Origin of the sequence: Neptuniibacter caesariensis, assembly GCF_000153345.1 — a bacterium.
In the GTDB taxonomy this organism is placed as follows: Bacteria; Pseudomonadota; Gammaproteobacteria; order Pseudomonadales; family Balneatricaceae; genus Neptuniibacter; species Neptuniibacter caesariensis.
Genome location: NZ_CH724127.1, coordinates 304,065 through 361,735, shown reverse-complemented (window position 1 = coordinate 361,735; position 57,671 = coordinate 304,065). Strand labels below are relative to the sequence as shown.

Here is a 57,671-nt window from a genome sequence, read left to right as displayed (position 1 = left end):
AAAGCAAGATATTCTGACTGGGTACTTTAATCCGGGTGAAAAGCTGAAGATGACCCGCCTGAAAGAACGCTATCAGGTAGGGGTCAGCCCTTTGCGGGAAGCGCTGTCGCAACTTCTGGTCGAACAGCTCGTAGTTGTTGAGAACCAGCGTGGCTTCAAAGTACATCCAATCTCGGCTGAAGAGATGGAAGATATTTATCATACCCGTGCAGAGATAGAGGCCCTGTGTGTGAGTCAGGCCATTGACCGCGGTGATGATGCCTGGGAGGCCGGTATTCTGGCCGCTGCCCATCAGCTTAAAAAATCAGCAGAACTGCTTGAAGAAGAGAACCCGGAAAAGATCCAGCGCTGGGAGGCCCTTCATCAGGCCTTTCACAGAGCGATTGCCGAGGGCTGTGGCTCCCCTAGCCTGCTCCATGTCCGCCTGTCCCTTTATGAGAAAGCTTCGCGCTACCGCAACCACTGGCTTAAAGAGAATATGCTGGACCGCTCTATCTTTGATGCCAACCAGAAAGAGCATGAAGCATTAACCGAAGCACTGCTCAACAGGGATAAAGAAAAGGCGGTAGAGATTATCCGCCAGCATATTCTCAGCCCTTACCGACTGCTGAAAGATTCGATTAGCTTCGATTGAGTTATTTACCGATCTAATAAGCGCGCGTACACGCTATGAATCTGTGAGCATCGCTTTCAGGCATTGAGCCAGTTCGACTACCTTTGTATTGCCGCGTTTATGGATAGGGACGGAGTAATAGTAGCCATAACCACTCATAAACTTAATCTGCATCAGGTTTACCAACTCTCCTTTATCAATGAGATCTGCAGCGAGAAAAGAGGGTAATAAGCCAATGCCCTGCCCTCGCTTCACCGCCTCCATCGACATAAAGAAATGCTCATAACCATCGCTAAACTGAGGACTAGCATACTCTTCGGCTATATAGTGATTCAGAAAGCTGGTCCACAACTGCGGGCGCGTGGTGTGGAGGATCAGCGGATGATTCAAAATATCTGCAGCAGTGTTTACAGGGGATGACTTAAACCTTTCCTGGCTGATCACTGCGACGAGTTCCTCTTCAACCAGTAACGAATCAGGATCCTGGCTTGAAGAGATCGGCAGGCAGCGAATGATCAGATCACTTTCGGTACTGAGAATATTGTCAGAGTGTGTAGAGGTGACCTGAAAGGTCAAATCGGGAAATTGTTCTTTAATTTTTTCAAGTTTTGGAATCAGCCAAAGTGTGCTGAAGGATGGTGTCGTGTTGATTAATAGAGCATTCGAATCTGCAACACTTTGTTTTATCAATGCCGTCGCGCTTTGAATACTCTCCATGGCTTCAGAAATGGTCGGCAAATACAGCTTTCCTGCGTCGGTTAGATGCAGCCCTCCTTTTTCCCGATGGAACAGAGGTTGTTCCAGATACTGTTCAAGTGTCTGAATCTGTTTACTAACGGCCCCTTGAGTAACAAACAGCTCTTCGGCGGCTTTAGAAAAGCTCAAATGCCTCGCAGCAACTTCAAATACTTTTAACGCATTCAGTGGTGGAAAGTTATGACGCATAAAGCCCAAAAGCCTCCAGTCAAAGATAGACAATAGGTATCGCTTAAACCTCAATGGTATGAGTTTTTCTCATACCCTCTGAAGATATATCGATTGTCCCTAATTGCAAAGCCGCCTTTAATGTCTAGAAATTAAGCAGTTTTAATTGCGGAGAACGCCGTGGACAGCAACGTCTTTCATCGCCATTGCCATAGCCAACTACCCACGGCTGTTGCAGGGGATGGAGTATATTTAATTGATCAGTCGGGCAAGCGTTACATGGATGCTTGCGGTGGTGCGGCAGTATCCTGCCTTGGTCATAATCATCCGGATATCAAAGCGGCATTAAAAAGCCAGGTAGACCAACTGAGTTATGCACACAGCGCTTTTTTTACCTCACAAGCAGCCGAGCAATTAGCTGAAAAATTAACAAGACTCGCGCCAGGTAATCTCAATCATGCCTATTTTGTGTCAGGCGGTTCGGAAGCTGTAGAGTCAGCCCTGAAACTTGCCAGGCAGTACTTTGTAGAAAAAGGCGAACTATCTCGTAAACGTTTTGTCGCACGCCGACAGAGCTATCATGGCAATACACTGGGTGCACTCGCCGTAGGTGGTAATGAATGGCGTAAAGAACCCTTCACGCCTTTGTTGATGGAACACCTCTACATTTCACCCTGCTACCCTTACCGCGATCAGCGTGATGGCGAAACACTTTATGAATATGGCCAACGGGTAGCAAATGAGCTGGAAGAAATTATCTTGCAAGAAGGCGCTGACTCCATCATCGGCTTTATAGCCGAACCGGTTGTCGGGGCAACATCAGGGGTCCTTACCCCCGTTGATGGATACTTCAAACGCATCCGCGAGATCTGCGACCAGTATGGAATCTTACTCATACTTGATGAAGTTATGTGCGGTATGGGCCGAACAGGTACGCTGTTCGCCCACGAGCAGGAAGGGATCACAGCAGATATTGTGACAGTGGCGAAAGGCCTTGGGGCTGGATATCAGCCGATTGGTGCAATGCTCGCCTCTGATGAGATCTACAATACTGTCTCTGAAGGCAGTGGATTTTTCCAGCATGGACATACTTATATGGCTCACTCTGCGGCGACAGCCACAGCGTTAGAGGTACTGAATGTCTTTGAACGAGAGCGTTTAATTCCAAAAGCCTGGGCTACTGGGAATGACCTGGGCCGAAAGCTGAAAGAGGCATTCAGTGACTCACCTTTTATTGGTGACATTCGCGGCCGCGGACTTTTTTGGGGACTTGAGATCGTTCAGGACCGAACCACAAAAGCCCCATTCCCGGTGACCTCAGCTATTCATAAGAAGATAAAGCAGGCCGCCATGGGCCACGGCCTGATGTGCTACCCAATGGGCGGGACCATAGACGGTAAAAACGGGCACCATATACTGCTGGCTCCTCCCTATATTATCAGTGCAGAACAGGTCGACGAATTAGTGCTGAAGCTAAAAAAAGCCGTCAACTCAGTGCTACCTTCTGAATACACAGCGATCATGCCTCAGGCTGGGAGCAATTAATGCAGGATGCACTCATCATCGTCGCGCCCAATGGGGCAAGAAAACAAAAATCGGATCATGCTAATTTGCCGATTACGCCTGAAGAGATCGCCGCGGAAGTAGAAGCCTGCGTGGAAGCCGGTGCTGGAATGGTCCATCTTCATGCACGTAAACCTGATGGTCAGCATTCACTGGAAATTGAAGATAATCTGGCCGTTTTAAAAGCAGTACGTGAACGTGTAGGTGATAATGTCATCGTGCAGATAACCACCGAGGCGATCGGCATCTACCATCCCGAGCAGCAGATGGCATTGATAACGGCAATCGAACCTGAAGCCGCATCATTTGCGATAAGAGAACTCATCCCCGATAAGGCATCAGAACAGAAAGCCTATGAGTTTTTCTCCTGGGTAGCTCAAAAGAAGATCATTGCTCAATACATCGTCTATTCAGTCGAGGAACTAAGAAAATACTTTGATCTCACTGAGCGGAATATTATTAAGCCGGATAGCCCACACCACGTACTTATCGTATTGGGCCGCTATACTGATAAACAACAATCAGATCCCGCAGATCTGGCCCCGTTCCTGCCATTATTGAGTCAGTTAAATGAGCATAATATTCGCTGGGCAGTCTGTGCTTTCGGGCACAAAGAGCAAGCATGCTTACTTTATGCTGCGCAGTTAGGAGGCGATGTCCGCATTGGCTTTGAAAATAACTGCTACACTCCTAGAGGGGATTTGGCAGATTCAAATGCTACGCAAGTCCGTGAATTAGTTGAACTAATCCAGTCTGAAGGACGCGACGTATTAAGTGCTGATATGTTTCGGAAGCTAAACTGATAATCAGGCCCTGAACAGCCTGACCGGTGAAAAATCTTAGAAATGTATTGGCTTTACAAGTACTTATATCCTAAAACTGAAAGACAGATAGCGAAAAAATAAAAATACACGATCCAAGGAGAGTAAAGTGATGAAGCTAAAAACAGCAATGATGAGTGCCGGTTTAACTGCACTTTTTGCAATGGCACCCAGTGTCCAGGCTCAAGAGTTTATTACAATCGGCACCGGTGGTGTGACAGGCGTTTATTATCCAACGGGCGGTGCAATCTGCCGTTTGGTGAATAAAGGCCGTAAAGATCACGGCATTCGTTGCTCTGTAGAAAGTACCGGTGGCTCTGTGTACAACATCAATACCATCAGAGCCGGTGAACTGGATATGGGTGTTGCTCAGTCAGATTGGCAGTTCCATGCGTATAACGGTACCAGTAAGTTTAAAGATGCCGGAGCCTTTAAAGATCTGAGAGCGGTGTTCTCTGTTCACCCTGAGCCATTCACTGTAGTGGCACGTGCTGATGCTGGCATCAAGAACTTCATGGATCTGAAAGGTAAGCGCGTAAACATTGGTAACCCTGGCTCTGGTCAACGCGGAACGATGGAAGTTCTGATGAAAGAGCTGGACTGGACAAACGATACGTTCAAATTAGCGTCAGAACTTAAAGCTGCTGAGCAGTCAAAAGCGCTGTGCGATAACAAAATCGACGCAATGGTCTACACCGTAGGTCACCCAAGTGGTTCCATTAAAGAAGCAACTACCTCATGTGACAGTGTTCTGGTTGAAGTATCCGGTAAAGCTGTAGATAAGCTGGTTGGCGATAACGACTTCTATCGTACTGCGACAATTCCAGGTGGAATGTACAACGGTACGGCTGCGGATACCAAAACATTTGGTGTAGGTGCTACCTTCGTAACATCAGCTAAAGTTGATGAAAAACTGGTTTACAACGTTGTGAAAGCCGTTTTTGAAAACTTTGATACATTCAAGAAACTACATCCAGCCTTTGCGAACCTGAAAAAAGAAGAGATGATCAAAGATGGTCTGTCAGCTCCTCTTCACCCAGGTGCTGCTAAGTACTACAAAGAAGCAGGCCTGATGTAAGACCTTTTTCACAATCCAAATTAGGTTGTTGAATATAATAAGGCCTGTTTCGACAGGCCTTATTTGCATGAGTATTTGCGATCCGGAGTCGTTCTATGAATACGGAAGCTCAGTCAGGCGCAGGGTCTGATGATAAGAATAAAGAGATAGAAGACCTTCTCAACTCTGAAACAGGCAGCAGAACACTAGATGGCCCCATAGGCAAGCTGGTCATCGGGCTATTAATTGCATGGTCTGCTTTTCAGCTTTGGTATGCATCACCTGTTCCGTTCATGGTGAATTTTGGTACATTCAACGAAGATCAGGCCAAATTTATCCACCTTTCCTTCGCTACCTTTTTAGCGTTTTGCCTTTTCCCCGCAACTAAAAATTCAAATCGATTCGGGCTGAGCCCCTTCGATATCCTGTTTGCGCTGGGCGCGGCGATGTCATGTCTCTACCTACTTATTTTTAGGGATCAACTCGCAGACCGTATCGGAGCCCCAACCACAACCGATGTAGTTATCGCCGTAGTCGGTATGATTACGCTCCTTGAAGCAACCCGAAGAGCGCTTGGCCCCCCTCTGGTTGTCGTCGCCGTTGTGTTTTTGACCTTCACCTTTGCTGGCCAATACATGCCTGATGTTATTGCACATAAAGGCGCCAGCTTAAACAAAGTATCTTCTCACCAATGGCTGACCACTGAAGGTGTTTTTGGGGTTGCATTAGGTGTTTCCACTGCTTTTGTATTCCTGTTTGTATTACTCGGCTCATTGCTTGATAAAGCCGGTGCCGGTAACTATCTGATTAAAGTTTCTTTTTCGCTGTTAGGCCATATGCGGGGAGGACCGGCAAAAGCAGCGGTTGTTGCCTCAGGACTGAGCGGTATTATTTCCGGTTCCTCAATTGCCAATGTGGTAACCACAGGAACCTTTACGATTCCATTGATGAAGCGTGTTGGCTTCCCGGCAACAAAAGCAGGCGCCGTTGAAGTTGCAGCATCAACCAATGGTCAGCTAACGCCACCGATTATGGGTGCCGCTGCATTCCTGATGGTGGAATATGTGGGTATTCCTTATATCGAAGTGATTAAGCATGCCATTTTGCCATCGCTAATCTCCTATATCGCTTTGATTTATATCGTCCACTTAGAAGCGTTAAAACTGAATATGCAGGGCATTCAGCGTCTGGTGGTCCCCACTATGGCGCAGCGGATGCTGTCTTGGGTAACAACCACCCTGATTATGCTGGTGTTATCTGCGGTTGTTTACTACGGCTCGACGTTCCTTGAATCAACATTGGGAACAATGGGGTATGTCGTCATGTTAGTGGCGATCATAGCCGGTTACTTTGCGTTAGTGCGTCTTTCTGCTCAGTACCCTGATCTGGCCGATGATGATAGTAGTATCGAGCTTGATCACCTGCCCGAGTCTAAACCGACGATTAACTCTGGCTTATATTTCGGTCTGCCGATCGTAGTGCTTCTCTGGGCGTTAGCGGTTAAGCAGTATTCCCCGCAGCAATCAGCCTTTTACTCGGTAGTATTCCTCATCGCTGTGGTACTTACTCACAAACCAATTAAAGCCTGGTTCCGTGGTGAATCCGACTGGGCATCCAAGTTTAAAGATTGTTGGGATGACTTTGTCGAAGGCTTGATTACCGGTGCGCGCAACATGGTGGGCATTGGTATAGCGACTGCAGCAGCCGGCATCATTGTAGGTACCGTCACTCTTACAGGCCTTGGCCAGATGATGACTGAGTTTGTTGAGTTTATCTCTGGCGGAAACTTGATCCTTATTCTGATATTTACCGCGTTGATTTGTATCATTCTGGGGATGGGCCTGCCTACGACCGCCAACTACATCGTAGTTTCCACCCTAATGGCGCCAGTTATTGTCTCCCTCGGTGCCGAAAACGGACTGATTGTTCCCTTAATTGCGGTTCATCTGTTCGTCTTCTATTTCGGCATATTAGCGGATGATACGCCCCCGGTTGGACTAGCGGCCTTTGCCGCCGCAGCGATTGGCAGGGCTGATCCGATCAAAACCGGTATTCAGGGGTTCACCTACGATATACGTACCGCCATCCTGCCGTTTATGTTCATTTTCAATACCCAGCTACTGCTGATCGGAATCGATTCTGTCTGGGATCTTCTTCTCACCGTTATCAGTGCCATCGTCGCTATTCTGGTCTTCTCTGCGGCAACTCAGGGGTACTGGCTTGTGAAAAGCCGGCTGTGGGAATCTCTAGTGCTGGTACTCATTGCCTTTAGCCTGTTCAGGCCAGGTTTCTGGTGGGATATGGTCTACCCACCTTCGGCTTCTCTGCCAACCTCACAGCTAGTCACTGAAGTTGAACAGCTTAATCAAGGTGAGTTCATCCAGTTGAAGTTTGAAGGTGAAACCATTGAGGGTGATGAAGTTAAGAAAACGGTTTCTTTACAGCTAGAGAGTGACTCCGGTGATGCTAAGCAACGTCTTGAATCGATGGGCTTAATGCTGACTCAGGAGAACGATAACTGGATTGTTGAGCTGGTCGTATTTGGTAGTGCCGCTGAGAAATCAGGTGTCGATTTTGGCTGGAAAATTACTGGCATTGAGAAAGCGGTGGATAGACCGCCTAAAGAGCTTGTCTTCATTCCGGCATTATTAATACTAGCCTTCATCGCCTGGTTACAACGCAGAAGAAGAGAACCCCTTGGGAGTAACAGCTATGTATGATTCAATTTTAGTGCCCATCGACATGGGGGAAAAAGGCTTTGCAGACAAAGTGGTTGAGAACGCGTTAGGTATTCTGAAACCCCACGGCAAGCTGATTCTTCTCTCTGCAGTCCCGGGCTATCAGATGCCTATTGTCGGCTCTTACTTCCCACAAGGGACCTTTGATCATTTAGTGAAGGATATCAAAAACCAATTGAAAGAATTCACAGAAAATTCCCTGCCGATCGACCCTTCCGAATGTTCAATGGTCGTTCAGGAAGGCAAACCTGCCGATGTGATACTTTCTGTTGCCAGCAAGGAAAAGGTCGACATCATTGTTATGGCGAGCCATAAGCAAAGCCGTATGGAAAGAACCGTGATCGGCTCAATTGCTAATAAAGTCGTTGGCCGAGCTGATATACCGGTACTGGTTGTGAAAGGTTAGTACTTTAAGCCTTCAAAAAAGCAAAAAGCCGATTTCACTGAATCGGCTTTTTTATATCTCAAATCAGCTTTACTGCAATCAATATCGAATTAAAAGAACGAAAAAAAGCAGAAGCTCGATCTTAGATAAGAGAAAAGAAGTTTAAATGGTCGGGATGAGAGGATTTGAACCTCCGACCCCTTGCACCCCATGCAAGTGCGCTACCAAGCTGCGCTACATCCCGACATTAGAACGGTAACGAACGTTACCAGGCTGGCTATATTAACTTAACCATTTGAAACAGTGAAGGTTTTTATACCACTAAAGACTATCTCTTTATCGACTCTAGCAGTTCTTCAAGCTCAGTAATCGTCTGGCGCAATAACTGTTTATACTGGCTCTGATCATCTTCATTATGGTCGCCGGCAAGATACTGCTTTGCACCACTCAGGGTATAGCCCTGATCATGTAAAAGACTTTTGATTTGACGGATTAACAGAACATCCTGTCGCTGATAGTAACGACGGTTGTTTCGTTTGACAGGGGATATCTGGCTAAACTCTTTTTCCCAATAACGCAGTACATGCGCTTTGACATCACAGAGCTTAGCCACTTCACCAATTGTAAAATAACGCTTACCCGGAATTGGGTTGGGGTCGTTACTCTGGGCTGTCTCCAGCATAGGCTTCGACGCGATCCTTCAGTTTTTGCCCCGGTCGGAATGTCACTACTCTGCGTGCAGAGATAGGCACTTCTTCCCCGGTTTTAGGATTCCGGCCTGGTCTTTGCCGCTTATCACGCAGATCAAAGTTTCCAAAGCCGGACAACTTTACCTGCTCGTTAGCAGCCAGACATGCCCGGATTTCATCAAAGAACGATTCCACCATTTCTTTGGCTTCACGTTTGTTTAAACCCAGCTCTTCATTTAGGCGTTCAGCCATATCCGCTTTTGTTAACGAGCTCATGTAAATCACCTTTCGCTGCTTACTCTCGCAATGAGGCACCAAACTCACTGGTCAGTGCAGAAACAACCGCATCAATTGCGCTGTTTATTTCTTCATCATTAAGAGTGCGCGAAGGATGCTGCCACGTCAAGCCCAGAGCAAGACTTTTTCTTCCCTTTTCAATACCTTGCCCCTGATAAACGTCAAATAGGGTGATATTTTTCAGGAATTCGCCTGCCTGTTTTTCGGCAGCCTGACGTACTGAATCGAAGGCAATTCCCTCTTCAACGATGACCGCAAGATCACGACGAGACTCAGGGAATTTAGAGATTTCAGTGTAACGAGGCAGTTTACCCTGGAGTAAAGCAGCCTGATTAATCTCAAACAGGTAAACCGGACCATTCAGTCCCAATTCCTTGACGAGGTTCGGATGCAATGCACCAATGAAACCAACAGGCTGACCATTACGCTCGATGCGCGCAGTCTGTCCTGGGTGAAGCGCTACATGACGATCGGCTACAAAGCTAAATTCATCTTCCGCTCCGCCCAGTGCAAGTAGGCTTTCCAGGTCACCTTTGATATCAAAGAAATCAACCTGATCTTTGCCTGCATTCCAGCCTTCAGGATCGCGGGAACCTGCAAGAATACCTGCAACTACGTTCTCCTGAATGATCTCATCACCAGAAGTAGGCAGGAAGCGTTGACCGCTTTCGAACATACGAACACGGCTTTGCTGACGATTCTGGTTGTGCTGCAACGCCTTAGCCAAACCCGGCCAGATTGTCGTACGCATAACCGCCATTTCAGCAGAGATAGGGTTAGCCAAAGCAATCGCTTCATACTTGTCATCAAACTGCTTAGCCAGTCCAGCTTCGATAAAGCTGTAAGTGATCGCTTCCTGGTAACCCAGGGCAATCAATGCACGACGAACCTGCTGAATCGCAACTTTGGTTTCATCACGCTCTTTAATCGGCATAGAGGCTGTCGGTGTGCGTACGGGTAGATTGTTGTAACCGTATACACGTGCCAGCTCTTCGATCAGATCAACTTCGATAGCGATATCAAAACGATAAGACGGTACAGATACATGCCACTCGCCTTCTGTTGATGTTTTCTCAACACCCAGACCTAAACGTGTCAGGATCTCTTCGATCTCTTCTGCTGGCATGTCGAACGCCAGCATTGCGTTCACTTTCGCGTGACGCAGGAACACCTGGCGGTCTGAAGGTAGTTCATCCTGGTTCGCTGTTTCAGTTACAGGACCTGCTTCGCCACCTACGATATCCAGCAACAGTTCAGTCGCACGGTTGATCGCACGAGTCTGTAGCTGCCAATCCACACCACGCTCAAAGCGGTGTGAGGAGTCTGTGTGCAAGCCATAAGAACGCGCACGGCCAGCAATAGAGATCGGGTTAAAGAAAGCGCTTTCCAGGAAGATATTCTTCGTTTCAGCAGTAACACTGGTAGGTTCACCACCCATAATGCCGGCCATAGCAACAGGGCCATTCGCATCAGTAATTGCCAGCGTGTCAGCATTCAACTCAACTTCCTGGCCATCAAGAAGTGTCAGCTTCTCACCCTGCTCTGCGCGACGAACGACAATACCGCCCGCCAATTTATCCAGATCAAAAGCGTGCATTGGCTGACCCAGTTCAAGCAGAACGTAGTTAGTCACATCAACTACCGGATCAATACTACGAACACCAGAACGCTCAAGCTTCTGTTTCATCCACAATGGCGTTTCCGCAGCCGGATCGATACCACGAATCACTCGGCCTACATAACGTGGGCAGTCTGCCGCATCTTTCAACTCAACCGCAAAGGTATCGTCGATCACAGCCGCCGTTTCTTTGTCTTCAACAAAAGTAACCGGCGCTTTGTTCAGTACACCTACTTCACGAGCAAGACCCGCAATACTCAGGCAGTCACCACGGTTAGGTGTCAGATCAACATCAATGATCTTGTCGTCAAGATTCAGGTATTCACGGATCGATGTGCCTACTGGGGCATTTGCCGGCAACTCCATGATGCCGTCATGATCATCTGAAATACCCAACTCATCTTCAGCACATAGCATGCCGAAAGATTCAACCTGACGCAGCTTTGCTTTCTTGATTTTGAAATCTTTTCCATCAGGCCCTGGCAGAACAGCACCTATCGTTGCAAATGCTGTCTTCAAACCTGCACGTGCGTTGGGTGCACCACAAACGACCTGAAACTCTTCATTACCATCGGTAACTTTACATACCTGCAGCTTGTCTGCATTTGGATGCTGCTCAGCTGCCAGGATTTCACCTACCACTACACCTGTGAAATCTTTTGCTGCTGCTTCTACTTCGTCTACTTCCAGACCTGCCATTGTGATCTGATCAACGATTCCCTGAGTATCGATTGCAGGGTTAACCAGTTCACGTAACCACTTTTCACTGAATTTCATTTTGCTTTCCCGAAAATCCTGTTAATAACCGCTAAAACGTTTGTCTTGATCAGTTGAACTGATTCAGGAAACGCAGGTCGTTTTCAAAGAACAGACGCAGGTCATTCACGCCGTAACGCAACATAGCCAGACGCTCTACACCCATACCGAATGCAAAACCGGTGTACTCTTCTGGATCGATACCAGAGTATTCAAATACTTTTGGATGCACCATGCCGCAACCGAGTACTTCCAGCCATTTGCCATCGCCACGATCGATATCGACTTCGATAGATGGTTCAGTAAATGGGAAGTAAGAAGGACGGAAACGTACACGTACATCTTCTTCAAAGAATGCGCGCAGGAACTGCTCCAGTGTGCCTTTCAGATCAGCAAAACTGATATTTTTATCCACAATCAAGCCTTCCACCTGGTGGAACATGGGTGAATGCGTCTGATCGTAATCGCAACGGTATACACGGCCTGGGCAAATAATACGCAGTGGAGGTTCCTGAGACTCCATCGTTCTGACCTGTACGCCAGACGTGTGAGTACGCAGTAGCGTATTAGCATTGAAGTAGAACGTGTCATGCATCGCACGTGCCGGGTGGTGCGAAGGAATATTCAATGCTTCAAAGTTGTGGTAGTCGTCCTCAATTTCAGGACCTTCTTCAACGGTGTAGCCGATAGACGCGAAAAACTCTTCAATACGCTCCATCGTTTTAGTCACCGGGTGAAGGCCACCCAGCTCCTGACCACGACCAGGCAAAGTAACATCAATGGTTTCAGCCGCCAGTTTTGCTTCAAGTGCAGCGGATTCCAGCTCAGTTTTGCGTGCATTGATCTTTTCCTGCAGCGCTTGCTTCGCTTCATTGATTTTCGCACCCGCCTGCGGACGCTCTTCTGGTGTCAGCTTACCTAACCCTTTAAGTAGGGCAGTCAGTTCACCTTTTTTACCCAGGTACTGAACACGCACTTCATCCAGTTCTTGAGTGGAGGTTGCTTTAGCAACCGCTTCGGCACCTGCTGACAACAGGCTTTGAATGTTTTCCATTATCCGGCTCCAACTATACGGAGATAATCTGTAATTCAGTCGTTTGGCTTAGCGTTCAAACACTAAAAACTAAGCAAAAAAACCGAAAAAATAGGGGAAGAGCTCGCACCCTTCCCCTATTTCAATAAAGTCGTTTACACGACACTGGGTGCTTGCTTACGCCAGAGAAGCTTTAGCTTTCTCAACGATTGCAGCAAATGCGCCAGCTTCGTGAACAGCCAGATCAGCCAGAACCTTACGGTCGATTTCGATGTTAGCCTTTTTCAGACCAGCAATGAAACGGCTGTAAGACAGACCGTTCAGACGTGCACCAGCGTTGATACGAGCAATCCACAGAGCGCGGAATTGACGCTTACGCTGACGACGGTCACGGTATGCATACTGACCAGCTTTGATAACTGCCTGTTTAGCAACGCGGAATACACGGCTACGAGCACCGTAATAACCTTTTGCTTTTTTCAGGACCTTCTTGTGACGACGACGAGCAATAACACCACGTTTTACGCGAGCCATGTCTTTCTTCCTCTAAATTCTGTTAACTAAAAAATCGATTAAATGTAAGGCAGCATGCGACGAACCAACGCCTTGTCTGCAGCGTGTACCTGCAGCATAGGGCGAAGCTGACGCTTACGCTTTGTAGATTTCTTAGTCAGAATGTGACTAGTGAAAGACTGTTTGTGTTTAAAGCCGTTAGCGGTTTTCTTAAAACGCTTAGCCGCACCACTATTGGATTTCATTTTAGGCATTACTAAAATCTCCACGCATTCGTTAATTTTTTTTTCACACGAAACAAACGACAAAACCCGTAGCTGTCTTTTTCAAGGCAGTCACGGGTTAAGGAAAGTAACGAGTTACTTTTTCTTCTTCGGAGCGATGACCATGACCAGTTGACGGCCTTCCATCTTAGGACGCTGTTCAACGGTAATCATCTCTTCCAACTCTTTTTCAATTCGTTGGAGGAGCTGCATACCCAGTTCCTGATGAGCCATCTCACGGCCGCGATAACGTAGTGTTATCTTGGCTTTATCTCCTGCTTCAAGGAAACGTATCAGGTTGCGTAGTTTTACCTGATAATCCCCTTCTTCCGTATTAGGACGGAATTTCACTTCCTTGATCTGGACCTGATGCTGCTTCTTCTTGGCTTCATTTTTCTGCTTCTTCAATTCATAAAGATGCTTGCCATAATCCATCACTTTACAAACGATGGGATCAGCTTCAGAGATTTTAACCAGATCAAGTCCCGCTTCTTGAGCTGCCTCAAGAGCGTCGTTTACCGGTACGATGCCAATCTGTGTTCCGTCTGGACCAATAAGTCTGCACTGTTTAGCTACTTTCAGTAGATTCTCATTGATCATGGGCTCTTCTCTACGAGCGCCCCTTCTATTATCACGCCTGATAGTCGTATCTCCTGACTTTATTTAGACTTATGAGTCCTGACGACCTTTCTTAGCGACATCACTGCCAAGAAGGTTTACAAATTCATCTAGAGGCATAGATCCCAGGTCTTCACCTGTGCGAGTACGGACTGCAACCGCTCCTGCCTCTACTTCTTTATCGCCAATTACAAGAAGATATGGAACCTTCTGTAAAGTGCGCTCGCGAATTTTAAAGCCGATCTTCTCATTTCTCAAGTCCGACTCGGCCCTGAATCCTTTATTTTCAAGATTTTGGACAACTTTTTCGCAATAATCGGCCTGTTTATCCGTAATATTCATTACAACAGCCTGTACAGGTGCCAACCAAGTTGGTAATGCACCTGCATAGTTTTCGATCAAAATACCGATAAAGCGCTCGAATGAACCCAGAATTGCACGGTGAATCATTACTGGCGTTTCACGCTCACCCTGCTCGTTTACAAACTGTGCACCCAGGCGGCCAGGCATCGAGAAATCGACCTGAACGGTGCCACACTGCCATACTCGACCCAGGCAATCCTTCAGTGAGAATTCGATCTTAGGACCATAGAACGCGCCTTCACCTGGCAACAGATCCCATTTAAGGCCTGCGTTATCCAGTGCATCAGCAAGGGCTTTCTCAGACTTATCCCAAACTTCATCGCTACCCACACGTTTCTCAGGACGTGTAGACAGCTTGTACTGAATCTCCTGGAAGCCAAAATCTGCATACACTTCATGCAGGAAGTCGATGAACTCGGATACTTCACTCTGGATGCTATCTTCAGCACAGAAAATGTGACCATCGTCCTGAACGAAACCGCGAACACGCATAATACCGTGCAGCGCGCCGGATGGTTCGTTACGATGACAAGAACCAAACTCAGCCATACGCAATGGCAGATCACGATAGGAGCGGATACCCTGGTTGTATACCTGAACGTGACATGGGCAGTTCATTGGTTTCACAGCAAAATCACGGTTCTCAGAGTGGGTAGTAAACATCTCTTCAGAGAATTTTTCCCAGTGACCTGATTTTTCCCATAGAGTACGTTCAACAACCTGAGGGGTCTTAACTTCAACATACTTGCGCGGACGAAGCTTTTGGCGCATGTATTGTTCGATACCTTGGTAAAGCGCCCAACCTTTAGGGTGCCAGAACACCATACCTGGTGCTTCTTCCTGCAGATGGAACAGATCTAACTGCTTACCCAGCTTACGGTGGTCACGTTTTTCTGCTTCTTCCAGACGGTGTAGGTAGGCTTTAAGTGCTTTCTTATCGCCCCATGCTGTACCGTAGATACGCTGCAGCATCTCGTTGTTGGAATCACCACGCCAGTATGCTCCAGCAACCTTCATCAGTTTGAAAGCTTTGATATGGCCAGTTGATGGTACGTGTGGACCACGGCATAGATCGATAAAGTCGCCCTGAGAATAGAAAGACAGATCTTCCGAGTCTGGGACTGCTTGTAGCAGTTCAACCTTATACTTCTCACCCATCTCATCAAACATCTTAGTCGCTTCATCACGACTCATCAGAGAGCGGGTAACGGGTAGATTCTGCTTCGCCAGTTCAGCCATCTTCTTCTCGATCTTTTCCAGATCTTCAGGCGTGAATGGACGTTCATATGCAAAATCGTAGTAGAAACCATCTTCAATAACAGGCCCGATTGTTACCTGAGCACCTGGGAACAGCTCCTGAACAGCCATCGCCATCAAATGCGCTGTGGAGTGACGAATCACTTCCAGGCCTGCTTCATCACGCGCAGTGATGATTGCCAGGTCAGCATCATTTTCAATGGTGTAGGAGGTATCAACTTCTTGACCGTCGACTTTGCCCGCCAGTGCAGCTTTCGCCAGACCAGCACCAATATCAGCGGCAACTTCAAATACAGTAACAGGGTTAGCAAACTCGCGCTTGCTACCATCAGGCAGGGTAATTACAGGCATGTTATTTCCTTGGTATCAGTGGTGACCCATACGTAAGGCCACTTATTGAATTCTATACAGCCCCGATGTCGTACAAACCAAGTACGGTGCGGGGAGCGGCATTATAGTTGAAAAAAAACCAGGCGGCTAGGCCACCTAGTTTCTTTTCAAATGCACATCCAGCTGCGGGAATGCGATCTCAATGCCGGCCTGTTTGAACTTATCTGCTACCCGTGTATTAACCCTGTGATTCATCTCTAATCGATCGACCATCGCGCTAACATAAAAACGCAACTCCAGATTGAGAGAGCTATCGGCAAACTGGGTAAAGAATGCCTCAGGTTTTGGATCTCTCAGCACTCGCTCCTCTTCCTGTGCCGCTTCTAATAACAGCTCACGGGCCAGGTCAGTATCCGAACCATAAGCGATCCCCACTGGCACAACCACTCGGGTGATTGAGTCAGTCAACGACCAGTTGATCAGTTGCTGGGTGATAAACGCCTTGTTCGGAATAATCACCTCTTTGCGATCCCAGTCAGTAATCGTGGTTGCGCGTATCTGGATTCGGGTCACCGTTCCGGTCAGTCCATCTATCGTTACCGTGTCTCCGATACGCACAGGTTTTTCAAACAGAATAATTAAGCCAGAGACGAAGTTGGCGACAATCTCCTGTAAACCAAAGCCCAGACCCACACCCAACGCGGCAACCAGCCACTGTAACTTGCCCCACTCCAAGCCAAAGCTTGAAAATGCCAACAAGATACCGACCATAATCAGTGTGTACTTTAATAACGAGCTAATCGCGTAACCGGTACCTGGAGACAGGTCCAGATTCCTCAGAATCAATAGCTCTAACAAACCTGGCAGGTTATAGGCGGCAAGTAAGCAGAGAGACAGAACAACCACACCAAAAATAACTGACTTCAGGGTGACCAGCGCCGTTTCCCCATCGCTGGTGACACTACTCCATAACTCGATGTTATCGAGCACCCCAAATAGCGGTAGGTAACCTCCCATCCCAGCCCAGATCAACATCCCTAATACCACCACCGTTGCTGTCTTCAACAACGTACGTGACTGGTCTGAAATGGTCTGCATATTCAGATAGTTGGTTTCCAGAGGGGGTTCTTCGTCTGGGTTCTCCCTAGCGGCCAATATTTCTGCGCGTCTGGCTTTCGCTCGATCAAACTCCAATCGGCGCTCAGAGATCAATACCAACCGCAAGCCCAGTTTGTAGAACATAAAAGTCAGCAGGAGCAAGAACGCCAGCTGTGAGCCAGCATACAAAATAAGGTTTACGGTAAAGGTATAGCCGAGCCCGACCAAAACAATGAGCGAGAAATTAACCAGTATCAGTAAAGACAGCCAGAGCTCTGCTCTGAGCCACCAGCTTTTAGACTTCATAATCTGGTTAATTTGCGGTACTGATCGCCATAGCCTGAAGAACAGATAGCCAATGGAAAACAGCAACAGGAAGATAACCAATCTCACCAGCCCTGAACGCATCTCATCGCTGTCAATGTCCCAGATATAAGCATGGAACATGATCAACGGCACACACACCAGCAATACCCAGTAAGCCAGTTTACGAAGCAACAAACACAGCTCTTCGCTGACCCCAAAATGGATACAGAACAACCCGTCCGGCGTTGTTAGCCAGAAACGCATTGAAAGTAAGAACCACCCCAGTATCGCCACGACCTGTAGCATTGCTTCTAGCTGATCCGCATCCGGATGACTCTGATTAACCAGGTTTTTTCCGACAATTAACAAGCCGGCTGGCAGATAGATCGTCAGCAGCGGGCCAAGCAACACCGCTTTAAAGGTATGCATAAGCCGGTCATGAACAACATTCCCAAGCTGCTTCGCCCATAAAGATGTTCGCGATGCCGCATACCCTCTGAGCCAAAGTACACCCAACATAATGACGATGAAGAGCACAATACGCCCAGGTGTTTTATCATTACTCTTAAACAGTGGTTGCTCAGTCGCTTGAACCAGACGCCCGTAAACCTGCTCTGATGAGATACCGATCTCTTTAAACCAAGAACTATCCAGTTCAGGTGTAACCGGATTCCATAGCAAGTGGCGGCTGATCGTTTCCCGATTACTACTGATCTGCTGATTAACCTGCCTTTGTATATTGAGGATTTGATTCAGTTTCAGGCTCAGTTGGGATTGCGCATCACTCAGCTGATTAAGTAGCTGCTTCTGATCATCAAGCAGATTTTGAAATCGACGTAGCTGAGCTTTATTAAGTGAGGGCATGGCCTCCTGAGTGGCCTGTTTATCGCCGCTAACATTTAGACGCTGTTCCAACTGAGCCCTTTGTAAACGAAGCTGTGCAATTTCCTGAGATACCTTCCTGGTATCCTGAGCCGTTCTGTTTTCAAAAATAAACTGGATCTGTGCAGGAGTGATATGGCTGACTTCCAGCTCTAATTGTTGCCGTATCAGATTAAAGGATGTGGTTAACTGGGAAAGCCTTATCTGCTCCGCTCTTCTTTCCTGGTCATAGCTTTCTATGTCAACTAACAGGGCCCTCAGTTGCTGACTGAGTTGTTGGTTCTCTTTACGCAACAGTTGAATGGCCTGAACTTCCGAATCAGCTTCAGCGCTTTTTTCTAGCTCCCTTAGCGCCAATTCTGCCTCAGCTCTTTGCCTGACCTGCTTAAACTCCCCCAGGCTATTCAAGTACTGATTCTGAAGTTTTAGCTCTCGTTCAAGTAGCTGACCGTTTAATTTGGCTATTTCTGCCCTCTTAGGGAGCACGAGCAATTCAAGCTCCAACGCCTGCTGCCTTAAGTTGTATTCAGCAAAACTTGCCGATTGTAACTGGGTAGCAAGGTCGCTGTTTTCAGCAAACTGAGGCTTATCATCAGAGAAATCCACAAACTTCAGATTAGCTAATTGCTCACGAATCGTTTGCTGCCTTTCCTCAGCCTGAGACGCTGTTTGTCGATATTCTGCCTGTGTACGGTTAAGCTCAAGAACCCTGGCATTCGTCTGGGTTTCACGCTTTTCCAACTCTGCCAGCGTTATCTCATAGGCGATATCAGGCAAGGGCGAGGTCGATTCAGACAAACGCGTTTCTATAGCCTGCAGAACCTTGGGCTGTAACTCGAGCTCTGACTGTAAAGAGCCTATCTTGTTTTGCAGGAGTTCCTGCTCTTTTAGAGCACTGATTATTTTTTGCTGTATGGCCCTTTTTTCCTGCTCTGAAGGGATGGAGGAATTAACAGATAGATCAAGCTGTTGCTGCAGTTGAGCGATATCTTTCTGCAGATCCACCGCTGAATAGATATTCACACTGAAGAGCATCAGTACGCTGATAAGAAGTGTTGCAATGGCACGCAGCATAGCGTTTGGTAGTCCCTTTAATCCCTTTATAATAATTAGGACTATAGTCTTAGATTGATCGATAAGGAATCCCAATTTACCCCTATTCGCTGTCTATTAATAAGCGCCGGGTGAAATCGATATGCTCAGTCGCAACACGACGCGCCAAATCCGCCTGGCGGGTTTGCAATGCCTGATTAATTTGCAGATGCTGAGCACTGATACCATCAGGATAACGGCCAAACTTTTTCAGTGTACGATCCAGTACCCCGTAGATCGCATTAAAATATCGATTGTAGAAGATCTGACTAAAAGAGATGACCAGCAGATTATGGCTCGCTTCTGCGATCATCATATGAAAGCGCAGATCTGCTTTAGCTTTCGCCAGTGTGGTATTCCCTGTATCCCTGGCCTGCATCGCCTCAAACTCTGTACCGATTTTTGCTAACTGCTCATCAGTTGCTCTGATCGATGCATAGTAAGCCGCCTCCCCCTCCAGAGCTGCGCGCATCTCCATAACCTGGATCTGGAAATCGATATTATCACCGATGCCTTCTAGAGGAAGGTCAAAATGACTCTCCAGCAAATTACGGCAGACAGAGCCGCCACCATGATAGGTTTCAATAATGCCTTTTAATTCAAGATCCTGAATGGCTTCCCTAACGGTCGCCCGGGATAACTGATGACTTTCAGACAAGCTTCTTTGCGAAGGCAATTTCTGCCCCGGGCAAATATCGCCAAACAGGATCTGCTCCTGTAAAACCTCACTCAACGTTGCACTTAAGCTGTCAGTTTTAAGAGTACTCATCCCTATTCCACATCCCTTCACCTAAATCTTGGTCAGACCAGTTGATAGTTTAGCATTTCTTTTGCGCTATCTATTAACTATCTTTTGGATATAACAAGTCGGGTTGCACCGGCAAAATAACAATAAGTTCAGCAGTGAGGATTCCTGAAAGCCAACAGGATGTGCTGACAACTGATAGCGATGACTACCATGCCAAACCCAACCCAGAATCCTAAGGTGGGACTGTTTGTAACCTGCCTAGCCGATATGTTTCGCCCCAGCGTAGCGTTTGCCACAGTTAAGCTACTTGAAGCTGCGGGCTGTAAAGTTGAAGTCCCTGAAAATCAAACCTGCTGCGGCCAACCCGCCTACAATTCCGGAGATAAGGCAACGACAGCAGATATTGCCCGTCAGACGATTGAAGCCTTTGATGGTTATGAATATATTGTCGGCCCTTCAGGTTCTTGTATTGGCATGCTCCACTACTACCCAGATCTTTTTGAAGAGAATGATCCGTGGAAAAAACGTGCTGAAGATCTTAAATCCCGCGCCTATGAAATCACCCAGTTCCTGACTGACATTGTTGATTTTGATCGTATCAATGCGGCATTCGAAGGCACGATCACTTATCACGATTCCTGCTCTGGCTTACGCCAATTAGGTGTAAAGCAGCAGCCAAGAAAGCTGTTATCTAAAGTCGATAACCTCACCCTGAATGAGATGGAAGAAGCTGAAACCTGCTGTGGTTTTGGTGGTACTTTTTGCGTGAAGTATCCGGATATTTCCAACCGCATGGTTTCCAACAAAACTCAGTACATTAGTGATTCAGGCGCAACCACGTTAGTTGGCGGTGATCTGGGCTGTCTACTGAATATGGCAGGCAAACTGAAGCGTGAAGGAAAACAGATTCAGGCGCGTCATGTGGTCGAGATTCTGGCTGGCATGACCGATACACCGGCGATCGGCGAAGCCGAATATGAACTGGCAAACGAGCTGTAAGCGGGGATTATGATGCAGATTAAGAGTCCACAATTCAAAGAAAACGCCCGTATTGCTCTACATAATGTTGAGCTACAAGAAGCACTTGGGCAGTTTAAGCACGGCTTCCCGGTTAACCGCGCCAATGCCATCAAACGCTTGCCTGAGTTTGAGGATCTGCGTGACGAAGCCCGCGATCTGAAAAATCATATTATTCAAAATCTTGATATCTATCTGGAGCAATTTGAAGATAACGTTGTAAAAAATGGCGGCCATGTTCACTGGTGTAGTACCGCAGAAGATGCCAACAAAGCCATTCTTGATATCTGCAAACAGGTGGATGCCAAAACGATCACCAAAGGTAAGTCGATGGTTTCAGAGGAGACCGGACTTAACGAATATCTTGAAGCCAACGGTGTTCGCCCTGTAGAGACCGATCTGGGTGAATATATTCTACAGCTGCGTGATGACCACCCAAGCCATATCATCGCGCCGGCGATCCATCTTAATGTCAACGACGTATCGGAGACATTCCACGAACATCATAAACGTCCGAAAACAGGAGATCCTCAGGCGTTGATGAAAGAAGCCCGCGAAGTACTGCGAAAGGAATTCGTTAGTGCTGATGTTGGGCTGACCGGAGCCAACTTTCTGGTAGCAGAAACTGGCTCCACAATTATTGTTACCAATGAGGGTAACGGTGATCTCACCCAGACTCTCCCTAAAACGCATATCGTAATCACATCCATAGAGAAAGTGGTACCGACGCTGGAAGATATGAGTCTGTTCCTGCGCTTATTGGCACGATCTGCAACAGGTCAGGAATTCACCGTTTATAACACCCTTTCTACAGGTCCTAAACGCGATACAGATCAGGATGGCCCGGAAAACTTCCACGTTGTCCTTGTCGATAATGGCCGAAGTGAGATGGTAGGTACTGAATTTCAGGATATGCTGCGTTGTATCCGTTGTTCCTCATGTATGAACCACTGCCCTGTTTATGGTGCAGTTGGTGGCCACAGCTATGGCTGGGTTTACCCTGGCCCAATGGGGTCAGTACTGACACCAAAAATGATTGGTATTGATAAAGCAGCTCATCTACCTAACGCTTCGACCTCCTGCGGCAAGTGTGAAGAGGTTTGTCCGGTACGTATCCCTCTGCCAAAAATGATGCGCCACTGGCGTGAAAAAGAGTTCGAAAAACACCTGACACCTAAAACGGTCCGCTTTGGTATCGCTGGCTGGGCATTCTTTGCTAAACGCCCCGCCCTCTATCGCTGGCTAGCGCGGAGTTCCGCATGGTTCATGAGCACAGTCGCAGGCAAAAAAGGTCGTATTAAAAAGTTGCCTTTAGCCGGAGGCTGGACCGACTGGCGAGATATGCCAGCACCGCAAGGCAAGACCTTTATGGATCAATGGAAAGCAGCCTCTTCAGCAAAACAGCAGGCGGAGAAATAAGATGAGCAAAGCAGACATTCTTGGCAATATCCGCCGCGGACTGAAACGAGGTGAAGCAACACCCGCGCAGAAGGCAGCAGCAACACGTCGCATCAACGCGCACAAAGCTACCATTATTCCTAAACGCAGTCAGCTGGATCAAGCGGGCCAAATTCAGCTGTTCAGAGATATGGCAAGCGGCGCTGCAGCTGAGATTATTGATATCGAAAGCTTAAGCGATCTGCCCTCTGCGGCTGCCGAGTGGCTAAATAAGCATGATTTTAAAACCCTGGTCAGTGCCAGTGATCAATGCCTGAATGAACTTGATTGGTCAGCACTGGGGGATATCAAGCGCGAACAGCGTATTGCGCAATCCGGCGACTTAGCCAGCCTCACAACATCGATGGCGGGGATCGCTGAAACCGGAACACTGATGCTCTATTCACGCCCGGAAAGCCCGACAACCCTGAACTTTCTACCTGACTGCCACTTAGTCGTTTTACGTGAATCGACTATTGTCGGAAGTTACGAAGATGCCTGGCAGATGGTTCGCGAGCAGAACCCTGACGGGATGCCGCGTACAGTCAACATGATTACCGGCCCTTCACGTAGTGCCGACATCGGGCAGAAACTACAGATGGGTGCGCACGGCCCCTGCGTATTGGTTATCTTTCTCTTAAAAGACGTTTAAACCTCGTCTCTTAACTACCTTTGCCACCCTGACCTGGGTGGCTTTTTTTGCCTATCAGGCGCATTCCCTGAAATCTAATACACCCCCATAAAGAAAACATCTTTCGGCCTCAAGCTTTCGCCCAACCAGCCGATATTTTTCATCACTACTTTTAAAACATGACACTAAAACAGCACTTTAGCTGACAGGGATTACAGCTAGCAGTCGTAATCAACAAGGGTTGAGTTATGGAAGTGAATGAAGTTACAGCAGCATCAACAGCGGCGAGCGCACAGCAAACGCAAACCACGCATGCGGTAAAATCCGCAGAGATGGCTAAAGACCAGATAGAACAAACTGGCGAACAGGTGATGCAGCTTCTAGAAGTGACCGCGCCCGGAAAACTGCGCGTGGACCCTTTAAGCCCTCTTGGCACTCAGATCGACGTAAAAGCCTGAATTATTAACAGCCCTGCAACGATTAGAACAGTTTCCCCTGCGGGGCAGTCAGATCCTCAAACCTCTCTCCAATAAACGTAAGTATTGATTCACAGACCGGCTCTAACTGTTTATCCAGATAGTGCTGATAGTCGATTGGCGAACTTGAAAACTCGATGGGTTCCGGACCATTAACCGTCATGAGATACTCGATATAGCTACCCGCGCTGAAAGGGCTATTAAGGCCACGTTCTTTGTAGATATGCTCCGCCTTAAGACCCGCCTGAACATGGGGTGGTTTATTTTTAACATACTGATCAAGCGGCTGCCGAATACGCTTTCGGTAGACCAGTTGCTCATCCAGCTCTCCTGCTAGTAAGCTCTCAACAGTGCTCTTTAACAGGGGTTTCCATTCCTGACCCAGGAAGACCCGCTCATAAAGCTGTTCCTGCAATTTTCGCGCAAGCATGGTCCAGTCAGTCCTGACATTTTCCAGACCTTTAAAAACCATATGATCAGTGCCATCGGCAGAGCGCTTCATGCCAGCATAGCGCTTCTTGGTCCCTTTATCGGAGTGACGCATTGTCGGCATCAGAAACCGACAATAATGGGTCTCGTATTCGATCTCTAGCTGGCTTTTTAATTGAAACCTTTCCTCTAAGTTATCTTGCCACCACTTGTTCAGGAAGGACGCCAGCTCAGAACCTTTCCCATCAGCCTGGCTTTCAGGGAAATCATCGCCAAGCCAGACAAATACCGAATCGGTATCCCCGTAGATAATCTTAAATCCGAACTCTTCCTCAATTATATCCCGGGTCTTTATCAAGATCTCATGCCCGCGGAGTGTAATTGAGCTGGATAAACGCTGATCAAAAAAGCGGCAAACATTTGAACCCAATACCCCATAGAAAGAGTTCATGATAATTTTGATCGCTTGCGATAGCGCTGAATTAGAGGACTGCTTAGCCTGATCCCTCGCCGCCCAGAGGCGCTCAATCAATTCAGGTAAAATGGTTTTACTACGGGAAAAAATAGCGTGATTAAATCCTGGAATCAGATCATCAGCGGGCACTGAAGTCTTTAGCCCTTCGGCCAGCCCATAGGGATCTATCTTAAAGGTACGAATAATACTGGGGTACAGGCTCTTGAAATCCAGGACCAGTACCTGACGGTACAATCCTGGTTTTGAATCCATCACATAACCACCTGGCGCACTCAAACCCGACATCCCTGAGGCGTACTCCGGGGCTACATAACCTTTCCTATGTAAGTAAGGTAAGTATTGATTATCGAAGGCTGCGGCTGAACCACCCACTTTATCAAGGGGGAGACCTGTTAAGCGCGCTCTTTCAATTAGATAATTGATAAGATCCGCTTTCTCGAAGATATCCCATACCAACTTACAATCTTCAAGGTTATATCTGGCCAGCGAGGCTTTATCTTCCCTAAACAAGCGTTGAATCTCACCACCACGATCATCTACATGGTCGATGAGCTTACCCCTGTCTAAAAACTCTCTGGACACGTTTTCTAAAGAAAAGCTTTCAAACTGATAGGTGGCCCCCTTCAGGGTATCAATCCCATCCAGTACAACACGCCCTGCCATTCTGGCAAACACCTTTCCCTGCCCAGACTGATAAAGCTGGAGAGGCTGCTGATCACGTCCTAACAACAATGGAATATTCAGTTGATCGGCCCGGTTTTTAAGCACTTTGAAATCAAAGTTAATGACATTCCAGCCAATAAAAATATCCGGATCATACTGCTGTACTACCTGAATAAATTTATGGATCAGCGTGGTTTCATCGGCACAATAATCAAGCGTATCGGTATCAATACCCTGCCCTTGCATTAGGACTAGCTGAAAGTCATCGGCATAGAAAGCGGCAGAAAGAATTTGATCTGCCCGCATGGTTGTTTCCAGATCAATCGAAAGTATGCGGAACTGAGGATGGTGATTACTGGGCCTAAGCCTTACCTGCCCTTCCCCTCGAATGACTTCCACTCCTCCTTGAATAAAACGCTCCATTAAATAGCGATCAGCATGACGGATATCCTCTTCCATCATTGCTATTGAATGGAGCTGCAAAATCTCCTGAATCTGACGGTAAGTTTTCAGACTTTGTGCATATAAGGCATGCACTCCCCGGTAGGAGAAATCCTGCAGATCTACTTTTGCAATTCGCCAGCCACGTAGGTGAGCGATGAGCCTTTGCACTTCGTCAAGCTGCTCATCACGGATAAAAAAAACTGCTTCCTGATTTGGAATGGAAACAGAAACTGAGCGACCAGAACAATTAAGCCAATAACTGAGCTGAATACCCTGCGCTTCATCCTGTTGATGCCGGGTTAGTATAAACCCAACATCATTGCACGAGTGATTAGCCGTATCCTGCCCCATTGCTATGATCAACCGAAAGGAGCGACCAGATCCAGATCAGTCAGTTCAGGAAATGCATCGCGAACCTGCGCTTCATACTCAGCTGTGAATAGAAGCTTTAGATTCGGGCCTGCATCCATGGTCAGATAGACAGGAACCCCCAGAGCACGCAACTCCCATACCCGATGCATCGCCGCAACCGATTCAGGCTGCCAATAGAGCAGCGGAGGCCACGAGCCGATCATGGTCGCATGCATAGACAAGGCGTTTTGTTCGGCGGTCTGACCTAATAACTCAATATCTTTATCTTCGATTGCACGTTTGATTGTCTGGAGGTCTTTAGCGGCTTGCTCAGGCCACGCTTGATAGAGTGGAGCTGATTCTACTGTCCGCTGCATTCCGGCACGGGAATCGACCTTTTTAGCGCCTGTAGCAACCTTAAGCAGCCCAATTCTGAAGCCCTGCCATTCCAGATCCAGACGCTGAGCACAACTATCCATGCCATCTTCACGAAGTCCTTTCTGCCATTCAACAAAACCCTGAAATACAGAACGTGATGCACTACCACTGCCCATTCTTGCAAACGCGGACAATACTTCATTGCCGAGACCAAATCGGTAAAAATCATTGATAGCCAACATCAAGGCAGCAAAACCTGAAGCAGAAGATGCAAGTCCCGCTGCAGTTGGGATGTTATTAACGGTTTTAATCACTACCGGTTGCTGCAGTTCACGACGGAAAAGATTAAGAAAACTAATCACCTTCGTCGCAAATCGGTCAGTGGGTTCGATCAACTTGTCATTAAGATAAACTTGGTCTGAACCACTGTCAGATTCAACAATACTGGTTCTGCTACCCAGCTCCCCTAAAGAGATTGAGAGTGACCCATTAATTGGCAAGTTCAGTTCAGCCTCTCTTTTACCCCAGTACTTACATAATGCGATGTTACTGGGGGCAAAAGCTTCAGCCGCAGTGCCAAGCTGAGTGGATTCAGTAAGAATACTGTTGACGACTGACTGCTTAGTTATACTCAATTGTTACTCCTTCTGCAGACACTCCAACCGGTATCTGCTCGTATGGCAGGGTTAAACCGCTATCATTGCCCAGCGACAACACACAATCCCCTAAACCCGAACCTGATATTTTCGCACCTAAAATACGGCCTGACCCTCTTAGGCTATAAATAATGTCGCAAAGGCTACGATCTGACACTCCCAATGCATCCATCAATCCCTGATAATTATTCATTAGCTCACCTAGCGCCAACCAGTTTTTCTGCTTAAGAGCCACCTCAGCTTTTTCAGTCACCAGCCCCATAAGCTTGTAAATCTCTGAATAAACTTCCGGCTGCTTCACTGCCTTGGCTTCTACAATCTTCAGCACATCAGGCGTTTTGGTTTTATATCCCGCATAAAAGAGAGATATTTCAGGTAACGCAGGCAGAGAAGTAATCTCTCTGGGTTCGACCCGGTAAGACACCACGGCTCCATAAATGCTCGCAACCAGATCAGTACCTGATCCCCGACCCTCCTGAACCTGATGGACAATCTTCAGCGCCTTATCAAAAAGTGCTTGAGGCTCAAGGCTCTGATTAGTAAAAGCTGAAAGTGCCGCAACAACACCCGCAGTGACAGCTGCAGAGGAGCCCAAACCCACTTTATGTGAGAACTCAGATTGAATGCGAAGTAAAAAACCAGAAGGAAGCTTTGCTGAATACCGACGTACAGCAGCTATAACAAAACTCAGCTTAGGCTCGTCAGCGATATCTTCCAGAACACTTTGATACTGCGCTAAAGCCGAATCGATATGAATTTCAGAATCCGGACGAGGCACCAGCTCTATATGGATATATTTATCCACAGCACATGCCAAAGCCTTTTCACCAAACAACACAGCGTGCTCACCCATGAGCATAATACTACCGGGCACTTTAACTTTAATCGTCGACACAAGATGCTCCTATGGATGCTTGTTTAAGCGGCGCTAACGAAATCATCAACTGATCCTGCAGATGATCCACACCCTCTCCTGGCAGGTACGCTAGCACCTGGCCTCCGGCATGCCCATTGAGTGCGCCCGCTCCACATATTTTTGCAGCGCCACCCATTTGATAGATTTTATCGGTAACATCCATTACAGCTTCTGGAACAACACCGATGTTATTGAGTAGGCGTTGGTTTTCATTTACCAAATTGCGAATGCTGGGATGATCGCCATTTCCAATTGAGTCAATAAGCTCTCGTGTAACCGCAGAGAAGTCCTTCCAGATCGCGCTATCAGCGTGGTGATCAGACACCCAGGCAACCGTTTGGCCTGTACTCGATTCTGGTTGTCCGCTGTTCCATACATACCATCCCTCCCCGAGGGAGAGATTTAGCTTATCAGCCTTACCTGATTCGACCTTGATCATTCCACCTAAAGCAACAGCAGAAGCATCGATGACACTCCCGCGCCCATGCTGAAGTCTTTCACAATAGCGAATACTCTGAACAAATTGTTCCGCCGGTTCTTTAACACCAGCCATGCGTAGCACGGCAGCAATAACCGCAGCTGAAGACCCCATTCCGGATCCGGTAGGGATATCACTCTCAATCAATACGCGTCCGGGTTGTTCAAACCCGGCATAGGCAAGGCAATAGGCAATGAGTTTCAGGGGATGATCCAGCACTTGGTTTATCGCTAGTACACCATTAGAAAAGTCAGAAAACTTTTCATCAGCAGCGAGTTTTCCATTAGCGATATCCACCAGTGGCAAGGTGAGCGTTCCTAGCCCTGCTGAAACAATTTCAATGCAGTCACTATTATTGGGCACAAAAAAAGCTGTTGCTTGTTGAGCAACAGCCGTCGCTATAGCAGGAGCCCCATACACTACTGAGTGCTCACCACTCAGTATAAGCTTTCCAGGGGCTTGTGCCTTCATTAGCAGATAACGTATTCCCGTTTATGGCCGCTAATTGCTGCCAGGCGGTAACGTCCTGTGGTAGATGATGGGATATCATGGTGTTCACCATCACGAGGATCCGGGTGGCGATACAGATTCAAATATTCGTCATAGCTCACTTCTTGACGATCATCCAGCATCTTCTGGTGGTTAGGTGTATGAAGGCATTTCTCATAGCCATCTACAACGGTTCCTGAGAAAAACTCAGCCACACAACCAGAGCCGTAACTGAAGAAGCCAACTTTTTTGCCCGCTAGATTCTGCTTACAGTTCTCCAGAAGCGAAGTCAGGCCAATATACATTGAAGCGGTATAGCTATTGCCGATGATACGGTTGTAATGCAACGTATCTTCAATCTGCTGCTCGATTTGCTCCAGCGATAACCCTGCCTGGTTAATCTTCGCAAGATGCTTGTGCGCCTTTTCAGCCATACGGCTAAATGGCAGGTGATAGCAGAAATGAGAGAAGTCATTAAAAGCCAGCGAACTTGCACCAACAAAGTTTTCCCATGCTTTCTTTAAAGACTTCAGATAAATCTTAGTTGAATACTTGCCATCAACCAGCGCGGTAGAACGATAATTGGGTCGCCAGAAATCCATCACATCTTCTGTGTAGTTTCCAACTTCCGGGTCAATCTCGATCAAACGTGGATTGGCAGAAATTAATACAGCGACCGCGCCACAGCCTTGAGTTGCTTCACCGGAAGTATCCAGGTCATATCGAGCAATATCCGAGGCAACAACCAGAACTTTCTTTTCAGGCTGACGCGCAACCAGGGCACATGCCATCTGAATAGCTGCTGTTGCGCTATAACAAGCCTGTTTTAACTCAACAACACGGCAATTGGAATCAAGGCCTAACAAGCGGTGGACGTAAACACCCGCCGCCTTCGACTGATCTACACCAGTCTCAGTAGCAAACATTAAGGTAGTAATGGCATCTGCACCAACACGCTCAACCAAAGGCTGGGCTGCATTTGCGGCCATGGTCACTACATCTTCATCCGGAGCAGCCATGGACATTTTTTCCTGGCCAATGCCCTGATAGTACTTTTCTGAATCGATCTGCTGAACTTCTGCCAGAGTTCGTAAATCCAGGTAGTAATTGGATGTATAGAAACTAATTTCGTCAATACCAACTGACATTATCGGGTCTCGATCCTAACACTCTTCTACAATGAGGGCGTGGTTATTGTACAAAGTACGCATATCCGGTACGCCTAGCAGAAACATAGCGGTTCTAAATTCTGTTTTGATTTTTTCAATCTCTGCGACAACTGCATCAGCCGATTCCATAGCTGGTTTAAGCAGCGGGGCAGCCATGCCACATAAGGAGGCGCCGAGTATAACAGATTTAACCATATCAATCCCATCTCTTAAGCCACCACTTGCAACTATTGTGGCACTGCTTAAGTAGGGCTCTGCCATTTTAAGGGCTAATGGCGTTGGCAGCCCCCAATCCTGAAACTTTAACCCCAGATCGCTACTATCTTTACGGCGATGATGCTCTATCCTGCTCCAGGACGTTCCTCCACTGCCCGCGACATCGAAGCACTTGATACCCGATTGAAGGCCCAGCTCTATGTCCGCAGGAGACAATCCACTGCCCACCTCTTTGAGTAGCACCGGAACATCCAACTCACTCGCAAGCTTTTTAATTTTTTCAGCTAGTCCAGAGAAATCTGTATCCCCTTCAGGCTGAACAGCTTCCTGCAGTGGATTGAGATGCAAGTACAACGCGTCAGCTTCCAGAACAGAGATCGCAGCTTCTGCCTGAGCTTTCTCAATGCCGTAGTTTAGCTGTACGGCACCTAAATTGCCGATAAGCGGCACACTGGGTGCAAACTCACGAAGCCTAAAACTCTCTTTAGCTTCTGGGGTAGTAAACATGACTCGCTGAGAACCTACAGCCATCGCCACATTACAACGCTCGGCAGCCTCGGCTAGGTTACGATTAATACGTTTAATTAACTCATGATCACCGCCGGTCATGGAGGATATCAGCATTGGAAAACTGAGACGATAACCTAAAAAGTCACAACCAGTGTCTATATCACCCAGATTCAACTCAGGTAAAGCACGATGAGAGAGCCGAATCCTATCAAAATAATGACCGGAACGGTCAGTTTGAGGGTCTTTCTCAATTGCCTGTATATGCTCTATCTTTCGATCATTTGTCAGATCAGACATTATCGTTCCAGTTTAAGATGGGCTTCCATCAATTCACCCGGGTTAGTTTGGGCCGCCAACAAAGAAAGCTCTCCGCATAACACAGTGGCTGCGCAAATCGCCGCCAATCTACGTGCGTTGGCTCCAGGCTCACGATCTTCCTTACAACCCAGTTGAGCCAGGTTCTCTTCTACAAAATCAATGCCTTTGCCGTTGCCGACTGAACCCATAATCAGATTTGGAATGGTACAGGAGAAGTATAGATCCCCGTCTCGCACTTCAGCATGAACAATACCCTGCGAGCCTTCAATAATATTTGCAGCATCTTGACCCGTTGCCAGATAGAAAGCCAACAACATGTTTGCATAGTGAGCATTGGCACTGCGAAGCCCACCCGCAACCATGGTACCAATCAGGTTCTTCTTAATATTCAGATCCACCACTTTTTCAGGCGTGGTTTTAAGGCGACGCTCGCAAACATCCCTTGGAATAAGGATTTCAGTAACTACATATTTACCACGACCCAGAATGCCATTTACTGCCGTGGCCTTCTTGTCAGAACAATAGTTTCCGGAAATTGAGGAGTAACGAAGCTGTGGATATTCACTCAGTACCCAAGGAATAATCTTATCGGCTGCATTAGTCACCATATTGTGGCCTGACGCATCACCCGTTGTGAACTCCAACCGCAGATAGATAAGGTTCGCGACAATCTGGCTGTGCATATCGATCAACTTTGCAAAACGACTGCTTTCAGCAACCACAGCATTAATATCGGACATTCGCGATTTTATAGAGCTTAACGCAAGCATCGCCGCTTCAGCATCGTCTGCTTCCAAGAGGATTGAACGGCTCATCCGCTCATCAACGACAGTCGCCTTGATACCATCAGTCAGCGCGGAAACCCTTGCACCACGCCCAACCGACGGCCAAAGCGGTGTTTCATAGGTTGCCAAAGGAACAGAAATTTTCTCTTCCAATACTGGGCCAGTGATTTTGATAGGCCCTACGCTACGCATTGGGATAGGAGCTTGACTGATTTTATGAGCTTTCATGCGGTATCTTCATGCAAAGAAAAAGGGCTGCCTATGGCAACCCTTTTGTTAATAAGGTTGTGAGGGGAATTTTAATTAAGTTCCCCTGCCTATTTCAATGACTTATGTTGTGATACTGAAACTTCTTACCTTTTCAGGCCAATTATTTCTTTGCCAGCTCAGGGTTTTCTACATCACCCAGATTAGGTTCTGGCAGCGACAAGTTCAGCGTATCAAGCAATGTACCCATACCATTTACAACTCGGTACTGAGCAATTAACTGGTCATGCAGAGCATTTACAAGATCATTTTTTGCAGAGAACACTTCATTCTCTGTATCGAGCAGATCAAGTAATGAGCGCTGACCGATATTGAACTGTTTCTGATAAGAATTACGCGTTTCCTGACTGGACGCTACATGCTGCTCAAGATGAGGCAACTGACGAGAAAGGATATCGTAAGCGTTCCAGGAAAGTTCAATACTCTGAACAACTTCACGATGGCTGTTGGTTTGAACTGATTTTGCTTCTTCAATCTGATGCTGAGTCTGGCGAACACGTGCCCGGTCTGCGCCACCATTATAGAGGTTGTAACGCATACGGAACATCGCCGTCAGGTCTTCATTAATACCTTCAACGCCATCCAGATCATCATTCCAGGTACTATCCAGTTCAAAATCAACGCGCGGATAATAATTACGCTTAGCTGCGTCGTACTGAGCAACTGCGGCCATAGTATCAGCTTCTGCAACCTGAAGTGTTGGATGATTACTTAATGCCACCTCAGTTGCCTGAGACAATTCTTCAGGAATTGTGACATTGACTAACTCTGGGTAGATCAGCTCTTCAGGGACAGAAAGCCCTGTCACCCTTTGATAATTAGCTTTTGCATCAAGCATATTATTTTCAGCAGCCAGTACATTAACTTCTGCAAGCGCCAAGCGACCTTCAGCCTGCTGAATAGATGCGAGCGCACCTAAGCCTGATTCTGAACGGCGTTTGATCTGATCATAAATTTTAAGATGGTTGTACAGCGTTTCTTTGGCTTGCTGCAACAAAGTACCGCGACGATTAAGTTCGATATAGGCACGAGCGGCATCTAGAGCATAGGATTCTGCGGTTTCAACTAAACGCTTATCCGCAGATAGCGCCCGTGCTTTTTGACGCTTAACCTCACTTGAGGTCGCAAAGCCATCAAAGATCATCTGACGGATACTTAAACCTGCTTCACCACGGGTCAATTCGACATCATCGTTGCCATTAGCACGCGTTGTGGTGTTATTGGTCCACTCGTAACCATAACCCGCCGTAACATCAAGCTTGGGAAGGTATCCCGCTTTCGCCTGTTTTACTTCCTGGTAAATCGCATTTCGTGAATGGACAGCACGATTAACATCAGGATTCTGGCTTAACCCCGCTGCGACCACCTCTTCCAGAGAAGCTGCTGATACACTGAAACTGGCTCCACCAATGAGAACACCAGCTATCACCGACCTGAACATAAATTTTCCGCCCTAATTATAAATAGTTTGTAGCCACCACCGACATTAACCGACGCTATACCCACTCCTTTAGGGCTTAAGCTGGTTGCTTACTAGCCATTAAGACTAGCGAAACCCGATCAGTTACACCTGTTTTCTGAAAAATAGAACTCAGATGAGCCTTGACCGTTCTTTCGGTAATATCAAGCTCGCGAGCGATCTCCTTATTGCTGGCCCCTGTCACAAGAACAGAGAGCACATCATGCTCACGACTACTTAATCCTTCAAAACAATCTACAGTCTCTGCGGTGTCCACTTTACTATCTGTAACAGGAGGATTACTCAGCAAGCGTTTAAGCAGCTTTTGTAATAGTTCAGGTCCTGCCCAAATATCACCACGGAGTACAGTTTTCACTACATCGAAGAGTAGTGAACCTGTTACATACGTGTTTGTATATCCGTTTGCACCTGATTGCAGCACTGAAACACCTTCATTCTCGTTTGGCGCATCAGTACAGGCAATCAAAATCACGCCTGGATTATCCCTTTTGAAACTGAATAGAAGCTGACTATCATTCTCATTCAAAGAACTTAAATGAGCCAAAACAATCAGCTGCCTCTCAGTATTCAATAAACCAACCAGCTCTGAAACATCGACAGCCGAAGGTTGCCAGTCCACAAGCAACTTATTCCAGCGTTCCAGAACTTTCGGTCGGTTACCGATGAAGAATAACTTCATAATATCCCTAAACCACGGCACCGGTTTATCAAATAATAATGCTGCGGCGCGCAATAGTATATCTAATAGTCAGTTGTAACAAGTTTCCTTGCAGCTCTGATTTGTCTGATACTAACCTATCGAACTGCAATTAAAAGATAGCCTTACAGCCTAACCGATAAGCCCTTAGTTTTGAAGTGGCTATTAGAGCAGTTTTAGATTAACAGAAAGTTAATAACCTAATGTAATATCCTATCTTTCTGTTAACGCCCTATCTTTTGCCTTTAAAACAGGCTTCAGAAGGTAAGCCATAACCGTTTTCTTACCAGTTAGGATATCCACGCTCACTGTCATACCCGCTATTAAAGGTAATTCAGTAGACGCATTACCCAAGAAAGGCTTTTCCGTTTCTAAACGAACCGTGTAAAAGCTCTCACCTTCTTCATCGACAATGGTACTCGGGCTAACATAGATCACTTTCGCATCAACACCGCCATAGATCGAAAAGTCATAAGCGGACACTTTAATCACTGCAGGCTGCCCCGGGGCGATATTCGCTATATCTGAAGGTTTTATCTTGGCTTCAACAAGCAGCTTATCTTCCCAGGGAATAATATTAAGTAACTCATCCCCAGGCTGAACCACACCTTCAACTGTATTGACCAGCATTTGCTTAACCGTACCTTTAACAGGAGAACGAACCTCAGCTCGGTCAATTCGGTCACTCATTCCAGTCAGCGCCTGTTTAATTCTCGCCCCTTCAGCCACCACCTCATTGAGCTCTCTTTGAGCCTCGTTACGGAATTGCAGCTCCGCCCCATCCAGCTTTTGCTTTGTCTCTTGCAGAGTGGACTCAATACGAGGAATATTAAGCCGGACACCGGAAAGCTCACCCTGAAGATCATTTAGCTGACGTTTAAGACGCAGAAATTCCACTTCCGAAATAACACCTTCCTTTAGCAGCGGTCTTGTAATATCAAGCTCTCGCTTTAGCAACCCGTAACTTCTCTGCAGCTGTTTTTCCTGAGATTGTGCAGCCTTTAGTTCTTGTACACGCTGAGCAACTTGTTGCTCGAGCCCACCCAGGCTTGTCAACATCTCGGCCTTACGCGTACCAAAAAGATGCTGTTCCTGCTGTAACATTGCACGATATTCTTCAGGGAAATCAGCAGGCGCAACGAATTCTTTATTTTCAGCCTCAGCCCTTAAGCGCGCCGCTTTGGCGATTAATTCGTATTGCCTGACTTCATTTTCCTTAAGTGAACTGGAAAAGCGAATATCATCAATACGAAACAGAACCTGGCCCTTCTCAACCAAATCCCCTTCATGAACCAATATTTCTGAAACCGCACCGCCCTCAAGCGTTTCAATGACCTGAAGTTGGCTAGAGGGAATAATCTCACCATCCCCTCGGGTGATTTCATCCAGCTCAGCCCAGTTCGCCCAGGCAATAGCTATCGCAATAAACAGAGCCATTAACCACAACAGAGCACTTGCTCCCTTTGGAGCCTGCTCAGCCATCGCCTCACTGACACTAGACATATATTGCAGGTCGTTCTTATCTTTTTCCATGACGCTTACCTCTGAACCTGCAACCGGCCTTGTTTTAACGCATCCAAAACAGCCTCTTTCGGCCCATCCGCTACAACTCGTCCGGAATCCATAACGATAATTCGATCCACCAATGACAGTAGTGACATTTTATGAGTCACAACCAGCATCGTTTTATCTTGTGTATATTCGCGTAACATCGACTTAATTTGCTCTTCAGAAGCATTGTCCATTGAAGCCGTTGGCTCATCCAGGATCAGGATATTGGGATCATGAACCAGTGATCGAGCCACTGCGACAGACTGACGCTGCCCCCCAGATAATGCCGCACCACGCTCACCCACTTGCATATCGAATCCTTGCGGGTGGCGATTGACCATATCGGTAACGCCGCACATTTTCGCTACTTCTACTAGTCGGTCATCTTCTGTTTGCGGTGAACCAATAACAATATTATCGCGAACACTACCGGCAAATAGCATGATATCCTGAGGCATGTACCCGAAGTTCCGGCGCAGATCGACCGGATCGATCTGATTAATATCGATACCATCAATCCTGACAGAACCTTCTGAGGCCTCATAAAGCCCAAGCACCAACTTTTCTATGGTTGATTTACCGGAACCAATGCGACCTATCAGAGCGACATTTTCACCCGGATTAATACTAAACGAGACCCTGTCCAACGCCCGTTGTTCTTCACCCGGATAGGCAAAACTGACATCCTTAAACTCTATTGCACCATTGAACTCGGCTCGATGAACAAACTGCTGATCATCACTACGCTCGGAAGGCAGCGCCATAATTTCATTGAGCCCTTTCAATGCCGTTGCTGCCTGATGATATGTAATCACCAGATTAGCTACCTGACTCATTGGAGCGATCGCACGCCCGGAAAGCATGACACAGGCAACCAGAGCCCCCATCGTAAGTTCACGCTCACTGATCAGATACACGCCCATGATGATAATCCCAATAGAGGTCAGTTGCTGAACAAGGGCTGCAAAATTTACCACCGAAGCGGATAGCATTCGGGATTTCAAGCTCCACTTTGCGATATAACCTACAGCTTGTTCCCAGCCTAGTTGCAAAGAAGAGGTTGCTCGCTGGGTCTTAACCGTCTCCATCGCAGTCAGACTTTCAATCAATGTGGCATTTTTCTGCGAGTTAGAAGCAAAGGTTTTCTCCACAGCCTCTTTAAGGTAAGGGCGCATAATAAAAGAGAATATGATGATTAGCGGAATAGCCACCACAGGCACAATAACCAGCGGCCCGCCAATAAAACCAATAACCAGAAGAAACAGAATTGCGAAAGGCAGATCAATCAGAACCACATTAGTAGTAGAGCTCAAAAAGCCCTTGATACTGTCAAATTCCCTCAAGTTACTCGCAAATGATCCTACCGAAGCAGGCAGAACACTGTATTTAAGCGATAGAACCTTTTCAAAAAGCAGAGCCGAGAGTATGACATCACCTTTTTTACCCGCTATCTCGATAAAGTATGACCTCAGCATTTTGAGTCCAAAGTCGAAAAGATAAACAACTAAGACGCCAACCGCTAAGACCCAAAGCGTCTCAATTGCATTGTTCGGCACAACCCGATCGTAAACATTCATTACGAACAAAGGGTTTACAATCACAAAAATATTGATAAGAAAAGAAGCGACTAATACATCACGATAGATGGCAGTAGAACGCTTGATAGTTCCCCAGAACCAATGACCCGTATGCCCTTCCAATAACTTTGAAACTTGCTGCTGAAAGCGATACTCAAGGCGGACAAAAATAGCGTAGCCGGTGTATTGAGCACCCAGCTCCTCGAGCTTAAGCTTATGCTCACCACCACTCTCTGGCTGGATAATCAACGCATCACCAGAAGCATGATCAATTTCTTGAAGAATACATGCCTGATCATTTTCCAATACCAACACCGCAGGCAGGACCAATGGAGAGATGTCAGCTAATTTTTTAGGTAGAACCTGTGCAGCAAAGCCTGCTCGTTTAGCCGCTCTTATAAAAAGCTTAGGAGTCAGGCGATTATTTACCAACGGCAAACCGTCACAGAGCACATCTGGAGAGTACGGTTTATGATTTTGCTTACTGAGATGAACCAGACAACCTAGCAAAGGGTCTTGAACCGCTTCCATTAATCTTGACCTTAACCTATTTTGAGAGGGATACTGTTAACACGCATGAATTCTACGCTTATTTCAAAACCCAACCAATGTAGCAAATCAATATGTTATACGCTATACGAAATGAAGAAGGACGTATCGTAAGCTTATCGGAAACACACACTTCCGGCGCCGAAGCTGTCGATATTAAGAACAAAGAAGTTCTGGAATTTTTATCAATTAACGATGACGAATTTTCTGCAGAAGAGTTCCTCGAACAATCAGATACCGCGGTTGCACGTATTTTCGAGGACTTAGTGGATGTATTGATCAGTAAAAACATAATCATGTTCACCGATCTGCCAGAAATGGCGCAGAAGAAGCTACTTAGCCGTAAGCTGGCACGTAATATGAATCGCCCAGAAGACGACATCACAGCTTCACAACAGAATCATTCCTTCCTGATCGATGATGATGAGACGCTCTAATTTTATCAACTAAGCTCTTGAGCGAGAGCCTCCTCTTCCTCCTCGCCATAGTGATCTAACTGCTTATATTGCTCTACGTAGCGCTCTGACAGCGTTGTATAACGCTGCTGCTGCTTTTCGGGTAATGCGCCAAAGGATATGCCCGACAGAACATCGCGCACCGATAATAAGATCCAGAGAGCGTTCTGACCTCGCTTAGCCTTTTCAACACCCGCCTGCACAAGATTCAACGCTATCCCCACATGCTCCGGCAACAGTTCATTCGCCCGTCCAAACATCATGAAAGCTCGATCCAGGTCACCTTTACGGAAGCTGGTCATCGCCACATAATTTGCTTTACCCCAGCCTTGCTCCATCATATGACGTCCCAGCTCTTTGCGCTTACGCTGCACCTCCTCTTCAAGTTCAACACCATGCACTGCATCAACCATGACATCCAGCCACTTACTCTGGTTATCAACATTCATGCGCAAGAAGAAGTTCCAGGTTTGCTGCATCATCGTGTTCAGGCGCTCAGAAGAATTATCCTGACGGTAGAGATCACAATTAATCAGCTTAGCTCTGAACATCACCTCTTCATCTTCCGGATGATCAAGCACAGCATCCTCAAGCACCCGGACTACTTCCGGCTCAATCTCAGATAATTTATTCTTGTTCGCCATGATTAACGAACGAACCAGGCCATAATAATGGGAAGGGGTCTGAAACGAGGAATACCGTGCGTAGCGAATAGCCTGCTGATAGGCTCCTTTAGCAATATCCCACTCGCCAGTTTGGCAAGCCAGATCTGCAAGCTCACTTTGCAAAGCAGGCACTGTCGGCTGAATCATCACAGCTTTACGCATCAATGTGACCGCTCTGCTCAACTCACCTTTTACCCGATAGATCCTGGCCAACCAAGTATATGCCTCTACACAGACATGCTGCTGATCAACAACCCGATTAAGGCAGCGAAGCGCTTCCATATACTCACCCAGATTAAAGTGAGCGATACCCCGACCCACTTCAGCCCAGGGAAGATCTCGTTTCTCGGTTAAATTGACAAAAAGCTCTTTTGCCTGAGTGAAACGCTTCATTCTGAGAAGCGCTATTCCATTGATACGTTGAAGAAATATCGCCAGACCTGGATAATTTTTAATCAGATCACGACCTCGCTCCAGCACTTCCTCATAATGCTGTTCATCAAGCAATTGCTCAATCGGCCTGATGGTTTCCTTGATACGCAACTGCTTTTCAATTCGATTGCGTATTTTCCCGGAATCAAATGGTTTGGATATGTAGGTATCAGGGGAGTTTTCTAATGACCCAAAGAGAAGTTCCGAGCTTTCAGGATCAACAATAAGAAAATAAGTACTTTGCTCAGGGATCAGCTCTTCAGCATTGGCTTCTTGAAGCAACTGTAAGCCATTCTTTTCATCTTTTCCCATTTCATATGCAGCAAAGCAAAGATCAAACTTGATCTCCCGCATCAGGGTAAGCGCCATATTTACAGATGAGGCGACTTGAACATCACCCACACCAATACGGCTCAGGATTTGTCGTAACGCCCCGAGGTCTTCGAGCTTGCTGTCTACAATGAGAGCCGACTTTCCTGAGTAGTTTATTTCCATAGGCACTATACAAATAAGATAACGGCAAAAGTAGCATATAAATCAGACCATTATCAAAGTTTAGGTCAAGCTTATAGTAATAAAAAACCCCGCAGGGTAAGTGCGGGGTTTTTTTTAGCAATTTTTTCGATTAATCGTCGAGAAGATTACGCCCTTTGCCAGCAGCAATACGCATACGCAATGCGTTCAGCTTGATAAAGCCAGCGGCATCTTTCTGGTCGTAAGAACCCGCATCATCTTCAAAAGTCGCAATGTTTTCATCAAACAAGCTATCTTCAGAACGACGACCCACGACAACCACATTGCCTTTGTACAGCTTCAGGCGAACATCACCGTTAACAACCTGCTGGGACTCATCGATCATCTTCTGCAGCATCTTACGCTCTTCTGACCACCAGAAGCCGTTGTAGATTACTTTCGCGTAGCGTGGCATCAGCTCATCTTTCAGGTGCGCTGCTTCACGGTCAAGCGTGATTGATTCGATAGCGCGGTGAGCACGCAGCATAATCGTTCCGCCCGGTGTTTCATAACAACCACGAGATTTCATGCCAACGAAGCGGTTTTCAACGATATCCAAACGACCGATACCATTCTCGCCACCCACCTTGTTCAGGTATTCAAGAACAGTAGCCGGGCTCATTTTCTCGCCATTGATCGCAACGATATCACCCTTCTCGTAAGTCAGTTCCAGATAAGTAGGTTCATCTGGAGCTTGCTCAGGAGAAACGGACCAGCGCCACATATCCTCTTCAGCTTCCTGCCATGGATCTTCAAGAATATCACCCTCATAAGAGATATGAAGCAGGTTAGCATCCATTGAGTACGGAGATTTCTTCTTGCTGCTTGAGAAATCAACTGGGATATTATGATCTTCACAGTATTTCATCAGCGTCTCACGGGAAGTCAGATCCCATTCACGCCATGGCGCAATCACGTGTACACCCGGTTTCAGCGCATAAGCACCCAACTCGAAGCGAACCTGGTCATTACCTTTACCTGTTGCACCGTGAGAAATCGCATCAGCACCCGTTTCGTTTGCAATTTCAATCAGACGTTTTGCAATTAACGGGCGTGCGATAGAAGTACCCAGAAGGTACTCGCCTTCATAGATTGTGTTTGCACGGAACATTGGGAATACGAAATCACGTACAAACTCTTCACGCAGGTCTTCGATGTAAATTTCTTTTACACCCAGAGCTTCTGCTTTGGCACGCGCAGGCTCAACCTCTTCACCCTGACCCAGGTCAGCAGTAAAAGTAACAACTTCTGCGTTGTATTCATCTTGTAACCAGCGAACGATAACGGAAGTATCCAATCCACCGGAGTAGGCCAGAACGACCTTTTTGATCTCGGACATTCTCAAGCTCCAACTTGCGAACAGAGTGAGTCCTTAAGAAGGACCCACATGAAATTTCAAATTAAGCGCGAAATTATATCAGAAAGGAGGCGCGCTAGGCACCAGTGAAAAGAAAAAAACTGATGTGCTAATTGAGAGACTACTCTTTCTCAAGACGAATCGTTACACGACGGTTTCGATCACGATTCTTTTTACTATTATTGGGCACAACCGGGTAGCGCTCCCCGTGATAACGCGTCGTAATCATATTTGGATCCAGACCAATACTTATAAGATAAGCCGTGACCTCTTCTGCCCTGCGCTTAGACATATCACGGTTCATCAAACGACGCCCTTGACTGTCTGAATGACCATCTATGTAGATCCCTTTGACTGAATCATCATTTTTCACATAGAGAGCTATTAAATCCAAACGTTCTCTTGAAGCATCAGACAATCGCCATTGCGCGGAAGGAAACAATACTGCTGTTCGAGCCACCTGCCTGAAGTTAACCGGCAACAGCCCCGTAGTACACAAAACATAGTCATCATAGGCTGACTGAAAATTTACTGCAGATACAGCGACTCGCAGCGACTCGTTAGTTCCATACCACTCCGGAGAAGTAAACGTCGGCATCATCCCCTTATACAGGGCAGCCAACATATTCTTAGCCTGCTTTGGTTTAACCTGAAGATAACCCGTTAACTCTTCAGGCTTGTACGAACCAATAAAACGAGGTGATATCCCCGGCTGCCATGGCGCTGCCTCAGCAACTAATTTAGCACCCGCACTGAAGTGAATGTTTTCTGTTGGCTTAAGCGTAAAACGCAGATCTTCTCCCGCTTCACGCTCAAATTCAGCGTTACCAAAAGAGGGGATAACCTGACTAAGACGACAGGAAAATTTCGAAGCCTCAAGCTCCCATTTTGCATCATCGATCGAGCTACGAAATGTTACCGCAGAGATCTCAAAAGATAACAGCAAACTCAACAGAGCTATTCCAAATTTCACGTACACCGGATGGCTTCCCAAACAAAAACACTTAAAATATCTAAAATATTTCGGCAGCTTTAGCATAAACTTGAGACCGGCATTGGAGCGGCCTCCTTTACACTGCTAGAATACTCGCATATTAAACGGAAACCCTCAGCCAAGTAAGGGCACCCTTTGAGTAACCATAGCGATATTAAACATCCCATGGCAAACCGTTTTCGCGGTTTCCTGCCTGTAGTCGTCGATGTTGAAACAGCCGGCTTTAATTCACGGACCGATGCACTTTTAGAAATTGCAGCGGTCACGCTGACCATGGATGAAAACGGCTTTCTAATGATAGACCAGAGCTTTGAAGCCCAGGTTGAGCCTTTCGAAGGCGCTAATCTTGAGCAATCTGCGCTCGATTTTACCGGCATCGACCCCTACGACCCTGATCGCGAGGCCGTACCTGAACGCGATGCGATGGAAGAGATCTTTAAGCCCGTCAGAAAAGCGATTAAAGCGCACGGCTGCAAGCGTGCAGTTCTGGTGGGGCATAATGCTTCCTTTGACCAGGGTTTTGTGAATGCAGCTGCAAATCGTGCTGATATTAAACGCAACCCGTTCCATCCATTCTCGACTTTCGATACCGCCACATTGGGCGGACTCGCTTTTGGCCAAACCGTTCTGGCCAGGGCTTGCCAGGTAGCAGGTATAGAGTTTGACGGAAAACAAGCACATTCAGCCTTATACGACACAATGAAAACAGCTGAACTATTTTGCTTAATCGTCAACCGCTGGAAAGAGCTGGGCGGCTGGGAGATGGCAGAGTCATTCCAAGACGATGAAGAATGATGAATAACAAAAAAGCCCGCTATCGCGGGCTTTTTTATAGCTGGTAAAAACTCTGACTTACAGGTTATCAGCTTCTTCAGACAGGTATTTAGCTACACCTTCAGGAGATGCATCCATACCTTTGTCGCCCTGGTTCCAACCAGCAGGGCAAACTTCACCGTGCTCCTGGTGGAATGCCAACGCATCAACCATACGCAGCATTTCGTCAACATTACGACCCAGTGGAAGGTCGTTAACAACCTGGTGACGAACCAGACCATCTTCATCAATCAGGAAAGAACCACGGAATGCAACACCACCTTCAGACTCAACGTCGTAAGACTGGCAGATGCTGTGAGTCATATCTGCAACCAGAGTGTAGTTAACTGCACCGATACCACCTTCGTTTACCGGTGTGTTACGCCATGCGTTGTGAGAGAAGTGAGAATCGATAGAAACACCGATAACTTCAACGTTACGCTTTTTGAACTCTTCGATGCGGTGATCAAAAGCCAACAGCTCAGAAGGACATACAAAAGTGAAGTCCAGTGGGTAGAAGAATACTACCGCTTTCTTGCCTTTAGTTGCTTCAGACAGAGTGAAAGAATCAACGATCTCGCCATTCCCCAGAACTGCTGGTGCTGTAAAGTCAGGAGCTTGTTTGCCTACAAGTACGCCCATTGTGATATTTCTCCATTAAATGATATCTAGCGTTAAGGTTTTTTATGATAGAAAAGGCTGCTGTAAAATCAAGCCAGAATCTATATAAATTACTCTGCACTTTGCTCTTCTGAACCTGCTGATGCTTCTTTGATCAATTCCGCCAACTCACCATTAGCAGCCATCTCACAAATAATGTCACAACCACCGATTAACTCACCTTTAACCCAAAGCTGTGGAAAGGTCGGCCAATTAGCATATTTTGGTAATTCAGCGCGAATTTCAGGATTTTCCAGGATGTTCACAAAAGCAAAGCGTTCGCCACAACCCATCACCGCTTCAGATGCGCGGGAAGAGAAACCACACTGCGGGAAGCGAGGTGTTCCTTTCATATAAAGCAGGATATCGTTGTTGTCGATCTGCTCTTTGATGGTATCAATTACACTCATTCTACACCTATAAAAACTTACTATGCCGGAAGCACAACGGAAGATTTGTGCCGTGACGAACAATGTACCACATATCCGACCATTTTACTCTGACAAAGTACATTAGCTTTTATAAATCGACTCAATAAAAAAAATCTATCGTACAACTTCCATACATTTAATATGGGCTTTACTCCGCCTATTCGATCAGAACGCTTGCCAAAGGGGGAAAAGCTGATATGATTCGTTCTTTGATTGGCAGCCTTGGCTGCCTTTTTGCGTTGTAGGGAAGATAAAAACATGGCCGTAGAAGCAATTATGTCTACATACAACCGCCTGTCTGTAGCCTTCGAACGAGGTGAAGGAAGCTGGTTGTACGATACCGATGGTAATAAATATCTGGATGCCCTTTGCGGGATCGCCGTATGTGGTCTGGGTCACTCACACCCAGCCGTGACTCATGCTATTTGTGATCAGGCAAGCAATGTTATCCACACATCCAACCTGTACACTATCCCCAACCAGCAACAGTTAGCGGAACGCCTGACACAGATTTCCGGTATGGATAATGTGTTTTTTGGTAATTCTGGTGCAGAAGCTAACGAAGCGGCTATCAAGTTAGCCCGACGCTACGGTCACGCAGTCAAAAAAGTTGAAAACCCTACCATTATTGTCATGGAAAACTCTTTCCATGGCCGCACAATGGCCACTCTAAGCGCAACCGGCAACCGCTCTGCTCAAGCAGGCTTTGAACCCCTGGTCAGCGGTTTTGTACGCGCGCCATATGATGACGTTGATGCCATCAAAGCCATTGCAGAAAACAACCCAAATGTCGTGGCTATTCTTGTAGAACCAATTCAAGGTGAATCAGGCATTCAAATCCCTGCTCCAGACTATCTGAACAAGCTTCGCGACATTTGTGATGAAAACGAATGGCTGCTGATGCTTGATGAAGTTCAGAGCGGAAACGGACGCTCAGGTAAATATTTTGCCTATCAGCATAACGACATTCTTCCTGATGTCGTCACTACCGCTAAAGGCCTTGGCAACGGCGTCCCAATTGGCGCATGCCTGGCGCGCGGAACTGCAGCAAAAATACTGATTGCTGGCACACACGGTTCAACCTACGGTGGCAATCCCCTCTCCTGCGCTGCGGCACTTGCTGTAGTCAACACCATCATGGATGAAAATCTATGTGAGCGCGCTACCGAACTTGGTAACAAGATCGTTGCAGGATTTGAAGAGCAGATTGGCCATGCAGACTATGTCAAAGAAATACGTAATAAAGGCCTGCTAATAGCAATTGAATTGACTGAAGCCGGTACGGAACTGGCTGTCCTGTCTAAAGTGAAAGGCATCTTGTTAAATGTTACTGGTGGCGGAAAAGTTGTTCGCATGCTTCCTCCTCTGACATGACGGACAGCGAAGCAGAACTATTGGTAAATACACTCTCTCAGATCATTCGTGTATACGCAGCTGACGAGCGCGGCGAAGAGACTAACGACCACTCGGAAGAACGAAGAGCAAAATGAGCACTAGACATTTCCTAACACTCCGCGACCTGTCTTCAGAAGAATTACGCACGCTTGTAAAGCGCGCCTCTGAGCTCAAGGCTATCCGAAATCGCGGTGAAGTTTACGAACCACTTAAGAACAAAGTTATGGCGATGATTTTTGAAAAATCATCGACACGTACACGCGTTTCTTTTGAAGCAGGTATGGCCCAGTTTGGTGGCCATGCCATGTTCCTTTCTCCACGAGACACTCAGCTTGGCCGCGGTGAACCGATCAGCGACAGCGCGAAAGTCATCTCCAGCATGGTAGATGTGGTGATGATTCGAACTTTCAGCCACCAGCTTGTTGAAGAGTTCGCCGCAAACTCAACTGTTCCAGTGATTAATGCACTAACCGATGAATATCACCCTTGCCAGCTTCTGGCTGACATGCAGACTTACTTCGAACATCGCGGCGATATTCAGGGTAAAACTGTGACCTGGATCGGTGATGGTAACAACATGTGTCATTCCTACATCAATGCAGCACGTCAGCTTGATTTCAAACTGAATATCGCATGCCCAGAAGGCTTTGATCCGGATGAAAAGCTAGTTGCAGAAAATCAGGAACGCATTTTCATTACCCGCTCTCCTGTAGAAGCGGTAACTGGCAGTGATCTGGTTGTGACTGACGTTTGGGCATCTATGGGTCAAGAGGAAGAGCAAAAAGAACGCGAAGCCAAATTTGATGGCTTCCAGGTTTCCCCTGCTCTAATGGACAACGCCAACAAAGATGCTCTCTTCATGCACTGCCTGCCTGCCCACCGAGGCGAGGAAGTCAGCATGGATATGCTAGAAGACCCACGTTCTGTGGTATTCGATGAAGCAGAAAATCGCTTGCACGCACAAAAAGCTTTACTTGAATTCCTGATGGTTAAGTAAATCACCCCATGACAATCATGCTCCTGGCATGATTGTCTGCCCTCTTCTTGCCCGTCCGTACTATACTGCCTATATTGTGCGTTAACCGAGCCCAACCGGAGAGAGATTAATGATTGAGTTGCGTCACCTGAAAACCTTATCTGCATTGCGTGATGCAGGCAGCCTGGTTGAAGCCGCGGAACGCGTACACTTAACCCAGTCCGCACTCTCTCATCAAATCAAAGATCTTGAAGATCGACTTAACTGTTCTCTCTTCATTCGCAAAACGAAACCAATCTGCTTTACAAGCGCTGGACAGCGTCTGCTAGTTCTAGCGGATGAGATACTTCCCATGATTCGCAATACAGAACGCGACATTGGAAGATTAGCTGGCGGTGAAGCAGGGCGACTCAACCTTTGTATTGAATGTCACAGCTGTTTTGACTGGCTAATGCCAACCATCGATCACTTCCGTCAAAACTGGCCTGAAGTTGAGCTAGACCTATCAAGCGGATTCAGTTTCCAACCACTTCCTGCACTGGCACGAGGTGATCTCGACCTGGTCATTACATCTGACCCTGAGCCAAGAAACGGGATAACTTACGTTCCCCTATTCACCTACGAATCTCGACTGGCGATTAGTAAACAGCACCGCCTGATGGCGAGACGCTTCATTCACCCTGAAGATCTGGCACAGGAAACACTGATTACCTACCCGGTTGAACATGACCGGTTGGACATTTTCAACCATTTTCTGGATGAGGCAGATGTAGAGCCAGCGGCGACGAGAACCGCTGAGCTAACCGTCATGATGCTACAACTTGTTGCCAGTGGTCGCGGGGTATCCGCGCTGCCTAACTGGGCACTTCACGAGTATATCCAGCGAGAGTACATTGCCTCGAAACCTCTTGGGGAAAAAGGCGTTTGGTGTACCTTATATGCAGCAATCCGTGAAGACCAAAAAGACGCAGAATTTATGGTGGATTTCCTTAATACAGCAAAAGATGTATCATTCCGTAATCTGACGGGTATTAAGACAGCTTAATTAGCCGTATACTCTGAGTAAATCACCCAGAAATAAGAATGTAAGCAAGTGAACAACAACCCTGTGAGTTTATTAAAACAGCTTTCTGCTGACTCAGTTGCTCTAGCCTTTTATTCTCAGTCCTACTTTATCTAGGTCTGTGGGAATCGTGCTGCGCGCACGAAATCTACAGGCCGCACCTCATCAGACCCTCAAGCATTGCTTGCCCCTATTTAAAGACATAAAGATTTTATTACTGAAGCAAGAACGTTTCAGAGATCAGGAAGATTTAAGATGACAACTTCTATTTGGACGCCATCAAGCTGGAGAGAAAAGCCGATCGTACAGCAACCTGTATACCCTAATCAGGATGCCCTACTATCCGCAGAAACAACCCTGAGCAAACTACCTCCCTTAGTTTTCGCCGGGGAAATTAACCGGTTGCAAGAAGATTTAGCTAAAGTAGCCCAGGGCAAGGCCTTTCTACTGCAAGGCGGTGATTGCGCTGAAAGCTTCAGTGAATTTAACGCCGATAAGATCCGTGATACATTCAAGGTACTCATGCAGATGGCTGTTGTCATGACATTCTCTGCAAGCTGCCCGGTAGTCAAAGTAGGCCGTATTGCTGGCCAATATGCGAAACCTCGCTCTAGCGGAAGTGAAACGATAGATGGGGTTGAACTACCCAGCTACCGTGGAGATATCATCAACGATATCGCCTTTACCGAGGGCTCACGCCAACCAGACCCTGAGAGACTCGTTACCGCTTACCATCAGGCGGCATCTACGCTGAATCTGCTCCGCGCATTTGCCCAGGGTGGCTTCGCTGATCTACACCAGGTTCACGCCTGGAATCAGAACTTCGTGACTAACAGCCCACTAAGCAACAAATATCAGGATCTGGCGAGTCAGATCGACCAGACTCTGCGCTTCATGGAAGCCTGCGGAATGAATTCCTCAAACACACCGCAGTTACGTGAGACAACGCTATACACCTCTCATGAAGCACTGCTGTTAGGCTATGAGGAAGCACTGACACGCCAGGACAGCCTTTCTGGAAACTGGTACGACTGCTCCGCACATATGCTATGGATCGGTGACCGCACTCGTCAGCCTGATCACGCCCATGTCGAGTTCTTACGCGGCGTTAAAAACCCAGTCGGTATTAAAGTTGGACCATCAACACAGATTGATGATCTGGAGCGCTTACTAGCCATTCTGAACCCGAAAAATGAAGCCGGTCGTATTACACTAATCGCTCGAATGGGTGCTGAAAAAATCACTGAACACTTACCGGCACTAGTACGAGCGGTAAAAGCTTCGGGACAACAAGTGATCTGGAGCTCCGACCCGATGCACGGTAACACGATTAAAGCGTCCAGTGGTTATAAAACCCGTAGCGTCGAAGCTATTCTTAAGGAGATGAAAGGCTTCTTCGAGGTCCATCGCGCTGAAGGTACTCATGCAGGTGGCGTTCACTTTGAAATGACCGGGCAAAATGTTACCGAGTGTATCGGCGGTGCCTATATGATCAGCGAGCAGGACCTTGCTGATAAGTATCACACACACTGCGACCCACGTCTGAACGGTGAACAGGCGCTAGAACTTGCCTTCATGATTGCAGACACACTGAAGGCTGCACGGGGATAAACAGAACATTGCCCCCAAACAAAAAAGCCTACTCATGGAGTAGGCTTTTTTATGATTACTTCTGCTTAATGCTCAAGCAAACCTTTTAAGACAATACTCCGATAACTCACCACACCGAGCACTTGCTCATTCTCAATAACCGGCGCATGAGCCAATCCGAAGTTTTCAAATAAACGTGCGCAGTATCGAATATCCATGTGCGGATCGACAGAAACGACAGGTTTAGCCATAACTTCATAAACATTAACCCGCTCAGGCGATCGATCTTTGGCTACCACCTTCTTAGCAATATCAGATAACAACAATAAACCATACTCATCATCGTCATGGCGCTTGTTAATAATAAGGACCTTGGCATCTTGATCCTTAAAGATCTGTAGCGCATCCCTGACAGTCATCAGACCATCAATCATGGCAAATTCATCAGTCATTACATCCCTGGTACGAACTACTTTTCGCTCAGCACTCATAACTCATCCTCTACAATATTTGCCAACGTTGCTACCTGATGGGAAATCCCAACAGCATCTTCGACATCGATCTGGATAGCCATTCCCCGACCTGGCTGTTCGTCGAGCTCCGCTACTTCAGAGATCGTTTCCAGAATTTTACGACTCAGGTGCTCCTCAACAATAAACAGCACGACATCCCGCTGGGTTTCCAAGGTAAGACCAAAAAACGTTTTGGTCTTATTGACCCCTTCACCCCGAGCATTGTTGATAACAGTTGCCCCAGTAGCACCTGCTTCACGTGCTGCTTTCATTACAGCGTCGGTTTTAGAATCTTCAACGAACACGACTAACAATTTGAAATGCATAACTTACTCTTCCGTTAGTTTGCCGCTTTGGCGCGTTTAGCCCGAAGCTCAGAAATTTGTGCGTATGCCATTACAGTAATCATAGGAAAGAGACTGGCAAACGCGATAAGCCCAAATCCATCAATCAAAGCACTTCGCCCCGGCACGGTCTCAGCCAAACCCAACCCCAGAGCGGCAACCAGCGGTACTGTTACCGTTGACGTTGTAACACCACCCGAGTCATAAGCCAGAGGAACGATTAATTTAGGCGCAAAGAAGGTTTGAACCACCACGACAACGTAACCCGCAATAATGAACCAGTGAATGGGGTAGCCCGTTACAATACGCCAGGTTCCTAAAGAGATACCCACCGCAACACCTATCGCCACAGCGATACGCAATCCCCAAACACCAATTGCACCACCCGATACTTCATTCGCTTTTATCGCCACAGCAATCAACGAAGGTTCCGCTATGGTTGTGCTGGCACCAATAGCAAAGGCAAAAATATAGACCCAGAAATAATCCTGCCAGGTCAACGCCCCAGCAACATTACTGCTCCAGCTACTGATAAACTCTGGATCCGTTAACTGCTCAGCCATCAATCTACCTATTGGGAAGAGCGCTTTCTCCAAACCTAATAGAAAAAGCGCCAGACCAATAATGACGTAGGCAAAACCAATCAATACCTTACGCAGGTTCGCAATTCTTCGACGAATCACCAAAAACTGGAAACCAAAGATGATCACAGCGATCGGAATGACATCTTTAATGGTTGTAAGAGTGATCTCTAAAAACTGAGTTAAAAGCTCCATATCAGATCACCATCCCATAACCCATAACAAAGATCATAGGCGTCAAAGAAGCAAAGGCAATGAGCCCAAATCCATCGATCATCGGATTGCGCCCCTCAATCGAAGACGCCAGACCAACACCTAATGCTGTTACTAAGGGTACTGTAATGGTTGAGGTGGTAACCCCACCAGAATCGTAGGCAATACCAATAATTTCCCGAGGAGCGAATGCAGTCATGATCACTACAAGCATATAACCTGCGATAATCATGTACTGAATTGACCAGCCCTTAAGTATCCGCAGCACACCCAGAACAATCGCAAGCGCCACAGAGAATGCAACGGTATAACGAAGACCTGAAGCGTATTCATGCTTAGCCTCATCACTGGACTCTATCATTCCACCGGTTGCAGCCACTTGTGACGCCTCAGCTGCGACGGCTATTAAGGCAGGCTCAGCTACCGTAGTCCCAAACCCCAATGCAAATGCAAAGGTCAGCAACCAGAAAACACTCCCCTTCCTGGCAAAAGCATGTGCCATGCTCTCGCCAATAGGAAAGAGGCCCATCTCAAGCCCATAAATAAAGAAAGTCAGACCGGCGACTACACAAAGCAAACCCGTGACAAGCCCCAGGAAATCAGGTACCGGTTGTTGCAGAACGGCAATTTGAAAAAAAGCGATGACAAGTACGATTGGCGCCAAATCCCGAAGGCTACCAACCATTGATTTTCCTAATGCGAATAACCCAGCTTTCAACTCGGCTATCTCCTTGAATTATAAGTATTTATTCATACCAAAAAGGCTACCTACATATACCATTTATGTAAAGTACAAGAGTCAATAAAAAAGCGCCTAGAGGCGCCTTTTAGAACAAACACTCCATGCCAAACGGCATAACCTCAGCATGGATATCTCTACAGAAGTGAATTATTTGATTAAATCTTGCCGAACCGTCTCAAACACTTCGACAAACGGCTGTTCGTTAACGGAGGCTTCCGCAAGCCCTGCAATAACGCCTGCACTATCTCCGAAGAATGAAGCTGACACAGTTCCGGATACACCCTCACCGCCATCTATATTGCCCACTAAATCAACTCCATTTATAGAACCGTTGTTAACAGTGAAAGCAGGGCCATCAGGAACAAAGAAGGATCCTGTCCATCCAGGACTACCTCCAAAATCCAATTGAATACTGACTCTACTTTCATGATTCAAAAAAGAGCCGTAGTAATTGGCCGATACATTACCCGCTAATACATCAGTAGCAAGCGAATTTACAACCTCTAGAGTAGAGGCAAAGCCCTCGATAAAGAAACCTTCGTTCGTAGCCCAGTAACCAGCTCCCTGGCCTTCAAACGGATCGACAATATCTGTCCAGGTATCTTCATACCAATAGCCTCTTTTATAATCTCCATTCCCCTGCTCAAACGTCAGATAGATATAATCATCTCCGGCTTCACCATCCGTGGCAAAAAATTGCTGACCATAGACAAATAGGCGAGGATCCAGATTACTATCGCTATCAATCAGCCCTGACTCATACGCACCACCTGTCTCCGAAGAAACCACATAGGATGCCTGACTGTCAGTATAGGCAAACACAATAGAGGCAGACCTTAAACCAGTTGGGCGATCAGCTTCATAGTCACCCTCCCCCCAACTTACATATTGTCGATAACGATTTTCGGCATCGAAGTCAGCTTCATTTTGAGCATTTCTCCCTGCTTCACCTTGACCGAGACTTACAAACGCCAATGCATTTGAATTGAATTCACCACCTGCAGCTGTAGCAAACTGCTGAGCCCATTTACCCCAGCTTTTTACTGAGTCTTGCTCTTCAGGTTTCTGTGTATTAGCTGACACTGTTAGCGAGGATGTAACTAAAGCGGAAGTAATAGAAATTGCAATAAGCTTACGATTAAACATCATCCATGTTCCCTGTCTTCGTTAGCGACCCAGCTCCTAAACTTCCCTCAATTCTATGAATAAGCTTAGGCGGATTAGATAGTATTCTGTTGCGTATATTTTATTCAAATATTGCTTTCTTGTAACTGTACCAAGGTACAATCGCCGCCGATTTATTTGGTAGCTCTACCGTAAATAAGATACCACTCCACTTGACATTGAGCTTCACTGAACTCTAACTTCAAATATCGCCCCATCGCCTCAAGCACCCCATTTTCTGAGCTATTCAAACCAAACAAGCCCTTAAAAAAACGCGCAGAGGACTCTGGTGAATCAAACACCCAAGGTACAGATTCCACTGTTTCGTCACATCCTTTGAAACCTGATTTTTCAAACAAGCTCGTCAACTGCCCTTCATTTAGGAAAGCTCCTTCATGGCCTTTAGGGTTATTCTCATTAACGAACTCATTTAGCCACCTTGCCATACCTGTATCCTCTATCACATCGCAAATCACAACCTGTCCACCCGGCTTTAGCACGCGGAATGCCTCATCAACCGTCGCCTGTTGATCATTGCTGTGATGTAAACCAGCCAAACCAACCACCAGATCGACTGAACAATCAGGCACAGAAGCCCAACGTTCAACAGGATCCTCTACTAATAGATAGTTATCGGATAAGCGGCTATTGAGTTGTTTACAGGGCTCCAAACAAATAATTTCCACATCGCCATGAAGATGCTCATAAATTCCATCCGAGAGATAGCCTCCTGCCGCCTGAAGATCTAATACCCGAATACCAGGTCGTAATTGAGCAAGCTCTAGCAATTTAGAACGCTCAGCATCTCGGGCTTCAGGGCATTCTGACATTGCCCACTCCGCCGACACCGCAGGGAAGTTATCCATATTTATACTCTAAGCAAACTCAGACTATTTCAGAAACAAAGTCCTCAAACTTGCCACTTTTCGAACGAGGAATAGAATCCATATATATAAAGTTTAGCCGAAACGGATACCCAAATAATGAGTTAAGACGCTGACTCATAGAAGCCTCTTCATCCGGTGTTAATCCACTACCAACAACCAGCCGAATTTCGATTTCTTCCAGGCTGGTTTGAGCAAACTGGAACTGCTTCACCTTCTCGTGTGACCATTTTTTTACAGGGAAGCTCGGCCAGAATACCTTACCTTCCGGGGTTTTAAGCATATTTCGCTGACGACCTTTAATCTCTTCTAATACAGGAAGCCCGCGGCCGCACTCGCAAGATTTTCCAAACCGTGCATAATCACCAATGGCATAACGGATCAAAGGCGCACCAAAGTTCAGCAACGTGGTGACGACAACACGTCCGATCTCTCCTTGCTTACAAGGGCGGTCATTCTCATCAAGAATTTCAACCAGCAAACTTTCAGACTGAATATGATGTTTGCCATGCTCAGGACACTGCATCGCGATATAGCCGACCTCCTGAGCGCTATATACATCGATAATCTCGACACCCCACGCTTCTTTACAAACATCACGTACATTGTCAGACAGCAACTCACCGTAGGAGCGGATCTGCTTCAACCCAGGCAGGTTAACCCCTAGTTCGAGGCTTAGTTTGGCAAGTTCACGTAAGTTTGAAGGCAATGACAACAGATATCCAGGGTTCTGCTTCTGCAGCCAGTTAAGCTGCTCGCGAATATCCGTGCGGGTATTTAAAGCCGCAGCGGGACCAGTTTTAAAAGCCATAGCCGTTCCACTACCCCAGCTTTTTGCCGTCATCGGCTTTCCAGGCTCTCCATTTTCAGGACGAATGGAAACCAATTTTTGCGAGAGGTCACGCTTATGCCATAGATGGTCACGCAGGGTAAAAGCATCCCAGAAAAGCCGGGTCATCGGCGTGCCATAGGCAGTCACTGGCATCCCTGTGGAACCCGAGGATGTAATTTTGTTCAGCTGGTCATGCCCCTGCAGTGGTTTTTTGTTAACCAACAGCTCTTTCCCTTCGATTAACTGCGCACGGGTTAATACCGGTATCGACTCCCACACTTCCTGAGTGAGCGGTACTTTAAGATCTGGTAACCGATCCCGATATAAAGGAACTGAGCGTTTCGCGATATGAATAAGCGAAGCGGCTTGCTCTAGCTGTTTTGCCCGAATCTCTTCAGCGGATAGCTTTTCCGCTTGCTCAAACTGATACTGCAACGCAAGCATAAGAGCCCCATTGGGCTCAGGCACAGCAGGGAATTGCATTCCAGGTACACAGCTCATCACTTTATTCATATCATTTATTTCCAATCAGACTGCTTAGACTTAATCACTATAATATTCCTGACCCTATCAGCTTTAACTACTTTCTTGGAGCCCTGACAACAACCCCGGCGCGGAAAACAAAAAAACCGCCCAAAAGGCGGTTTTCTTATGCTTTAAGAATGGTAATTTTCAATCTTAAATATCTTTAGGAACTGGACCTATATTCGTATTCGATGTCTGGAATACATCCACCAGATCACCCAGCTCAGTATGCTCTACATCTACGATGCCGTTAATGTGCTGCGCCTGATCACCGAAGAAAGACGCATCAACTGCACCAGTAACATTGTTATCATTAACAACAGCGCTAAGATCTACACCATTGATGATACCGTTGTTAACCTGGAACTGAACCATGCCACCTTCACCACCATCAACTGCGGGCCCGTATGCATGCTTGTTATCGAAGTTTGCATTGAAAGAACCACTCCAGGATTTAGCAGCTCCCAAGTTAAGCGTAATATTAACCGAACCGCCAAACATCATGTGTCCAGAATAGTTAACGGAAGAATTACCTGCTAAAACATTTTGCACAGAATCGATAGAAGATGTCTGACCGATAATAAATACGCCTCGGTTGTTAAAGCGATCCATTTTCCAACGACCATTATTTCGCTTAAAATGATCAAGGCCTCCCCAGCTACCTTGATAATAAGCGATCTCCTCTTCAGATAATTCACCTTGAGCAACCGGTTTAAAAGGACCGGCCTGACCATTCAAAATCGTCATCAGGTGAAAGAACTGATGGTTTGTTTTCTTACGATTTACTCGCTTGGAATCGTGGTAATGAGCAAAGAAGCCAGCATCAAATCCACTTAGTACACGCGGTGAGTAAGTTTGATCTCCTGCCTCAGTCCCTACTTCAAAATCCAGCCTAGAGCGACCACGACCTTCAGGACCATCGATTTCGGTAATGCTATTAAATGTACCGCGTTCGTACTTACCATCTTCATGCTTAGTACGTGAATACCACGCCATATATTCGCGGTAACCCGCATTATCTACTACATTCTCAGAAAAGTTCGCATCAAATGAAGAAGAATTGGTATTGTTAGAATTCTGATCAACTGCAGCAATAAATGGCGGCAAGATAGCACCCGCCGCTCCTGGACCTGCAGCAGTCTGAACACCATTCCAAGGCCCCCATGAGCGCACAGAATCATTATCATCATCTTTATTGGCCGCAGCATTTACCGATGCGCCAAATACCAAAGCCGTAGCAACCGATGTTGCCAGTAATGTCCTTGTCCACATAAGAGAACCCCTCCAAGTAGCCTCTGATCATCCATGCTCCGAAGCGGGTTTTATAATATTGAGTAAGTATACACTCACAACCATTTTCAAACACTGTACCAAGGTACAATCGGCCTCAAAAACCCTTTAAACAGGAGCTAATAGAGGGGCTTCCTTAAAGATCAAACGTTAAAAAACAATAACCTATAAAGCTTAAGGTTTTCTTAAATCAGCAAAAATAATTTTTAATATCTTGCAAGAAAGCAAACGCTGGGCGGAAACTTAATCGGCAAAACGCTGTTTGATTTCCCAGAATTGATCTTTGACCGAAGCAAAAGCCTTCAGGATACGCGGGTCGAACTGACCAGGGCTCATTTTTAGAATGATGTGTTCGGTTTCTTCGCGCGTAAATGCGCGCTTATAAACACGATCTGTCACCAGCGCATCATAAACATCTGCTACCGCCATAAGGCGCGCCGGGAGTGGAATTGCATCACCGGATAACCCTTTAGGATAACCCTCTCCATCCCATCGTTCATGATGATAGTGCGCAATATCACGGGCGCAATTCAGGAAGGTACCCGCTCCATTTACAGAAAGGCGTGAAGAGATAGAATTGATCGCTTCTTCAATAGCATCACTCCCCAGCGTGGTGTGGCAGCGCATAACCTGTTGCTCATGCTCATCAAGATCACCATGCTTAAGCAGGATCTCATCCGGAATACCCACTTTACCGATATCGTGCAAAGGAGCCGATTTGAAGATACGTTGAATCATCCGCTCATCAAGTTGATCTTTAAAATCTGGGTGGTCACCTAGGGCTTCGGCCAGCACTTTCACATAATGTTGAGTGCGGAAAATATGCTGACCAGTTTCGTTATCCCGAGTCTCAGCTAAGGTTGCCAGGCTCAGGATAGCCGCATCCTTAGTCGCCTCCAGCTCTGCTGTGCGTTTTTCGACCTTCTTTTCTAATAAGCGATTCAGCGCGATCAACTCTTTTTCGGCAATCTCCTTACCTGTATCGGCTCTAGCCCACATCCACAGTAGAACGGTACTAAACAGATAAGCTAACAACAGGGGATAAAGATAGGCCAGATGTTCATGCAGAAAAGGCAGCCCCATACGATGATTGGTATTAATCACGACAAACTTCCAGGCCATCAAGCTGCCGCTATCGATGGCCGCTGGAGGAGTGATCGTATAATAGTTGGTTCGCCCCAAATCAGACTCTATGATGCCAGTGTTATTGCTCTTAACACTTTTCCAGAGGGTTGGGTGCAATTGCTGGAATGATTGAGAATGATCAAGCATGAACCCCCACTCACGGCTTCGCACATCACTTGAAAGCCAGTAACC

General features: G+C 46.8%; 52 protein-coding genes and 1 tRNA gene (1 of these 53 only partly in view). 16 read left to right on the top strand and 37 right to left on the bottom strand.

What is annotated here, in order from left to right; genetic code table 11:
- Window positions 1–634 carry the 3' portion of a DNA-binding transcriptional regulator CsiR gene (gene csiR / locus MED92_RS15480; protein ID WP_007022517.1) on the top strand. Its footprint begins 68 nt before the window's first position, so only the last 634 of its 702 coding nucleotides appear in the window; its start codon lies beyond the left edge, outside the window; its stop codon occupies window positions 632–634.
- Window positions 635–667: 33 nt separating this feature from the next.
- Here the strand turns inward: csiR and MED92_RS15475 are convergent, their stop codons facing one another.
- Window positions 668–1,558 (bottom strand): LysR family transcriptional regulator, encoded by an 891-nt coding sequence (locus MED92_RS15475; protein WP_007022516.1) that lies wholly within the window; start codon window positions 1,556–1,558, stop codon window positions 668–670.
- A gap of 159 nt (window positions 1,559–1,717) precedes the next feature.
- Between MED92_RS15475 and MED92_RS15470 the strand changes: the two genes are divergently transcribed.
- The 5 genes from MED92_RS15470 (at window position 1,718) to MED92_RS15450 (ending at window position 8,122) form a co-directional block, all read left to right on the top strand.
- Complete coding sequence (locus tag MED92_RS15470) at window positions 1,718–3,082, top strand: aspartate aminotransferase family protein (RefSeq protein WP_040663125.1); 1,365 nt, start codon at window positions 1,718–1,720, stop codon at window positions 3,080–3,082.
- Window positions 3,082–3,903: a beta-keto acid cleavage family enzyme gene (locus tag MED92_RS15465; protein ID WP_007022514.1), complete on the top strand. Its 822-nt coding sequence runs from the start codon at window positions 3,082–3,084 to the stop codon at window positions 3,901–3,903. Before MED92_RS15470 ends, MED92_RS15465 begins: the two co-directional genes overlap by 1 nt.
- Window positions 3,904–4,033: 130 nt before the next feature.
- Window positions 4,034–4,999 (top strand): TAXI family TRAP transporter solute-binding subunit, encoded by a 966-nt coding sequence (locus MED92_RS15460; protein ID WP_007022513.1) that lies wholly within the window; start codon window positions 4,034–4,036, stop codon window positions 4,997–4,999.
- 95 nt (window positions 5,000–5,094) lie between these two features.
- Window positions 5,095–7,698, top strand: a complete 2,604-nt coding sequence (locus MED92_RS15455; protein WP_007022512.1) for a TRAP transporter permease — start codon at window positions 5,095–5,097, stop codon at window positions 7,696–7,698.
- Window positions 7,691–8,122 (top strand): universal stress protein, encoded by a 432-nt coding sequence (locus tag MED92_RS15450; protein WP_007022511.1) that lies wholly within the window; start codon window positions 7,691–7,693, stop codon window positions 8,120–8,122. The genes MED92_RS15455 and MED92_RS15450 overlap by 8 nt, the downstream gene beginning before the upstream one ends.
- A gap of 146 nt (window positions 8,123–8,268) precedes the next feature.
- On the opposite strand, the gene MED92_RS15445 is transcribed toward MED92_RS15450, so the two are convergent.
- From MED92_RS15445 to MED92_RS15395, 11 genes are all read right to left on the bottom strand, one after another.
- A tRNA-Pro gene (locus tag MED92_RS15445) sits at window positions 8,269–8,345 on the bottom strand.
- Window positions 8,346–8,429: 84 nt separating this feature from the next.
- Window positions 8,430–8,783 (bottom strand): MerR family transcriptional regulator, encoded by a 354-nt coding sequence (locus MED92_RS15440; RefSeq protein WP_007022510.1) that lies wholly within the window; start codon window positions 8,781–8,783, stop codon window positions 8,430–8,432.
- Window positions 8,761–9,066: an integration host factor subunit alpha gene (gene ihfA / locus MED92_RS15435; RefSeq protein ID WP_007022509.1), complete on the bottom strand. Its 306-nt coding sequence runs from the start codon at window positions 9,064–9,066 to the stop codon at window positions 8,761–8,763. The genes MED92_RS15440 and ihfA overlap by 23 nt, the downstream gene beginning before the upstream one ends.
- A gap of 19 nt (window positions 9,067–9,085) precedes the next feature.
- Complete coding sequence (pheT, locus tag MED92_RS15430; RefSeq protein WP_007022508.1) at window positions 9,086–11,482, bottom strand: phenylalanine--tRNA ligase subunit beta; 2,397 nt, start codon at window positions 11,480–11,482, stop codon at window positions 9,086–9,088.
- A gap of 49 nt (window positions 11,483–11,531) precedes the next feature.
- Complete coding sequence (gene pheS / locus MED92_RS15425; RefSeq protein ID WP_007022507.1) at window positions 11,532–12,515, bottom strand: phenylalanine--tRNA ligase subunit alpha; 984 nt, start codon at window positions 12,513–12,515, stop codon at window positions 11,532–11,534.
- A 156-nt stretch (window positions 12,516–12,671) separates the two neighbouring features.
- A complete protein-coding gene (gene rplT / locus MED92_RS15420; RefSeq protein ID WP_007022506.1) occupies window positions 12,672–13,028 on the bottom strand; it encodes a 50S ribosomal protein L20 in 357 nt (118 codons plus the stop codon).
- Window positions 13,029–13,066: 38 nt separating this feature from the next.
- Complete coding sequence (rpmI, locus tag MED92_RS15415) at window positions 13,067–13,261, bottom strand: 50S ribosomal protein L35 (RefSeq protein WP_007022505.1); 195 nt, start codon at window positions 13,259–13,261, stop codon at window positions 13,067–13,069.
- 105 nt (window positions 13,262–13,366) lie between these two features.
- Window positions 13,367–13,870 carry a translation initiation factor IF-3 gene (gene infC / locus MED92_RS15410; RefSeq protein ID WP_007022504.1) on the bottom strand — a complete coding sequence of 168 codons (504 nt, stop codon included), beginning with the start codon at window positions 13,868–13,870 and terminating at the stop codon, window positions 13,367–13,369.
- A 69-nt stretch (window positions 13,871–13,939) separates the two neighbouring features.
- Window positions 13,940–15,859, bottom strand: coding sequence for a threonine--tRNA ligase (gene thrS / locus MED92_RS15405; RefSeq protein ID WP_007022503.1), 1,920 nt, complete (start codon window positions 15,857–15,859; stop codon window positions 13,940–13,942).
- A gap of 135 nt (window positions 15,860–15,994) precedes the next feature.
- Complete coding sequence (locus MED92_RS15400; RefSeq protein WP_007022502.1) at window positions 15,995–19,198, bottom strand: mechanosensitive ion channel domain-containing protein; 3,204 nt, start codon at window positions 19,196–19,198, stop codon at window positions 15,995–15,997.
- 82 nt (window positions 19,199–19,280) lie between these two features.
- Window positions 19,281–19,985, bottom strand: a complete 705-nt coding sequence (locus MED92_RS15395) for a FadR/GntR family transcriptional regulator (RefSeq protein WP_007022501.1) — start codon at window positions 19,983–19,985, stop codon at window positions 19,281–19,283.
- Between the two features lie 189 nt (window positions 19,986–20,174).
- On the opposite strand from MED92_RS15395, the gene MED92_RS15390 reads away from it, so the two are divergent.
- The 4 genes from MED92_RS15390 (at window position 20,175) to MED92_RS15375 (ending at window position 23,507) form a co-directional block, all read left to right on the top strand.
- Complete coding sequence (locus MED92_RS15390) at window positions 20,175–20,963, top strand: (Fe-S)-binding protein (protein WP_040663117.1); 789 nt, start codon at window positions 20,175–20,177, stop codon at window positions 20,961–20,963.
- Between the two features lie 9 nt (window positions 20,964–20,972).
- Window positions 20,973–22,400: a LutB/LldF family L-lactate oxidation iron-sulfur protein gene (locus tag MED92_RS15385; protein ID WP_238321524.1), complete on the top strand. Its 1,428-nt coding sequence runs from the start codon at window positions 20,973–20,975 to the stop codon at window positions 22,398–22,400.
- 1 nt (window position 22,401) lies between these two features.
- Window positions 22,402–23,070, top strand: a complete 669-nt coding sequence (locus MED92_RS15380; RefSeq protein ID WP_007022498.1) for a LutC/YkgG family protein — start codon at window positions 22,402–22,404, stop codon at window positions 23,068–23,070.
- Between the two features lie 227 nt (window positions 23,071–23,297).
- A complete protein-coding gene (locus MED92_RS15375) occupies window positions 23,298–23,507 on the top strand; it encodes a hypothetical protein (protein ID WP_007022497.1) in 210 nt (69 codons plus the stop codon).
- Window positions 23,508–23,529: 22 nt separating this feature from the next.
- Here MED92_RS15375 and MED92_RS15370 read toward each other — a convergent pair whose 3' ends face one another.
- From MED92_RS15370 to MED92_RS15320, 11 genes are all read right to left on the bottom strand, one after another.
- The gene (locus tag MED92_RS15370) at window positions 23,530–25,887 is read right to left on the bottom strand and encodes a DNA polymerase II (RefSeq protein WP_007022496.1); all 2,358 of its coding nucleotides are present in this window, start codon (window positions 25,885–25,887) and stop codon (window positions 23,530–23,532) included.
- Window positions 25,888–25,895: 8 nt separating this feature from the next.
- Window positions 25,896–26,900 (bottom strand): diphosphomevalonate decarboxylase, encoded by a 1,005-nt coding sequence (gene mvaD / locus MED92_RS15365; protein WP_007022495.1) that lies wholly within the window; start codon window positions 26,898–26,900, stop codon window positions 25,896–25,898.
- A complete protein-coding gene (mvk, locus tag MED92_RS15360) occupies window positions 26,887–27,816 on the bottom strand; it encodes a mevalonate kinase (RefSeq protein ID WP_007022494.1) in 930 nt (309 codons plus the stop codon). Before mvk ends, mvaD begins: the two co-directional genes overlap by 14 nt.
- Window positions 27,803–28,786 carry a mevalonate kinase family protein gene (locus MED92_RS15355; RefSeq protein WP_007022493.1) on the bottom strand — a complete coding sequence of 328 codons (984 nt, stop codon included), beginning with the start codon at window positions 28,784–28,786 and terminating at the stop codon, window positions 27,803–27,805. Before MED92_RS15355 ends, mvk begins: the two co-directional genes overlap by 14 nt.
- Window positions 28,786–29,952: a hydroxymethylglutaryl-CoA synthase gene (locus MED92_RS15350; RefSeq protein ID WP_007022492.1), complete on the bottom strand. Its 1,167-nt coding sequence runs from the start codon at window positions 29,950–29,952 to the stop codon at window positions 28,786–28,788. Before MED92_RS15350 ends, MED92_RS15355 begins: the two co-directional genes overlap by 1 nt.
- A gap of 15 nt (window positions 29,953–29,967) precedes the next feature.
- Complete coding sequence (gene fni / locus MED92_RS15345) at window positions 29,968–30,996, bottom strand: type 2 isopentenyl-diphosphate Delta-isomerase (protein WP_007022491.1); 1,029 nt, start codon at window positions 30,994–30,996, stop codon at window positions 29,968–29,970.
- A complete protein-coding gene (locus MED92_RS15340; RefSeq protein ID WP_007022490.1) occupies window positions 30,996–32,030 on the bottom strand; it encodes a hydroxymethylglutaryl-CoA reductase in 1,035 nt (344 codons plus the stop codon). Before MED92_RS15340 ends, fni begins: the two co-directional genes overlap by 1 nt.
- Before the next feature lie 142 nt (window positions 32,031–32,172).
- The gene (locus MED92_RS15335; protein WP_007022489.1) at window positions 32,173–33,510 is read right to left on the bottom strand and encodes a TolC family outer membrane protein; all 1,338 of its coding nucleotides are present in this window, start codon (window positions 33,508–33,510) and stop codon (window positions 32,173–32,175) included.
- A 76-nt stretch (window positions 33,511–33,586) separates the two neighbouring features.
- Entirely contained in the window at window positions 33,587–34,228 is a 642-nt protein-coding gene (locus MED92_RS15330; RefSeq protein ID WP_007022488.1) for a response regulator transcription factor, read from the bottom strand.
- A 231-nt stretch (window positions 34,229–34,459) separates the two neighbouring features.
- Entirely contained in the window at window positions 34,460–35,779 is a 1,320-nt protein-coding gene (locus tag MED92_RS15325) for an HlyD family type I secretion periplasmic adaptor subunit (protein ID WP_007022487.1), read from the bottom strand.
- A 5-nt stretch (window positions 35,780–35,784) separates the two neighbouring features.
- Window positions 35,785–37,905, bottom strand: coding sequence for a type I secretion system permease/ATPase (locus MED92_RS15320; protein WP_007022486.1), 2,121 nt, complete (start codon window positions 37,903–37,905; stop codon window positions 35,785–35,787).
- 92 nt (window positions 37,906–37,997) lie between these two features.
- Between MED92_RS15320 and MED92_RS15315 the strand changes: the two genes are divergently transcribed.
- Window positions 37,998–38,360: a hypothetical protein gene (locus MED92_RS15315; RefSeq protein ID WP_007022485.1), complete on the top strand. Its 363-nt coding sequence runs from the start codon at window positions 37,998–38,000 to the stop codon at window positions 38,358–38,360.
- A gap of 5 nt (window positions 38,361–38,365) precedes the next feature.
- Here the strand turns inward: MED92_RS15315 and MED92_RS15310 are convergent, their stop codons facing one another.
- The 3 genes from MED92_RS15310 to MED92_RS15300 form a co-directional block, all read right to left on the bottom strand.
- The gene (locus MED92_RS15310; protein WP_007022484.1) at window positions 38,366–39,970 is read right to left on the bottom strand and encodes a tetratricopeptide repeat protein; all 1,605 of its coding nucleotides are present in this window, start codon (window positions 39,968–39,970) and stop codon (window positions 38,366–38,368) included.
- 130 nt (window positions 39,971–40,100) lie between these two features.
- Window positions 40,101–41,327 (bottom strand): argininosuccinate synthase, encoded by a 1,227-nt coding sequence (locus MED92_RS15305; RefSeq protein ID WP_007022483.1) that lies wholly within the window; start codon window positions 41,325–41,327, stop codon window positions 40,101–40,103.
- 139 nt (window positions 41,328–41,466) lie between these two features.
- Window positions 41,467–42,297: a flagellar protein MotY gene (locus tag MED92_RS15300; RefSeq protein ID WP_238321523.1), complete on the bottom strand. Its 831-nt coding sequence runs from the start codon at window positions 42,295–42,297 to the stop codon at window positions 41,467–41,469.
- Window positions 42,298–42,504: 207 nt separating this feature from the next.
- On the opposite strand from MED92_RS15300, the gene rnt reads away from it, so the two are divergent.
- Complete coding sequence (gene rnt / locus MED92_RS15295; RefSeq protein ID WP_007022481.1) at window positions 42,505–43,134, top strand: ribonuclease T; 630 nt, start codon at window positions 42,505–42,507, stop codon at window positions 43,132–43,134.
- 57 nt (window positions 43,135–43,191) lie between these two features.
- Here the strand turns inward: rnt and MED92_RS15290 are convergent, their stop codons facing one another.
- Window positions 43,192–43,794 carry a peroxiredoxin gene (locus MED92_RS15290; RefSeq protein ID WP_007022480.1) on the bottom strand — a complete coding sequence of 201 codons (603 nt, stop codon included), beginning with the start codon at window positions 43,792–43,794 and terminating at the stop codon, window positions 43,192–43,194.
- An 89-nt stretch (window positions 43,795–43,883) separates the two neighbouring features.
- Window positions 43,884–44,222 (bottom strand): Grx4 family monothiol glutaredoxin, encoded by a 339-nt coding sequence (gene grxD / locus MED92_RS15285; protein ID WP_007022479.1) that lies wholly within the window; start codon window positions 44,220–44,222, stop codon window positions 43,884–43,886.
- 279 nt (window positions 44,223–44,501) lie between these two features.
- Here grxD and MED92_RS15280 point away from each other — a divergent pair, with 279 nt between their 5' ends.
- From MED92_RS15280 to MED92_RS15265, 4 genes are all read left to right on the top strand, one after another.
- The gene (locus tag MED92_RS15280) at window positions 44,502–45,617 is read left to right on the top strand and encodes an aspartate aminotransferase family protein (RefSeq protein ID WP_007022478.1); all 1,116 of its coding nucleotides are present in this window, start codon (window positions 44,502–44,504) and stop codon (window positions 45,615–45,617) included.
- Window positions 45,618–45,729: 112 nt separating this feature from the next.
- Entirely contained in the window at window positions 45,730–46,635 is a 906-nt protein-coding gene (gene argF / locus MED92_RS15275) for an ornithine carbamoyltransferase (RefSeq protein WP_007022476.1), read from the top strand.
- Between the two features lie 109 nt (window positions 46,636–46,744).
- Window positions 46,745–47,659, top strand: coding sequence for a LysR family transcriptional regulator (locus MED92_RS15270; protein WP_007022475.1), 915 nt, complete (start codon window positions 46,745–46,747; stop codon window positions 47,657–47,659).
- Between the two features lie 273 nt (window positions 47,660–47,932).
- Entirely contained in the window at window positions 47,933–49,288 is a 1,356-nt protein-coding gene (locus MED92_RS15265; protein ID WP_007022474.1) for a class II 3-deoxy-7-phosphoheptulonate synthase, read from the top strand.
- Between the two features lie 65 nt (window positions 49,289–49,353).
- Here the strand turns inward: MED92_RS15265 and MED92_RS15260 are convergent, their stop codons facing one another.
- From MED92_RS15260 to MED92_RS18705, 9 genes are all read right to left on the bottom strand, one after another.
- Window positions 49,354–49,758 carry a CBS domain-containing protein gene (locus tag MED92_RS15260; RefSeq protein WP_007022473.1) on the bottom strand — a complete coding sequence of 135 codons (405 nt, stop codon included), beginning with the start codon at window positions 49,756–49,758 and terminating at the stop codon, window positions 49,354–49,356.
- On the bottom strand, window positions 49,755–50,105 hold the full coding sequence (locus MED92_RS15255) for a P-II family nitrogen regulator (RefSeq protein ID WP_007022472.1): 351 nt from the start codon (window positions 50,103–50,105) through the stop codon (window positions 49,755–49,757). The genes MED92_RS15260 and MED92_RS15255 overlap by 4 nt, the downstream gene beginning before the upstream one ends.
- A gap of 14 nt (window positions 50,106–50,119) precedes the next feature.
- Window positions 50,120–50,899, bottom strand: a complete 780-nt coding sequence (locus MED92_RS15250; protein ID WP_007022471.1) for a DUF1538 domain-containing protein — start codon at window positions 50,897–50,899, stop codon at window positions 50,120–50,122.
- 1 nt (window position 50,900) lies between these two features.
- On the bottom strand, window positions 50,901–51,602 hold the full coding sequence (locus MED92_RS15245) for a DUF1538 domain-containing protein (protein ID WP_007022470.1): 702 nt from the start codon (window positions 51,600–51,602) through the stop codon (window positions 50,901–50,903).
- 204 nt (window positions 51,603–51,806) lie between these two features.
- Complete coding sequence (locus tag MED92_RS15240) at window positions 51,807–52,808, bottom strand: HupA family protein (protein WP_040663112.1); 1,002 nt, start codon at window positions 52,806–52,808, stop codon at window positions 51,807–51,809.
- 149 nt (window positions 52,809–52,957) lie between these two features.
- Window positions 52,958–53,689 (bottom strand): class I SAM-dependent methyltransferase, encoded by a 732-nt coding sequence (locus tag MED92_RS15235; RefSeq protein WP_007022468.1) that lies wholly within the window; start codon window positions 53,687–53,689, stop codon window positions 52,958–52,960.
- Between the two features lie 19 nt (window positions 53,690–53,708).
- Window positions 53,709–55,052, bottom strand: a complete 1,344-nt coding sequence (locus tag MED92_RS15230) for a phenylacetate--CoA ligase family protein (protein ID WP_007022467.1) — start codon at window positions 55,050–55,052, stop codon at window positions 53,709–53,711.
- A 165-nt stretch (window positions 55,053–55,217) separates the two neighbouring features.
- The gene (locus MED92_RS15225) at window positions 55,218–56,336 is read right to left on the bottom strand and encodes a HupA family protein (protein ID WP_007022466.1); all 1,119 of its coding nucleotides are present in this window, start codon (window positions 56,334–56,336) and stop codon (window positions 55,218–55,220) included.
- Between the two features lie 261 nt (window positions 56,337–56,597).
- Window positions 56,598–57,671: HD-GYP domain-containing protein (locus MED92_RS18705; RefSeq protein WP_007022465.1), on the bottom strand; the 1,074-nt coding region annotated here is incomplete at its 5' end.

Excerpts from the sequence above, each read along its gene's own strand:
- MED92_RS15250 (WP_007022471.1), bottom strand. The coding sequence starts at position 50,899 with ATGGAGCTTTTAACTCAGTTTTTAGAGATCACTCTTACAACCATTAAA.
- MED92_RS15440 (WP_007022510.1), bottom strand. The coding sequence starts at position 8,783 with ATGCTGGAGACAGCCCAGAGTAACGACCCCAACCCAATTCCGGGTAAG.
- MED92_RS15265 (WP_007022474.1), top strand. The coding sequence starts at position 47,933 with ATGACAACTTCTATTTGGACGCCATCAAGCTGGAGAGAAAAGCCGATC.
- MED92_RS15390 (WP_040663117.1), top strand. The coding sequence starts at position 20,175 with ATGCCAAACCCAACCCAGAATCCTAAGGTGGGACTGTTTGTAACCTGC.
- argF (WP_007022476.1), top strand. The coding sequence starts at position 45,730 with ATGAGCACTAGACATTTCCTAACACTCCGCGACCTGTCTTCAGAAGAA.
- MED92_RS15245 (WP_007022470.1), bottom strand. The coding sequence starts at position 51,602 with ATGGTTGGTAGCCTTCGGGATTTGGCGCCAATCGTACTTGTCATCGCT.
- MED92_RS15315 (WP_007022485.1), top strand. The coding sequence starts at position 37,998 with ATGTTATACGCTATACGAAATGAAGAAGGACGTATCGTAAGCTTATCG.
- fni (WP_007022491.1), bottom strand. The coding sequence starts at position 30,996 with ATGTCTGATCTGACAAATGATCGAAAGATAGAGCATATACAGGCAATT.
- MED92_RS15340 (WP_007022490.1), bottom strand. The coding sequence starts at position 32,030 with ATGAAAGCTCATAAAATCAGTCAAGCTCCTATCCCAATGCGTAGCGTA.
- MED92_RS15255 (WP_007022472.1), bottom strand. The coding sequence starts at position 50,105 with ATGCATTTCAAATTGTTAGTCGTGTTCGTTGAAGATTCTAAAACCGAC.
- MED92_RS15450 (WP_007022511.1), top strand. The coding sequence starts at position 7,691 with ATGTATGATTCAATTTTAGTGCCCATCGACATGGGGGAAAAAGGCTTT.
- pheT (WP_007022508.1), bottom strand. The coding sequence starts at position 11,482 with ATGAAATTCAGTGAAAAGTGGTTACGTGAACTGGTTAACCCTGCAATC.
- MED92_RS15455 (WP_007022512.1), top strand. The coding sequence starts at position 5,095 with ATGAATACGGAAGCTCAGTCAGGCGCAGGGTCTGATGATAAGAATAAA.
- MED92_RS15310 (WP_007022484.1), bottom strand. The coding sequence starts at position 39,970 with ATGGAAATAAACTACTCAGGAAAGTCGGCTCTCATTGTAGACAGCAAG.
- rnt (WP_007022481.1), top strand. The coding sequence starts at position 42,505 with ATGGCAAACCGTTTTCGCGGTTTCCTGCCTGTAGTCGTCGATGTTGAA.
- grxD (WP_007022479.1), bottom strand. The coding sequence starts at position 44,222 with ATGAGTGTAATTGATACCATCAAAGAGCAGATCGACAACAACGATATC.
- ihfA (WP_007022509.1), bottom strand. The coding sequence starts at position 9,066 with ATGAGCTCGTTAACAAAAGCGGATATGGCTGAACGCCTAAATGAAGAG.
- MED92_RS15350 (WP_007022492.1), bottom strand. The coding sequence starts at position 29,952 with ATGTCAGTTGGTATTGACGAAATTAGTTTCTATACATCCAATTACTAC.
- MED92_RS15460 (WP_007022513.1), top strand. The coding sequence starts at position 4,034 with ATGAAGCTAAAAACAGCAATGATGAGTGCCGGTTTAACTGCACTTTTT.
- rplT (WP_007022506.1), bottom strand. The coding sequence starts at position 13,028 with ATGGCTCGCGTAAAACGTGGTGTTATTGCTCGTCGTCGTCACAAGAAG.
- MED92_RS15235 (WP_007022468.1), bottom strand. The coding sequence starts at position 53,689 with ATGGATAACTTCCCTGCGGTGTCGGCGGAGTGGGCAATGTCAGAATGC.
- MED92_RS15395 (WP_007022501.1), bottom strand. The coding sequence starts at position 19,985 with ATGAGTACTCTTAAAACTGACAGCTTAAGTGCAACGTTGAGTGAGGTT.
- MED92_RS15320 (WP_007022486.1), bottom strand. The coding sequence starts at position 37,905 with ATGGAAGCGGTTCAAGACCCTTTGCTAGGTTGTCTGGTTCATCTCAGT.
- MED92_RS15465 (WP_007022514.1), top strand. The coding sequence starts at position 3,082 with ATGCAGGATGCACTCATCATCGTCGCGCCCAATGGGGCAAGAAAACAA.
- rpmI (WP_007022505.1), bottom strand. The coding sequence starts at position 13,261 with ATGCCTAAAATGAAATCCAATAGTGGTGCGGCTAAGCGTTTTAAGAAA.
- MED92_RS15355 (WP_007022493.1), bottom strand. The coding sequence starts at position 28,786 with ATGAAGGCACAAGCCCCTGGAAAGCTTATACTGAGTGGTGAGCACTCA.
- MED92_RS15385 (WP_238321524.1), top strand. The coding sequence starts at position 20,973 with ATGATGCAGATTAAGAGTCCACAATTCAAAGAAAACGCCCGTATTGCT.
- MED92_RS15325 (WP_007022487.1), bottom strand. The coding sequence starts at position 35,779 with ATGGAAAAAGATAAGAACGACCTGCAATATATGTCTAGTGTCAGTGAG.
- MED92_RS15375 (WP_007022497.1), top strand. The coding sequence starts at position 23,298 with ATGGAAGTGAATGAAGTTACAGCAGCATCAACAGCGGCGAGCGCACAG.
- MED92_RS15305 (WP_007022483.1), bottom strand. The coding sequence starts at position 41,327 with ATGTCCGAGATCAAAAAGGTCGTTCTGGCCTACTCCGGTGGATTGGAT.
- MED92_RS15240 (WP_040663112.1), bottom strand. The coding sequence starts at position 52,808 with ATGATGTTTAATCGTAAGCTTATTGCAATTTCTATTACTTCCGCTTTA.
- MED92_RS15330 (WP_007022488.1), bottom strand. The coding sequence starts at position 34,228 with ATGAAGTTATTCTTCATCGGTAACCGACCGAAAGTTCTGGAACGCTGG.
- MED92_RS15290 (WP_007022480.1), bottom strand. The coding sequence starts at position 43,794 with ATGGGCGTACTTGTAGGCAAACAAGCTCCTGACTTTACAGCACCAGCA.
- MED92_RS15335 (WP_007022489.1), bottom strand. The coding sequence starts at position 33,510 with ATGTTCAGGTCGGTGATAGCTGGTGTTCTCATTGGTGGAGCCAGTTTC.
- MED92_RS15225 (WP_007022466.1), bottom strand. The coding sequence starts at position 56,336 with ATGTGGACAAGGACATTACTGGCAACATCGGTTGCTACGGCTTTGGTA.
- pheS (WP_007022507.1), bottom strand. The coding sequence starts at position 12,515 with ATGGAAAACATTCAAAGCCTGTTGTCAGCAGGTGCCGAAGCGGTTGCT.
- MED92_RS15230 (WP_007022467.1), bottom strand. The coding sequence starts at position 55,052 with ATGAATAAAGTGATGAGCTGTGTACCTGGAATGCAATTCCCTGCTGTG.
- MED92_RS15475 (WP_007022516.1), bottom strand. The coding sequence starts at position 1,558 with ATGCGTCATAACTTTCCACCACTGAATGCGTTAAAAGTATTTGAAGTT.
- MED92_RS15400 (WP_007022502.1), bottom strand. The coding sequence starts at position 19,198 with ATGCTGCGTGCCATTGCAACACTTCTTATCAGCGTACTGATGCTCTTC.
- MED92_RS15260 (WP_007022473.1), bottom strand. The coding sequence starts at position 49,758 with ATGAGTGCTGAGCGAAAAGTAGTTCGTACCAGGGATGTAATGACTGAT.
- thrS (WP_007022503.1), bottom strand. The coding sequence starts at position 15,859 with ATGCCTGTAATTACCCTGCCTGATGGTAGCAAGCGCGAGTTTGCTAAC.
- MED92_RS15370 (WP_007022496.1), bottom strand. The coding sequence starts at position 25,887 with ATGGGGCAGGATACGGCTAATCACTCGTGCAATGATGTTGGGTTTATA.
- MED92_RS15280 (WP_007022478.1), top strand. The coding sequence starts at position 44,502 with ATGGCCGTAGAAGCAATTATGTCTACATACAACCGCCTGTCTGTAGCC.
- MED92_RS15270 (WP_007022475.1), top strand. The coding sequence starts at position 46,745 with ATGATTGAGTTGCGTCACCTGAAAACCTTATCTGCATTGCGTGATGCA.
- infC (WP_007022504.1), bottom strand. The coding sequence starts at position 13,870 with ATGATCAATGAGAATCTACTGAAAGTAGCTAAACAGTGCAGACTTATT.
- MED92_RS15380 (WP_007022498.1), top strand. The coding sequence starts at position 22,402 with ATGAGCAAAGCAGACATTCTTGGCAATATCCGCCGCGGACTGAAACGA.